The organism is Microbacterium sp. NPDC064584, assembly GCF_040687315.1.
GTDB classification, from domain to species: domain Bacteria; phylum Actinomycetota; class Actinomycetes; order Actinomycetales; family Microbacteriaceae; genus Microbacterium; species Microbacterium lacus.
Map to the genome: position 1 here is coordinate 1 of NZ_JBFBMZ010000003.1, position 56,022 is coordinate 56,022.

The window sequence follows — 56,022 nt, forward strand, 5'->3', positions numbered from 1 at the left end:
CACCCGTACGCCTCGTAGCGCTTCGCGACGTCCTCGGTGAAGGCGACGTTCGTGTCGTCCTCGATCGAGATCTGGTTCGAGTCGTAGATCGCGATGAGGTTGCCGAGGCTCTGGTGCCCCGCAAGGCTCGACGCCTCCGACGTCACGCCTTCTTGCAGGTCGCCGTCGCCGGCGATCACGTACACGAAGTGGTCGAACGGCGACTGGCCCGCGGGGGTCTCCGGGTCGAAGAGCCCGCGCTCGTAGCGCGCGGCGTACGCGAAACCGACCGACGAGGCCAGACCCTGACCGAGCGGGCCAGTCGTGATCTCCACGCCGTCGGTGTGCCCGAACTCGGGGTGTCCGGGGGTCTTGGAGCCCCACGTGCGCAGCGCCTTGAGATCGTCCAGCTCGAGCCCGAAGCCACCGAGGTACAACTGCACGTACTGCGTGAGCGACGAGTGACCGGCCGAGAGGATGAACCGGTCGCGCCCGGGCCAATGCACGTCGTTCGGGTCGTGCCGCAGCACGCGCTGGTAGAGCAGGTAGGCGGCCGGGGCGAGGCTCATCGCCGTCCCCGGGTGACCGTTGCCGACCTTCTCCACAGCGTCCGCCGCCAGCACGCGAGCGGTGTCCACCGCGCGCCGATCGATTTCATCCCAACGCAGTTCCGACACCGGGCCGCCTTTCTCAGAGGGAGTGCACCCTGGGGTGTGCCGACCTCGTCGCAGAAGGCGGAGGAGTCGCCGGCGCTGGGCGCGCGTGTGGTCTCAGCATAGCGAGTGGTGCCGATCGTCCGAGGACGGTTGACACCGTATGACGATGGTGCGCGGGGCCCTGGCGCGGGCGGGAGTGGGTGCCGGATGACGTAGACTCGAAAGGCTGTTCCAGGCGGTCGAGCGGGGAGTGATGGACACCACGATGACTGCGGGCACGTCTGCCCGCGCCGTACGTCCGTCCTCCCTCGGCCGAACGATCCGGGCGTACATCGCCCTGACCAAGCCCCGGGTCCTCGAGCTTCTGCTCGTGACGACGGTCCCGGTCATGATCCTCGCTGAGGGCGGCTTCCCGAACGTGTGGCTCGTGCTCGCGACGGTCCTCGGGGGATCCCTGAGCGCGGGATCCGCCGCCGCGTTCAACATGTACCTCGATCGGGACATCGACGCCCACATGCAGCGCACCGCCGGGCGTCCGCTCGTCACGGGCGAGGTCTCGCCGCGCGGCGCGCTCGTCTTCGCGTGGACGCTGGCGGCGGCATCCACGATCTGGCTCGCCCTCACGACGAATCTCCTCGCGGCGGGCCTGTCGGCTGCGGCCATCTTCTTCTACGTCGTGATCTACACGATGATCCTCAAGCGACGTACCGAGCAGAACATCGTCTGGGGCGGAATCGCGGGGTGCTTCCCGGTGCTGATCGGCTGGACCGCGGTGACCGGGTCGCTCGCGTGGCCGCCGGTCATCCTGTTCGTGCTCGTGTTCCTGTGGACGCCGCCGCACTATTGGCCCCTCTCGATGAAGTACAAGGATCAGTACGACGAGGTGGACGTGCCGATGCTGGGCGCCACGCGCAACGGTTCGCAGGTGGGTCTGCAGGTCATCCTGTACGCGTGGGCCACGGTCGCCTGCTCGCTGCTGCTGGTCCCGGTGGCCGGGATGGGGCTCGTCTACACCGTGTCGGCGGTCGTGTTCGGCGGGTGGTTCATCTACGAATCGCACCGCCTCTACACGCGCGCGGTGCGCGGCACCGAGCCGCGCCCGATGCGGGTCTTCCACGCGTCGATCACGTACCTCACGCTGCTGTTCGTCGCGATCGCCGTCGATCCGCTGCTGCCGTTCTGAGCCGCGGTCAGTTCTCGCGCGGGAACTGGGCGCGCAGCGCGGTCTCCTCGGCGTCGATGGCCTGCAGAGCCGCGATGATCGCCGGTTCCTGATACCTGCCCTCCTTGCGCGCGGCGAGCACGGCGGCGCGCTCGGCTTCGAGCATGGCGCTGCGCAGGCGGAACTTCGCCTCCAGGTGCGCCACGGACTCGTCCAGCCCGTACGCGTCGAGCGTCTCCCCGAGGAACCCGGCGTCGGCGCGCAGCAGATCCACGACCCGTTCCTCGTCGGGGGTGACCGGCGCCCGCTCGAGGACGTCGATGCCGGCCTGCCGTGCCTCCACCATCAGCAAGCGGCGCTCGTTGAGCTCCTGGGCGAAGCTGGGCTTGGGCAGGTGGAGGGCGCGGATGATCGACGGGAGCAGGAGACCGCCGAGGAGGCTCGCGACGACCACGACGAATGCGAGGAACTGCAGATACTCCCGCAGCGGGGTCTCGGGCGGCAGCAGGAACACGGCGGCCAGCGTCACGACACCGCGCACGCCGGCGGAGGCGACCGCCACCCCGTTGCCCCATGCCCACGCGCGCTCGCGCAGACGCCGCGGCCCCTTGCGGTAGAGCAGTGTCGTGCCCATCACCCACGCGAAGCGCGACGCGACGAGCGCGAGCAGGATGCCGAGGCAGATGAGGACCGTGTGCCAGAAGCCGGGTCCGGCACTCACCGCTCCCTCGAGGATCGATCGGAGATTCAGCCCGATGAACAGGAACACCGCGTTCTCGAGCAGGAACTGGATCGTCCGCCAGTTCAGCCGCTCCGCCACGCGCGCTTCGGCTGAGGAGACGGCGGGAGCGCGATAGCCGAGATACAGTCCCGCGATCACGACGGCGAGCACTCCCGACCCGTGCAGCACGTCGCCGAGCAGGAACGCCGCGAACGGGGTGACCAGCGTCAGGCTCGTGTCCAGCACGGGCGAATGCAACCGCGCACGCACCCACGACACGGTGAACCCCGCCAGGAGACCCACCCCGCCGCCGACGAGCACCGCGATCGCGAAGTCGAGGCCGACCTGGACGGGCGAGACGACGCTGACGATCGCGGCGATCGCTGCGTTCAGGGCGACGAGCGCGGTCGCATCGTTCAGCAGGCTCTCGCCCTCGAGGATCGTCACCACGCGGCGCGGCAGGCCGAGCTTCCCGGCGATCGCGGTGACGGCGATCGCGTCGGTGGGGGCGATCACGGCTGCGAGCGCGAACGCCGCCGCGAGCGTGATCGACGGGACGAGGGCGAAGGCCGCGAAGCCGACCGCGACGACCGTGAACGCCACGAGCCCGACCGAGAGCAGCAGGATGCTGTCCCGACGGGCTCGGACGTCGATGACGGACGTGCGGATCGCCGCCGCGAACAGCAGCGGCGGGAGTATGCCGTACAGGATGAGCTCGGGCTGCACCTGCACGGGCGGGACGGCGGGGATGAACGAGACCGCCCCGCCGACGATCACCAGGGCGACCGGCGCGGACCACCCGAGTCGGCCGACGACCCCGGTGACCGCGACGGTGGCGATGACGAAGAGGACGATCCAGCTGATCGTCGCGACCGGGTCCATTCAGCCAGTATCGGGCCCGGCGCGCCGAGATCAGTTCTTGGGCTCTGCGGTGACGGGCTCGCCGACGACCGGCTCGTCCGCGATCGTGGGCTGCGCGACCGTCGTCGGCTGCTCGGCGGGCGTGACGTCGGCGACGGGCTCGTCATCGGCGGACCAGTCCATGGCCTCGATGATCTCGACGTCGGTCACGGGCACGAAGGAGCGGACGACCGCGACGACGAGGGTGAGCGCGAGACCCACGATGCCGGTGGCGATCAGGATGCCGCCCACGATCGCCCAGACCTGGCCGACGTACACGTCGACCGGAGTGGCGGTCCCGGCGGTCAGGGCCGTCGACATCGTGCCGAGCGTGCTGACGGTCAGCCACGCGCCGAACGCGACGACGGCGAGGGATCCGACCAGGAGCAGCCAGAACGGGATGCTGCGGATGAGGCTGGGACGAACGGACATGGAGATCTCCTGATCTGACGTGGATGATGTGCGGACCCGGGACAGCCTGGCCCCTGGGCCGGAGTCGAACGTATGCGGAACCGATGAACCCGCTATGAATGCGACGCCTCGGCGAGAGCCGTCAGCGGCCGGCGGACGCGATGGATCCAGCGTACGCCCGGTCCTCCTGGACGAACCCTGCGGGGCGGTTCATGTGCATCAGGACGGCGGTCATGGCGGCGACGAGGAGGACGGCGAGGACCATGTGGATGTTCACCAGGACGATGGGCAGGCCCGTGCGCGCCTGCCACAGCCCCACGACGATCTGGGCGATCTCGACTCCGAGCAGGAGTCCGACCCACAGTCGAAGCCTGAGATCGGGGTCGGTACGCCACGCTCCCGCCAGCAGAAGGACCGTCGCGGCCAGGAGGGCATACGCGGGCCAGGAATGCACGTGCTGCATGAATTCGGGGTCCAGCCCGTTGCGCGCCGCTCCGCCGTCACCGGCGTGCGGTCCCGATCCGGTCACGAGGATGCCCACGACGACGGTGACGGCGACCAGGATGCTCGTGAACCAGCTCAGACGCGCGAACCACGTCGGCACCGCGCGTACACGAGGACCGGGCTGCGCGTAGACCCGGGCGACGAACACCGCGGCGAGGGCGACGAGCACGACGGAGGCGAAGTAGTGCAGGCCGACGACATAGGGGTTGAGGTTCGTGAGCACCGTGATGCCGCCGATGATCGCCTGCACGGGGACGTACAGACCGATCACCAGGGCGAGCCAGAACAGATCGCGACGCTCGCGGCGCATGCGCACCACGAACAGGAACGTCACGATCGCGACCGCGACCAGCACGAACGTCAAGACGCGGTTGCCGAACTCGATCACGCCGTGAATGCCCATCTCGGGCGTGTTCACGAAGGATTCCGGGGTGCAGCGTGGCCACGTGGGGCAGCCGAGACCCGAGCCGGTGAGTCGCACCAGGCCACCCGTGCCCACGATCCCGATCTGCACGACCAGCGTCGCCCACGCCGCGATCTTCACGCGCCGATCGACGCGTGACGGAAGCCGATCGCGCACGCGCGCCAGCGGACCGCGACGGGCGGGGGGGATCGGGTCGTGGGCCACGGGGCCTCGCCTCCTGGGAATGCGCTCCGGGGGGTGCCGGGGAAGGGGCCTGCCATCCGGAGGGAGGCGGGAACCCTGTAGAATCAACGGGTCGGATGCCGCGCGTCGCGCATCGCATCACCGACAAGTGTAGGCGCGCAGGACGGCGCCAGTGATTGGGCCCACCAAGCGGCATCCTCTCCGGGAACTCCCTCGGAGGACAAGGAATGCCGGGGCGGATGACACCGTTGTGGCCCGGAGGAGAGTGTGACGATGTCGGATGTCCTGATCGACCGCCCGGAGCTTGCGAGCCTGGGCCAGTACGAGTTCGGCTGGCACGACGAGGACGCCGCAGGCGCCGTCGCCCAGCGCGGAATCAACGAATCCGTGGTGCGCGGTATCTCCGCGCTCAAGAGCGAGCCCGAGTGGATGCTCAACACGCGCCTGAAGGGCTACCAGCTGTTCGGACGCAAGCCGATGCCGACGTGGGGTGCCGACCTCAGCGAGATCGACTTCGACAACATCAAGTACTTCGTGCGCTCGACCGAGAAGCAGGCGGGCTCCTGGGAGGAGCTTCCCGAGGAGATCCGCAACACGTACGAGCGGCTCGGCATCCCGGAGGCGGAGCGTCAGCGCCTCGTCGCCGGTGTGGCCGCGCAGTACGAGTCCGAAGTCGTCTACCACCAGATCAACGAGCAGCTCGAGGCGCAGGGTGTCATCTTCATGGACACCGACACCGCGCTGCGCGAGCACCCGGAGTTCTTCGAGGAGTACTTCGGCACGGTGATCCCCGCGGGCGACAACAAGTTCGCGGCGCTCAACACCGCGGTGTGGTCGGGCGGATCGTTCGTGTACGTGCCCCCGGGCGTGCACGTCGAGATCCCGCTGCAGGCCTACTTCCGGATCAACACCGAGAACATGGGCCAGTTCGAGCGGACGCTCATCATCGCCGACGAAGGCTCCTACGTGCATTACATCGAAGGATGCACCGCGCCGATCTACAAGAGCGACTCGCTGCACTCGGCCGTCGTCGAGATCATCGTGAAGAAGAACGCCCGCGTCCGGTACACGACGATCCAGAACTGGTCGAACAACGTGTACAACCTCGTCACCAAGCGGGCCGTGGCGCACGAGGGCGCGACGATGGAGTGGATCGACGGCAACATCGGCTCGAAGGTCACGATGAAGTACCCGTCCATCTTCCTGGTCGGCGAGCACGCGAAGGGCGAGACCCTGTCCGTCGCGTTCGCCGGTCCCGGTCAGCACCAGGACGCCGGCGCCAAGATGATCCACATGGCGCCGTACACGCAGTCCTCGATCGTCTCCAAGTCGATCGCCCGCGGTGGTGGCCGGGCCGGGTATCGCGGCGAGGTGCGGGTGGACGCGAACGCGCACCACTCGGCCAACACCGTGCGCTGCGATGCGCTCCTGGTCGACACGATCTCCCGATCGGACACGTACCCGGCGATCGACATCCGCGTCGACGACGTGCAACTCGGGCACGAGGCCACCGTCTCGAAGGTCAGTGAGGAACAGCTGTTCTACCTCATGAGCCGAGGCCTGCCCGAGGACGAGGCCATGGCGATGATCGTGCGCGGATTCATCGAGCCGATCGCCCGCGAACTGCCCATGGAGTACGCCATGGAGCTCAACAAGCTCATCGAGATGGGCATGGAAGGATCGGTCGGCTAGATGACGGCCACGACGCAGGCGCCCCCCGTGGTGCCCGGTTCCACCGCGCACACCGACGGACGCTGGGTTCCGATCCAGACGCGTTCGGAACGCCCCACGTCCACCGACCCGGCCGACTTCCCGGTCCCCACGGGTCGTGAGGTGAACTGGAAGCACACCCCGACCGATCGGATCGGCGCGCTGTTCGCCGACGAGGCGGGTCCCCACGGTGTGGTCGAGGTGTCGGTCTCCGCGCCCGACGCCGTCAAGCAGCTCGTCCTGCGCAAGGCAGACGCTCCTCGTGGTGAGGTCTTCGTCCCCGAGGACCGCCCGAGCGCGATCGCGTGGTCGCACGAGGAGGAGGCCCCGCTGCTGCGGATTCCGGCCGACGTCGAGCTGGGCGAGCCCGTCGTGATCGATCTGGTCGGCACCGGCGGCGTGGCGCACGCGCATGTGATCCTCGAAGCGATGCCGCACTCGCGCGGCACGGTCGTCCTCCGCCATTCCGGGACTGCTCAGCACGCGCAGAACGTCGAGATCATCGTCCGTGACGGTGCCCACCTGGAGGTCGTCTCCGTCCAGCAGTGGGACGACGACGCCGTGCACCTGTCCGCGCATCAGGCGCGCGTCGATCGCGACGCCACGCTGCGGCACATCGTGGTCAGCTTCGGCGGCGGCGTCGTGCGGGTGAACCCCAGCGTCGAACTGGCCGGTACCGGCTCACGCGGTGAACTGTACGGCCTGAGTTACTCCGACGCCGGGCAGCACCTGGAGAGCCAGGTGTACCTGCACCACAAGGGCGCCGAGACGAGCGGTGACGTTCTCTACAAGGGGGCACTGCAGGGCGAGGGTGCGCGCAGCGTCTGGATCGGCGACGTGCTGATCGGCCCCGACGCCGTCGGCACCGATTCCTACGAGGCGAACCGCAACCTCGTGCTGACCGACGGTGCGCGCGCGGATTCGATCCCGAACCTCGAGATCGAGACCGGCGACATCCGGGGCGCGGGCCACGCCAGCGCGACCGGACGCTTCGACGATGAGCAGCTCTTCTACCTCCAGTCGCGCGGAATCCGCGAGGACGAAGCACGGCGACTCGTCGTGCTGGGCTTCCTCAGCGACATCGTCCAGCGCATCGGCATCCCCGAGCTCGAGGCCGAGCTGCACCAGGCCATCGAGCGAGAACTCCAGGAAGGAGCGGCCTCGTGACCGCGACCCGTGTCTGCGCCCTGAGTGAGCTCGAACAGGACTCGGCCCTGCGCGTCGAGGTCGATGGCGTCGCGATCTGCGTCGTGCGCGACTCCAATGACGAGGTTCACGCGATCGGCGACGTCTGCACCCACGGTGACATCTCGCTCGCCGAGGGCTTCGTCGACGGCGACACGATCGAATGCTGGGCGCACGGCTCGGCGTTCTCGCTCCTCTCGGGGCGCCCCCTGAACCTCCCCGCGTACGAGCCGGTCCCGGTCTTCGCGGTCACCATCGACGGCGACGATGTGCTCATCGACCCTGCCGTGAAAAAAGAAGTCTGAAGGAAGAAGCCTGCATGTCAGTCCTCGAGATCCGCGACCTCCACGTGACGGTCGAGACGGATGCCGGAACCACGCCCATCCTCAACGGTGTCACCCTCACGATCCGCAAGGGCGAGACCCACGCGATCATGGGTCCCAACGGCTCCGGCAAGTCCACGCTGGCGTACACGATCGCCGGCCACCCCAAGTACACCGTCACCTCCGGGTCGATCACGTTCGACGGTGAGGACGTCCTCGCGATGAGCGTGGACGAGCGCGCCCGCGCGGGACTCTTCCTCGCGATGCAGTACCCCGTCGAGGTCCCGGGCGTGACCGTGACGAACTTCCTCCGCACGGCCAAGACGGCGATCGACGGCGAAGCGCCCGCGATCCGCACCTGGACCAAGGACGTCAAGCAGTCCATGAAGAACCTGCGCATGGACCCGAAGTTCGCTCAGCGCAACGTGAACGAGGGGTTCTCCGGCGGCGAGAAGAAGCGCCACGAGATCCTGCAGCTCGAGCTGCTGCAGCCGCAGATCGCCGTCCTCGACGAGACGGACTCGGGTCTGGACGTGGATGCGCTCAAGATCGTCTCCGAGGGCGTCAACCGGGCCAAGGAGAGCACCGACCTCGGTGTCCTGCTCATCACGCACTACACGCGCATCCTCCGCTACATCCGCCCGGACTTCGTCCACGTCATGGTCGCCGGCCGCATCGTCGAGGAGGGCGGCTCCGAGCTCGCCGACCGCCTGGAGGACGAGGGCTACGACCGCTTCATCGAGCCCGTCCTCGAGGGTGAAGCGTAGGCTTCGAGCATGACCGCGACGCTCGCACCCGAGAAGTACGACGAGGTCCAGGAAGCCCTCAAGGACGTCATGGACCCCGAGCTGGGGATCAACGTCGTCGACCTGGGGCTCATCTACGACCTGAGCTGGGATGACGAGAACGATGCCCTTGTCATCCACATGACGCTCACGAGTGCCGGATGCCCCCTCACCGACGTTCTCGAGGAGCAGACCGCGCAGGCTTTGGACGAGGTCGTGGAGCGATTCCGCATCAATTGGGTGTGGATGCCGCCGTGGGGTCCTGAGCGCATCACCGACGACGGGCGCGACATGATGCGCGCGCTCGGATTCGCCATCTGAGTGTCGGTTTCTGACACGCCAACGGGCCGTCCGCGCTGTGCTCGGTAGGCTCGGAGGAGTGAGCGTCACCCCCCTCCAGGCCCTTTCCCTCGACGAGCTGAGGCAGCGGTCCAGCACGAAATGGCGGAAGTATCCCGCCGATGTGCTGCCGCTCTTCGTGGCCGAACTGGACTACGAGCTGGCACCGGAGATCACGCGCGTCCTCGCGGAGGCCGTTCGACGCGGCGACACCGGATACACGCCGCCGGACCCCGGCATCCGCGAAGCCTTCGTGAAGTTCTCCCGCCGCCGGTTCGGCTGGGAGGTCGACCCGGACCACGTGTTCTGGACAGGCGATGTGATGATGGGCGTCGTCGAGATCCTGCGGAGGGTCATCGCGCCGGGGGAGCGCGTCGTCGTGATGACGCCGGTCTACCCGCCCTTCTTCGATACGGTCGAGGAAGCAGGCGGTGTCGTCGAACGCGTACCCCTCGAGCGCGTCGACGGCGGCTGGCGGATCGATCTGCCCGGCATCCGCAGCGCTCTGCAGAACGGCGCGCGCGCGGTGCTTCTGTGCAATCCGCACAACCCCACCGGCACCGTGCACTCCCGAGAGAGCCTGTCGGCCCTCGCGGCCCTCGCGGCGGAATTCGGCGCCGTCGTCGTCAGCGACGAGATCCACGGGCCGCTCGCGCACGACGGGCACACGTTCGTGCCGTTCCTGGACGCCTCGCCGACCGCCGCCGAGGTCGGGTACGCCGTGACGAGCGCGAGCAAGACGTACAACCTCGCGGGCCTCAAGTGCGCCGTGATGGTCGCCGGCGCGGAACCGCAGGCGCGCACGTTGCGCGCGCTGCCCGCCGAAGTCGAGTGGCGTACGGGCCTCTTCGGGGCGCTGGCGAACGTCGCCGCCTACGCCCCCGAGAGCGACGCGTGGCTCGACGCACTGCTCGCGGCGCTCGGGCAGAATCGGGCGCTGCTGGTCGACCTGCTCGCGGAGCATCTTCCGCTCGCACGTTTCGACGCTCCGGATGCCGGGTTCCTCGCGTGGGTGGACGTGTCGGCGTACGGGTGGGGCGAGAACCCGTCTCCGCACATCCGCCGTCAGGCGAAGGTGGCGCTGCACCACGGCCCGCTCTTCGGGGCCGAGGGCGCGGGTCACGTGCGCATCAACTTCGGGTGCTCGCCCGACGTGTTGACGGAGGCTGTCCGCCGCGTCGCCGGGATCGTGCCGGCGTGAGCCGGGTGCACCCTCGAACCGACGCGAGCATCTGGTCGCCCGAATACGCCTGGGTCACGATCGGCGCCGTCGCGCTCATCTTCCTCGCGGCGATGCAGGCGCTGGCCGTCACGACGGTCATGCCCGTCGTGAGCGCCGATCTGGACGGAGACGCCCTGTATGCCGTCGCCTTCGCGGGCACCCTCGCGACGAGCGTGATCGGGATGGTGGCGGCGGGGGCATGGAGCGATCGGTCGGGGCCGCGCGGACCGCTGTACGGGTCCGTCGCGCTGTTCGTGATCGGGCTCGTGATCGCAGGGCTCGCCACGACGATGCCGATGCTCGTCGTGGGACGCCTCGTTCAGGGTCTCGGGACAGGTGGACAGACCGTCGCGCTGTACGTCGTCGTGGCGCGTGTGTATCCGCCCGCGACGCACGGCCGGGTCTTCGCCGCGTTCTCCGCCGCCTGGGTCGTCCCCTCCCTCATCGGACCGTTCCTCGCGGGCGCAGTGGCCGAGTACCTGCACTGGCGGTGGGTCTTCCTCGGCGTCGCAGTCCTGACCGCCGTCGCTTTCGCGATGGTGGCACTGCGCCTGCACCACACCCCGTTGCACACCGACGAGCCGTCCGAGGGTGGCAGGCGTGCCGTCGCCGCGCGGCTGGCATGTGCCGTCGCGCTGGCGCTCGGGGCGCTCGGTCTGAGCCTGGCGGGCGAGGCCGCTGGATGGGCGCCGGGCGTGGTCGCGGCATCCGTCGTCGTGATCGCCCTCGCCGCCCGCCCGCTCCTGCCGCGGCGGACGCTGCTGTCGGGGCGAGGTCTGCCGAGCGTGATCCTCATGCGCGGCCTGATCGCGGGGGCGCTCTTCGGCGCGGAGATCTACGTGCCGTACCTCCTCATCGCCGACTACGACTTCTCACCGACCTGGGCGGGGCTCGGGCTCACCGCGGCGGCGCTCCTCTGGGCGGCTTCCGCCTATGTGCAGGGCCGCTTCGGAGACCGCATCGGCAACCGCCGCATCACCCTGATCGGGACGACGCTGCTGCTGTCTGCGGTGCTCAGCGCGGCGGCGACGGCGGCCTGGCACCTGAGCCCCGTCGTCCTGATCGCGGGATGGGCTCTCGCCGGTGCCGGCATGGGGCTCATGTACCCCCGGCTGACGGTGCTCACGCTCGCGTACTCGACGCCGCAGAACCAGGGTTTCAACTCCTCGGCGCTGTCGATCTCGGACGCGATCGGCGCGTCGGCGGCGATCGCCGCGATGGGACTCACGTTCGTCGCGCTGGCGGGGACGTCGGCGGCGTTCCCGGCGGTGTTCGCCGTCGCCGCGGCGCTGGCCCTGGCCGGACTGATCCCGGGCCTGCGGCTGGGACACGCGAGCGAGCGGCGCTGACCGATCAGTTCTCGGCGCGGCCGTCCCGCCAGTAGCCCATGAAGGCCACCGCGCGCCGGTCCACACCGTGCTCGGCGACCAGGTGTCGGCGGAGGGCTTTGATCGCGCCGGATTCGCCCGCGAGCCACGCGTAGAGCGGCGCACGCTTGAGCGCGGCCCCGCCTTTCGCCGTGCGCGGGACCTCCCACAGGATGCCGGCGTCGATGTCCACCTCTTCCACGGGGGTGGCCGCCCCGGCGGGGACGAGCGCGTCCGCGACGGTCTCCACGGCGGGGATCAGGTGCGAGTGCCTGTCGCGGTCTTCGCGGGCGTGCACGTGGTAGACGAAGCCGGGATGCACCGGCAGGTAGTCCGCATCCCGCTCGTGCGGCACCTCCATCACCACGACTCCGGTCGCCGTGCGGGGAAGCTGCTCGAGGATGACGGCGATCGCCGGCGCCGCCGTCTCGTCTCCGGCCAGGAGCAGCGTGTCCACGTGTGCGGGCGGTACGAAATCGATCCCGTAGCTCACCCCCGTGTGCGCGGTGGTCGGCGCGAAGATCAGCACCTCGTCGCCGACGGACGCCGAGGCGATCCAGGCGGATGCCGGACCACGGACGTCGTGCGCGACCATGTCGATCTCGACCTGGGCCTCCTCCCGGCGCACGCGCCGGGTCGTGTAGGTGCGGAACGGCGGCCGGGCATCCTCCGGGAGGTCGCGCCAGCGCAAGTACCAGTCCTCACCCAGCGGCATCGCGGCCAGCGGAGCGGCGACGGTGGGGAAGACGACCTTCACGCGCTGGTCGAAGCCCGGGTCACCGTACTCGGCCAGGTCCGGACCGGTGAAGGTGAACCGGCGGAAGCTCGGCGTGAGGTCGGTGACGGCGGTCACCGTGGCGTGGAAGAAGCGATTCGTGACCGGGGGAGCGGCGACGGCTGTCATGGGTTCCTCGTTCGTCGAGAGCGTTCGGCGGGGTCAGGCGGGGCTGATCACGTGATGGCGGCCGCGGGGGAGCACCATCGGCGTTCCGGAGACGGGGTCGGGCACCACGAGCGCCTCGAGCTCGAACACGTCGCGGATGAGTTCGCTCGTAAGCACCTCGGCCGGCCGCCCGCCGGTGACCACGCGTCCGTCGCGGAGGGCGAAGAGATGATCCGCGTAGCGCGCGGCGAGGTTGATGTCGTGCAGGACCATCACGATGGTCGTTCCCTGCTCGCGATTGAGGTCGGTCAGCAGGTCCAGCACCTCGATCTGGTGGGTCAGGTCGAGGAACGTCGTCGGTTCATCCAGCAGCAGGATGTCCGTCTCCTGCGCGAGCGCCATCGCGATCCACACCCGCTGACGCTGGCCGCCGGAGAGTTCGTCCACCGAGCGGTCGGCGAATTCCGTGATCCCGGTGGCGGCCAGCGACCGGGCGACGACGTCGTAGTCGTGGGCGGTGGAACGGGCGAGCATCCGCTGGTGCGGGTGCCGGCCGCGGCCCACGAGATCGGCCACGGCGATCCCCTCCGGCGCGACGGGGCTCTGCGGCAGAAGACCGAGCGTACGGGCGATCTCCTTCGTCGGCCGGCCGTGCAGTGCCTTGCCGTCCAGGATCACCTGGCCCGAGCGGGGACTGATCAGCCGGGCCAGCGCACGCAGCAGCGTGGACTTGCCGCATCCGTTCGCGCCGACGATCGCGGTGATCGCACCGGAGGGGATCGTCAGATCCAGTCCGTCGACGATCACCCGGTCGCCGTAGGCGAGGGAGAGGGACTCGGCGGAAAGCCGATGCGGTTCGGTCATATCGACGCTCCCGAGCGGTTGATGCGGATGAGCAGGAAGACCAGGTAGGGCGCGCCCAGGACGCCGGTGATCACCCCGACCGGGTACCGGTTCTCGAAGGCGAACTGACCGATCAGGTCGGCGAGCAGCACGAGAAGCGCTCCGACGAATCCTGCGGGGAGGAGCAGGGAGCCGCCCGAGCCGACGACGCGCGCCGCGATGGGACCGGCCATGAATGCGACGAACGCGATCGGTCCCGTCGCCGCCGTCGCGAACGCGAGGAGCGCGACGGCGCCGATGATCAGCAGAACCCGGGTCCGCGTCACCTCGACGCCGAGACTCGCTGCCGAGTCATCGCCCAGGCGCAGCATCCCGAGCCCGCGTCCCTGCGTGAGCAGGAGGGGGACCAGGACGGCGGTCGCGATCGCGAGCGGCAGGACGGCCTGCCACGTCGCGCCGTTGAGACTCCCGGTGAGCCACTGCATCGCCGTCTGCAGGTCCCAGGCGGCCGCGCGGGAGAGGACATACGTGATCGCGCTGTCCAGCATCGCCGCCACACCGATCCCGATGAGGATCAGGCGGGCGCCGGCGAATCCGCCGCGATGGGAGAGCAGGTAGATCACCGCGGCGGTGACGAGGGCTCCGGCGAGGGCGAGGAAGGACACCGCCGTCTCGTTCAGCGACAGCACGATGATCCCGTACACGGCCGCAAGGCTCGCCCCGGAGCTGATCCCGATGATGTCGGGGGAGGCGAGCGGATTGCGCAGCAGCGTCTGGAACGTCGTTCCCGCGATGCCGAACGCGAAGCCCGCGAGGATCGCCATCGTCGCGCGTGGCAGGCGCAGTTCGCCCACCGTGAAGGACGCACCCGGAACCGTCTCGCCGAGCACGACGCGGAAGACCTCGACGGGAGTGTAGAAGGATCGTCCGACCATCAGCGTGAGCGCGAACGTCACGACCAGGAGCACGGCGAGGGTGGCGATCACGAACGTGCGGGAGCGGCGGCGGGCACGGATGCCGGCGGCGACGGTGAGCGCGGTCACAGCTCGCGCACCCTCTGCCGACGCACGATCCAGATGAACAGGGGCGCGCCGATGAACGCGGTGATGATGCCGACCTCGATCTCCTCGGGGCGCGCCACGATTCGGCCGAGGACATCGGCCGCGACCAGGAGCGCGGCGCCTGAGATCGCGGTGAACGGGAGCAGCCAGCGGTGGTCGGTGCCGACCAGAAGCCGGCACATGTGCGGGATCACGAGTCCGACGAACGCGATGGGACCGGCGACGGCGGTCGCCGCGCCGCACAGGATCACCGCGCCCGCGGCGGCGAGCAGCCGGGTGCGGAACACGTTCTCGCCGAGCCCGGCGGCGAGGTCGTCGCCGAGGGCGAGCGAGTTCATCCCCCTCGCGCACAGCACGCAGATGAGCGCGCCGGCGGCCAGGGCCGGCAGGACGAGGCCGATCCGGTCCCACGTCGCACCTCCGACACCGCCGATCTGCCAGAAGCGGAACGTCTCCATCGCGTCGACGCGGGGGAGGAGGATCGCGCTGGTGAGCGACGCGAACGCGGCTGAGATCGCCGCGCCGGCGAGGGTGAGTTTGAGCGGCGTCGCGCCGCCGCGGCCGAGCGACCCGACCGCGTAGACGAAGACCGCTGCGGCCGCCGCTCCGATGATCGCGACGACCATGTACGCCACCGGATCCGACATCCCGAAGAAGACGATGCCGAACACCACCGCGAGCGCGGCGCCGCCGGAGACGCCCAGGATCCCGGGATCGGCGAGCGGGTTGCGTGTGACGGCCTGCATTCCGGTGCCGGCCATCCCGAGGGCGGCGCCGACGAGCAGGGCGAGCACCGTGCGGGGGATACGGGCCTGGACGGCTGCCTGGGCTATGCCGTCCGCGCCGCCGCCCAGCCCCGCGATGAGGTCCGCGAGCGTCACTTCGCGCACGCCGAACGCGACGGACAGCGCACACAGCACCGTCAGCACGCCGGCGCCGGCCGCCAGCCACGCGGCGCGCACCGCCGCCGGGCGCCGCAGGGAAGCGGCATCCGGCAGCGGTGTACGCGTCGCGGCGAGGGTCACTCGGACGTTCCGTCGATCGTGCGGCGGATCAGCGCAGCGCGCCGGCGAGCAGGGCGAAGTACTCGTCGATTCCCCAGCCGATCGAGAGCGGCGAGGGGTTGGCCGATGCCGCGAGCGGAGTCGAGTTCTCGAGCACCGCGATGCGCCCTTCGGCGATGGCGGGGATCTGCGAGAGCAGGGGGTCGGCCTGCAGCTGCTCGATGATCGCGCCGTCGGGATCGCCGTACGTGACGAACACGTCGACGTCCGAGAACCGGTCGGCCTGCTCGGCGCTCACGGTCACGTAGAACAGGTCGGTCCCCGCCGACTCCTCGGTCACGATCTCGGGCTCGGGCAGACCGAGGCTCGCCAGGAACCCGGGACGGGTGTCCAGGCTCGTGTAGAAGCCGACCTGGCTGAGGTCGGACGGATCGAGATACGAGAAGAGCACCTTCGCGTCGGCGAGTTCGGCGTTCGCATCCAGCGCGGTCTGCACCTGCGCCTCGAGGTCCTCGATCAGCGCGTCGCCTTCCTCGGAGAGTCCGATCGCGGCGGAGTTCATGCGGATCATGTCCTGGTAGGACGTTCCCCACGCGACCTCGGGGTAGGCCACGACGGGCGCGATCTTGGAGAGCGTGTCGTACTCCTCCTGTGTCAGGCCCGAGTACGAGGCGAGGATGACGTCGGGCTCGGTGTCGGCCACGGCCTCGAAATCGATCCCGTCCGTCTCGTCGAACAGGACGGGGGTCTCGGCACCGAGCTCGGTCAGCTGGTCCTCCACCCACGGGAGCACGCCGTCGCCGTCGTCGTCGCCCCATGTCGCCTTGCTCATGCCGACCGGGACCACGCCGAGCGCGAGCGGCACCTCGTGGTTCCCCCACGCGACGGCGGCGACACGCTCGGGCTGCGACTCGATCGTGGTCTGCCCGAACGCGTGGTCGATCGTGACGGGGAACGCGCCGTCCTCTGCCGCCGCGGTTCCTCCGGCGGAGGATCCGCTCGTGTCGGACGCGCAGCCGGTGACCAGCAGAACGGTGGCGGCGGTGAGGATCGTCGCGGCGGCGACCTTGGCGGATGACGGGGCGATGCGGGTGCGAGGCACGGGATACTCCGGATGAGTCGGGTGTCGGCAGGGTGTGGTGCAAGCCTTGTTAGGTAAGCCTTACATTACCCGGCACATTACCGAACCGGACCCCGGAACCCGAATCCGCCCGCGGGATCAGCTCCGCTTGGTGGCGTCGATCCGCCGGACCAGGGCCCAGGCGCCCGGGACGATGAGCGCCGCGAGGGCCGCCTTCACGATTCCGCCGACGATGAACGGGAAGAGCCCCGCCTCGAGGATCTGCCAGAAGGTCAGGTCCAGACCCATCCCGACGTTCAGGACGTACGCGAGGTACGGGATGCCGAAGACGAAGGGGACTGCGCTCGCCAGGGCGAACCCGGCGAACGCGAGGAGCGGGCGGCGATCCCACGCGCGCTCGGCGAACCATCCGGCGACGAAAGCGGAGACGATGAAGCCGATCACGAACCCGAAGCTGGGCTTGGCGACCGCTGCGAGCGAGCCGGTGAACCCGGCGAAGATCGGCAGGCCGGCGAGGCCCAGAGCCATGTAGGTCGTCAGAGCGGCGGCTCCGCGCCATGCGCCGAGCGAAGCGCCCACGATGATGACACCGAGCGTCTGGCCCGTGATCGGGACCGGCCACAGCGGGATCTCGACCTGGGCGAGCGCGGCGACGACCGCGGCCCCGGTCAGCACGAGTGCGGCATCCAGAGCGAACGCCCGCGCGCGGGTGGAGGGGCGGGCGATGACGTCGGCGAGCACGCGACGGGTGGGGATGGCGGCGACGGACATGGAGCTCCTCTGCGGGGGGACGACGGTGGGAAGCGGCGCGGGCCGCTGATTTTCAGCGTAGGGGAGCGATCGCGGCACTTCTTGGATGCCGTCCACTATGTCTGCCCCGCTCTTTGTCGGTGTCGTGCAGTATTCGCGGCCGGTAGACTGGGATGTCGGCCACTCGGCCATCCTCCACTTCGACGAAACGGACCTTCGCTGTGCTCGCCGTGCACGACCTCGAGATCCGCGTGGGCGCCCGCGTGCTCATGGCGGACGTCTCGTTCCGCGTCAGCAACGGCGACAAGGTCGGGCTCGTCGGCCGCAACGGCGCCGGCAAGACGACGCTGACGAAGGTCCTCGCGGGAGACCTGCTGCCCGCTGCCGGCCGCGTCGACCGGTCCGAAGAGCTCGGATATCTCCCGCAGGACCCCCGGACGGGCGATCCCGAGATGCTGGCTCGTACGCGCATCCTCGACGCGCGCGGCCTCGGCACCCTTGCGATCGGCATGCACGAGGCGTCGATGCAGATGGGTGACGACGACCCGGCTGTCGCCGCGAAGGCGATGAAGCGCTACAGCAGTCTGACCGAGCGATTCGAGGCGCTCGGCGGATACACCGCGGAGGCGGAGGCCGCGTCGATCGCGCACAACCTGTCGCTTCCGGACCGCATCCTCGACCAGCCGCTGAAGACCCTCTCGGGTGGCCAACGCCGCCGGATCGAGCTCGCGCGCATCCTCTTCTCGGATGCGGAATCGATGATCCTGGATGAACCGACGAACCACCTCGACGCGGACAGCGTCGTGTGGCTGCGCGAGTTCCTGAAGAACTACAAGGGCGGGCTCATCGTGATCAGTCACGATGTCGAGCTCGTGGGGGAGACCGTGAACCGCGTCTTCTACCTCGACGCGAACCGCCAGGTCATCGACGTCTACAACATGAACTGGAAGAACTACCTGCGCCAGCGGGTGGCCGACGAGGAGCGCCGCAAGAAGGAGCGCGTCAACGTCGAGAAGAAGGCCTCCCAGCTCCAGCTGCAGGCGGCCCGGTTCGGCGCGAAGGCGTCCAAGGCCGCGGCCGCGCACCAGATGGTGGCCCGCGCCGAGAAGATGCTGTCCGGCCTGGACGACGTGCGCCAGGTCGAGCGGGTCGCCAAGCTCCGCTTCCCCAAGCCCGCCCCCTGCGGCAAGACGCCGCTCATGGCGTCGGGTCTGTCCAAGTCGTACGGCTCGCTCGAGATCTTCACCGATGTCGACCTCGCGATCGACCGCGGATCGAAAGTCGTCGTGCTGGGTCTGAACGGTGCCGGCAAGACCACGCTGCTGCGGATCCTCGCCGGCGTCGACCAGCCCGACACCGGGCAGCTCGAGCCCGGCCACGGGCTGAAGATCGGGTACTACGCGCAGGAGCACGAGAACCTCGACGTCTCGCGGTCGGTGCTCGAGAACATGATGTCCGCCGCTCCCGACATCAGCGCGACCGAGGCGCGGAAGGTGCTCGGCTCGTTCCTGTTCACCGGCGACGATGTGCTCAAGCCCGCCGGCGTCCTCTCCGGCGGAGAGAAGACGCGCCTGTCGCTCGCGACGCTCGTGGTCTCCTCTGCCAACATGCTGCTGCTCGACGAGCCCACGAACAACCTCGACCCGGCATCCCGGGAAGAGATCCTCGGGGCACTCGCCCACTACGAGGGAGCGGTTGTGCTCGTCTCGCACGACGAGGGTGCCGTGGAGGCGCTGAATCCGGAGCGGGTGCTCATCCTCCCCGACGGCGTCGAGGACCTCTGGAACCGCGAGTACCAGGAGCTCATCTCGCTCGCATGAGGTCGTGCGTCAGCGCCCGGCGCCGTCCAGGATCGAGTCCTCTTCCTCCATGTCGCGGTCCGTCCGGCGGGCGGGTTTCCGCTCACGCGGCTCGACGCCCTTCGCGCGGTCTTCGGCATCCTCGCGCCGGTGGCGCCGCTCGGTGCGGATCACATAGCCGATGAAGACGAAGCCCATGACGGCGAAGAGAATCCACTGGATCGCGTACGACAAGTAGGGCCCGGGGTCATCCGACGGCGCCGTGAGTGCTTCCGGACGCGTCGCCGGTGCCGGGTCCTCGGTCACCATCACGCCGTAGGCGCTGCGCTCGAGCACCCCGTCCAGACCGGTCTGCGCGGCGACGAGGTCGGGCGTGATCGAGGGGACCTGCCCGTCCGGTGCCGAGCGCCCGGATGCGGGCACCGCCTCGGCGGGCCGCAGCCGCGCGATGACCGTGACCTCGCCCTCGGGGGGCGCGGGCACGGTGTCGGGCAGCGGCTGAGACTCACCCGGTCGGACCCAGCCCCGGTCGATCAGCAGCACGCGGCCGTCGTCGAGGCGGAACGGCACGAGCACTTCGAACGCGGCGGTCCCGCCGTGTGGCCGGTTGCGGACCAGCAGCTGCTGTCCGGCGAGGTACTCGCCCTCGAGCGCGACCGGGCGCCACTCGTCGGCGGGGTCCAGTGCGCCCCCCTCGGGAATCACTTCGGCCAGCGGAACGGGGTCGGCGTCGTAGTTGCGATCCACGAGCTCCAGCTGCGCCGATCGGTCGGCATTCCGGGTGAACTGCCAGTTCGACAGGAAGCCGCACGCGATCGCGAAGACGATCGCCACGGCGACGTACGCGGTCCATCGCACCGCCGCGGGAGCGGCATCCCGCCGCCCGCTCATGACGGCACCTCCGCTCCGCCGGTCTCCAGAGGGAAGACTGCGACGGGGAAGTCCCGCGCGGCGAGATAATCCCTCAAGAACTCACGGTGTTCGTCGCACGCGACCCAGACTTTGCGACGGTCCGCGGCGTGGATCCGCGGGTTGCGCCATTCCACGCGCCATCGGGCCGCTTCCCGGCAGCCGGCTCGTGAGCAGTCTACTCGGGGTGCGACCTCTCGCGCGTCGGGGCGCGCGACGGTCACTCCGGGGCGCCCGGGCGGCGTTCGTCGATCGAGCGGGTCTCCTGGATGCGCAGAACCGGCGGCGCCCCGTCCGAGCTCGGCGTCGGCTGCGGCGTCGGGGCGGACGGCAGTGCCCGCTCGGGACGGATCACCTCGGTGCGCGCGGTGTCCGGACCGACGTTCGCCACGACGACAGCGATGTACGGGATCACGATCGCGCCGGCCGCGAACACCCACGTGTACCAGCTGTACGGCGTCACCACGACCATCAGGATGAAGCACGCGACGCGGATGCCCATCATCACGAGATAGCGGCTGGAACGACGATGTTCGTCGTCGCGCGGTGCTTCCGGCAACGATGTCGCGGACTGGGGCTTCGGCGTGGTCTTCACGGTGAGACCAGGGTACGCCCGCTGCGAGGGGGGTCGGCCGGTTCAGCCCGGATCGCTGGGCCGATTTCGGCTCAGCTGCTGTAGCGCACACCCTGCGAAGCGGCGAACGCGAAGAAGGCGAAGAACGCGATGACGCCGATCACGAACAGCGCGAGACCCACGTAGCCGACGATCAGTCCCGCCAGGGCCATGCCGCGGCCCTTCTCGCCGGACGTCGCGATCTGCTTCAGCGAGATGTGCCCCATGATGACGCCGCCCAGCGATCCGATGAACGGAAGGATCCAGATGAAGCCGACGATCGAGGCGATCATCGAGATGACCGCGAGCGTGTTCGTCTTCACCGGGGCGTACGCACCGTAGGGTGCGGGTGCGTAACCGGCGCCGGGGCCGTAGGCGGGGGCCGTGCCGTAGGAGGGCGCCGGAGCGGAGCCGTATGCCGGCGCGGCGCCGTACGAGGGCGGCTGCGGAGCCTGGGGCACGTAGGCGGGCGGGGCGGTGGGTGCCGCGCTCGGCGCCGGCGGCACGGGCGGTACGCCGGCCTGACCGGGAGTGGTGCCGTCGGGGTTCGTGTCGCTCACGGGCGTGCCTTTCATCGGGTCACTCCCAGCGTCCCAGTGCGGGCCGGGGGTGTCAAACCGCGCCCGACTAGGCTGGTGCGGTCCACGTCCTCGCCGCATCCGGGAGTCCTCACATGTCGAATGAACGCGTCGTCCTCGTCACCGGCGGCAACCGCGGCATCGGTCGCGCGATCGCCGAGCGCTTCGTCGCGGACGGCTACCGCGTCGCCGTCACCGTGCGCTCCGGCGAGGGGCCGGAAGGCACGCTCACCGTGCGGGCCGACGTGACGGATGCCGCCGCACTGGATGCCGCGTTCACCGAGGTCGAGGCGGCACTCGGTCCGGTGGAGATCGTCGTGGCGAACGCCGGGATCACGAAGGACACGCTCCTGCTGCGTATGAGCGAGGACGACTTCGACAGCGTCGTCGCCACGAACCTCGGCGGGTCCTTCCGCGTCGTCAAGCGGGCGGCGAAGGGCATGCTCCGCGCGCGCTGGGGACGCGTCATCCTCATCTCGAGCGTCGTCGGACTCTACGGGTCGGCCGGGCAGATCAACTACGCCTCGTCCAAGAGCGCCCTCGTCGGCTTCGCGCGATCCCTCACGCGCGAGCTGGGCGCGCGCGGAATCACCGCGAACGTCGTGGCGCCCGGCTTCATCGAGTCCGACATGACCGCGTCGCTGCCCGAGCAGGTGCAGGCCGACTACAAGAAGAGCATCCCCGCCGGCCGGTTCGCGACCACCGACGAGGTCGCCGGTGTGGTCGCCTGGCTCGCTTCGGACGATGCGGCGTACATCTCGGGCGCCGTGATCCCCGTGGACGGCGGACTCGGCATGGGGCACTGACCCGGCCGCCAACGACCGGCAGCGTCAACGACCGGCAGCGCTGGCGATCTCTGCGGCGAGGTTGTCGGGCTGTGAGAACTGCGGCCAGTGACCGGAGTGCAATTCGACGATGTCGAGATCCTGCACGGCCGCGAGCTCTTCAGCCCAGTCCGGTGCCGACGCGATGATGTCGCGGATCTCCGCAGCCGGAACCGTGCCGGTGAGCATCGTCACCGGCACCCTCCGCCGTCGCTCGTCGTGCAGGCGCAGCGGATCCGTCGGTACGAGCGCCGGAACCGTCTTCGCGGTGGCCGCGACGCGGGCGCGGGTCGGCTCGTCGAGATCGGCGATCTCCTGGTCCTCGAAGAAGTCCCAGCCGGGGAACGGAATGACGCCGTCGACGACGGGGAACTCCCAGATCGACCCGCCGTCTCCCGGCGGGAAGGTGTCGACGAACACGATGCGCGCGACACGCTCGGGCCGTGCGTCCGCGGCGCCGTACACCACATTGCCGCCGCCGCTGTGCCCGACGAGGACCACGAGCCCCGACGATCGATCGATCTCGTCGACGACCGCGTCCACCCAGTCCGCAATGCCGATCCGATCGGACTGCGCGGCCGGCACCCCGACACCGGGCATCGTCAGGGCGTGCACGGAGTGACCGGATCGTTCGAGAGCAGGGACCACGGCGTCCCATGACGAGGCGTCGAGCCAGAGGCCCGGAACGAGGATGATGTTCATTCCGGAAACCTACTCCCGTCATCCGACATCGCTCAGGGCAGGAGCGGGATCACCTCGCGCAGGTCGACGCGCGCGATCACGAGATCGGCTCGCGCTCGCACGGCCGGCTTCGCGTTGAAGGCGAGTCCGAGGCCCGCGACCGCCATCATGCGCAGATCGTTCGCACCGTCGCCGATCGCGATCGTGCGCTGCACAGGGACACGCTCTGCATCCGCCCACTCCTGCAGCGCGTCGGCCTTTGCCTCGGCATCCACGATCGCGCCTTCGACGGCCCCGGTCAGAACGCCGTCGTGCGTGGCGAGCCGGTTCGCGCGCCACCGGTCCACTCCGAGCGCCGGGGCGACCGAATCGAGGATCTCGTGGAAGCCGCCGGAGACGACACCCACCGATCCTCCACGCGCGTGGACCTCGTCGATCAGCTCGTGCACACCGGGCGTCGGCTCGATCCGCGACAGCACGCGGGCGAACGCGGACGTCGGCACGCCGGTGAGCGCCTGCACGCGCGAGCGCAGGCTCGTCGCGAAGTCCACCTCACCGCGCATCGCCGCTTCGGTCGCCGCCGCCACTTCGCCGCCGCGCCCCGCCTCATCGGCGATCAGCTCGATGACCTCGTTGCGGATGAGAGTGGAGTCGGCGTCGAGCACGACGAGGAACCGGGCAGGCGTGGGAGGCACGACTCCACGGTAGCGTCCGCGCGGCGCCGGCTCAGGCGTCGACGCGGATGCCCTTGCCGACGACGGTCAGCCCGCTGTCGGTGACCGTGAAGCCCCGGGCGATGTCGCGCTCGCGATCGACCCCGACCGTCGCGCCGTCCGCGAGGACGACGTTCTTGTCGAGGATCGCGCGATGGATGCGCGCACCCTGCCCGACCCGCACGTGGTCGAACAGCACCGAGTCGGTGATCGTCGATCCGCCCCCCGCGAGGGTCCACGGGCCCACGACACTGCGCTCGAGATGGGTCCCGGACAGCACCGAGCCGAGCGAGACCACCGAGTCGATCGCGTTGCCGATGCGTCCCACCGAGTCGCGCACGAACTTGGCCGGCGGAGAGTTCACCGTTTGCGAGTGGATGGGCCAGTCCGTGTTGTACAGGTTGAAGATCGGCAGCGTCGAGATCAGGTCCATGTGGGCGTCGAAGAACGAGTCGATCGTGCCCACGTCCCGCCAGTAGTCGCGGTCGCGATCGGTGGATCCCGGCACATCGTTGCGCTTCATGTCGTACACGCCCGCGTCGCCGCGACCCACGAAGTAGGGGATGATGTCGCCGCCCATGTCGTGGTTCGAGGTGGGGAGCTCGCCGTCCGACTCGACGGCCTCGATCAGCGCGTCGGTGTCGAAGATGTAGTTGCCCATCGAGGCGAGCACTTCGTGCGGAGCGTCGGCGAGGCCCTTGGCGTCCTGCGGCTTCTCCAGGAACTCCCGGATCTTCCCGGGGTCCTTCTCGTCGACGTCGATCACGCCGAACTGATTGGCCAGGGCCAGTGGCTGACGGATGCCGGCCACCGTGGCGCGGGCACCGGAGTCGATGTGCGCGGCGAGCATCTGACGGAAGTCCATGCGGTACACGTGATCGGCGCCGATCACGATGACGATGTCGGGCTTCTCGTCGTTGATCAGGTTGAGGCTCTGCAGGATGGCGTCCGCCGAGCCGGAGAACCAGCGCTTGCCCAGTCGCTGCTGGGCGGGCACCGAGGCGACGTACGAGTCCAGCAGAGGCGACATGCGCCAGGTCTGCGAGATGTGGCGGTCGAGGCTGTGCGACTTGTACTGCGTCAGCACGACGAGCTGTCTCAGGCCCGAATTGATGAGATTCGATATCGCGAAGTCGATCAGGCGGTACTGCCCTCCGAACGGCACCGCGGGCTTGGCCCGATCCGCCGTGAGGGGCATGAGTCGCTTGCCCTCGCCACCGGCGAGGATGATTCCGAAGACCTTCGGCGTCGTAGGCATGGCCCAACCCTATGCCGCGATTCGACCCGGGGACTAGCGTGTTGACATGCGAGTCGACATCGTCACCAAGGAATATCCGCCGGAGATCTACGGCGGCGCGGGAGTGCATGTGACCGAGCTGGTCCGCGCGCTCCGCGAGCGGATGGACGTGCAGGTTCGCGCGTTCGGCGCGGCCCGCGCCGAGCAGGACACGACCGCGTACGGCGTGCCCGCAGAACTGCAGTCGGCGAACGGCGCGATCCAGACGCTCGGCACCGATCTGGAGATCGTGTCGGACATCGCCGGCGCGGACGTCGTGCACAGCCACACCTGGTACGCGAACTTCGCCGGCCATCTCGCGGGCCTTCTGCACGGCATCCCGCACATCGTCACGGCGCACAGTCTCGAGCCCCTCCGGCCGTGGAAGGCCGAGCAGCTGGGTGGGGGCTACGCCGTTTCCAGCTACATCGAGAAGACGGCCTACGAGGGCGCGGCGGCGATCGTGGCGGTCAGCGACGGCATGCGCACCGACATCCTGCGCAGCTACCCCGACCTCGACCCGGCGAAGGTGCGCGTGATCTACAACGGCATCGATGTGGACGCCTGGCGGCCGGTGGAGAATCCCGGACTCCTCGCGGAGCTCGGGATCAGCCCGGCCCGGCCGTCGGTCGTCTTCGTCGGCCGGATCACCCGGCAGAAGGGCCTGCCCTATTTCCTCCGGGCCGCGGAGCTCCTGCCGCCGGATGTGCAGGTCATCCTGTGCGCGGGCGCGCCGGACACCCCCCAGATCATGGAGGAGGTCCAGGGTCTCGTCCGCCGCCTGCAGGAGACGCGTGACGGGGTGGTGTGGATCGAGCGGATGCTGCCGCGCGACGAACTGTGCGCGGTGCTGACCGCTGCCACGACTTTCGTCTGCCCGTCGATCTACGAGCCGCTCGGCATCGTGAACCTCGAGGCGATGGCGTGCGGTGCCGCGGTGGTCGGGACGGCGACCGGCGGCATTCCGGAAGTCGTCGTGGACGGCGTCACCGGCCGGCTCGTGCCGATCGAGCAGGTGCAGGACGGCACAGGGACGCCGCTGGACCCCGATCGATACGTCGCCGACCTCGCGCGCGTGCTCACCGAGGTCGTGAGCGACCCGGAGCGCGCCGCCGCGTACGGCGCCGCCGGCCGCGAACGGGCGGCGAACGATTTCAGCTGGGCATCGATCGCGGACGCCACGGCGGCGCTGTACGCAGAGGTGAGCGGCATCCGCGGATAGGGTGGAGCGCATGCCGCAGGTGCTCGAGTTCTCCGACGTCGTCGTCCGCCGAAGTGCCCGGGACATCGTGGACCACCTCGAGTGGTCGGTGGAAGACGATCAGCGCTGGGTGATCCTCGGGCCGAACGGCGCGGGCAAGACGACCGTGCTGCAGCTGGCCGACACGCTCGTCCACCCGACTTCGGGTCGCGTCACGATCCTGGGGGAGCAGCTCGGGCGGACGGACGTCTTCGAGCTCCGGCCCCGCATCGGGTTCGCCTCGAGCGCGATGGCCAAGCGCGTGCCCGCGGAGGAGACGGTTCTGAACGTCGTCCTCACCGCCGCGTACTCGGTCGTCGGACGCTGGAACGAGGCGTACGAGGACATCGACGAGCGTCGCGCGCTGCGGGTGCTGGCCGAATGGCGACTGGACCACCTCGCCGACCGCACGTTCGGCACGCTGTCCGACGGCGAGCAGAAGCGCGTCCAGATCGCGCGGGCGATCATGACGGATCCCGAGCTCCTCCTGCTCGACGAGCCCGCCGCGAGTCTCGATCTCGGCGCGCGCGAAGAGCTGCTGACCCTGCTGAGCGGCTACGCGCAGGCCCCCACGACGCCCGCGATGGTGATGGTGACGCACCATGTGGAGGAGATCCCGGTGGGCTTCACGCATGTCCTGCTGCTGCGCGAGGGCCGCGTCGTCGCCGCCGGGCCGCTGGCGGAGGCGCTCACGGCGGAGAACCTGTCCGAGACGTTCGGCGTGCCGATCGCCCTCACCGCGGCCGACGGTCGGTACGCGGCTCGTGCGAGTGCCTGACCGGCGATTCTGCGCGAGGCCGACGGGCTGATAGCATAGACCCTTGGTGCATTCGCACCGCAGATTTTCACGCCCTGGCAAAATCCAGTGCACTCTCCCTAGAGGATCACCATGAAGACTGACATCCACCCCGACTACAAGGCGGTCGTGTTCCGCGACCTCGGCTCGGGCGAGACCTTCCTGACCCGTTCGACGGTCAGCTCCGACAAGACGATCGAGCTCGACGGCGTGGAGTACCCCGTCATCGACGTCGAGATCTCGTCCGCGTCGCACCCGTTCTACACGGGCAAGCAGCGCATCATGGACTCGGCCGGGCGCGTCGAGAAGTTCAACCAGCGCTTCAAGAACTTCGGCGGAGGCTCGAGCAACTGACGCTCGTCCGCTGAGAAAGGCCCCGCTTCGGCGGGGCCTTTCGCGTGCGCGGAAGACCGCGTCAGCGGACGGGCCACGACCCGTCCAGGTGCGTTTCCGGGTCAAGCCGCCCGATCCTCACGAAGTACTCCGTGAGGCTGTCGGCCTGTGCGCGGGCCCAGCCGATCTGGTGGGTGTGCAGAACGTCGGCGCGCGCAGGAAGGAGCTCGGCGAACCGACGCGCCAGCGCCTGCGCGAGGCGTCCCGCGGCGACGGCGTCCGCGGACGCGTCGTGCGCCCCGTCCAGGGGCACTGCGTAATGCGCGGCGACGGCGGCCAGCGTCCGCTTGCCGCGCCGGTATCGGTCGTAGGCCTTGTCGATCACGAGGGGGTCGATCACGGGGGAGGGATCCTCCAGAGGTGCGATCGCGTGCCGGCGGGCCTCGTGCGCGAGCAGGGAGAAGTCATAGGACGCGTTGTACGCCACGACGGGGATGCCGGCGTCCAGCAAGGCGCGGAGCGTCTCGGCGACCTGCTCCACCACTTCCTCGGCGGGAGCTCCGACCGCCCGTGCGTGCGCCGTCGTGATGCCGTGCACCGCGGTGGCGGCGGCCGGGATCTCGATTCCGGGGTTGGCGATCCAGTCGCGCGCCAGGATCGCGGTGCCGTCCGCGTCGAGCAGGCCGACGTGCGCCGTGACGATGCGATCGTGCTCCACATCGACTCCGGTCGTCTCGAGGTCGAAGACTCCGATCACGCGCGTCCATTCCATGCTCGTGACGGTATGCGCCACCACCGACACCGGCGTGAAGCGCGCAGGATGACGGAGATGTGCGCGATGACGGAGACTTCCAGGCCTCGGCATCCGTCATTTCGCACATCGACGCGATCCTGCGCACTCGCGGACGCGCAGAGGTCGGACCGAGCGGCCTCGTAGACTCGGACGGTGCCCGCCGCCAACCCATACGCCGACCTCCTCGACGCGATGGAGGTCCAGCGCGCGGAGGTGGACGTGCTCGGCGGTACGACGGCGTACTGGACCTACGGGTCGCCGGACAGCGACACCACCGTGATCGCGGTCCACGGCTTCCGCGGCGAGCACCACGGCCTCGAGCCCGTCGTCGCGCACCTCGACGGCATCCGGATCATCTCGCCGGACCTCCCCGGTTTCGGTGAGACGCCGCCGCTGCCGGGGCGCCGGCACGACCTGGCCGCCTACACCGAGTGGCTGAAGGCCTTCGCCGGGACGGTCGCGCCCGGTGCGGTGATCCTCGGGCATTCGTTCGGCTCGATCGTCGTGGCATCCGCCGTGGCGGAGGGGCTCGACACCCCGAAGGTGATCCTCGTCAACCCGATCGGCGCGCCGGCGCTGGAAGGTCCGCGCGGCATCCTCACCCGGCTCGCCGTCTTCTACTACTGGGCGGGCGCGCGGCTGCCGCAGCGGGCGGGTGACGCTCTGCTGCGCAACGGCGCGATCGTCCGCGTGATGAGCGTGTCGATGGCCAAGACGCGGGACGCCGAGCTGCGCCGCTTCATCCACGACCAGCACGACACGTACTTCTCGCGCTTCGCGGACCGCGACGTCCTGCACGACGCCTTCGTCGCCTCCGTCTCGCACGACGTCCGCGAGTTCGCCCCGCGGATCACCCAGCCGACGCTGCTGATCGCAGCGGTGCGCGACGACATCACGCCGATCGAGGCGGAGAGGCACCTGGCGACGCTGTTCTCGGATGCCGAGCTGATCGAGATTCCGGACGTGGGCCATCTCATCCACTACGAGACGCCGCAGCCGGCCGCCGAGGCGATCAGGCGCTTTCTTTCGCCTTCCGCTCCCGGTAGGCGATGACGTTCATGCGGTTGCCGCAGTTGCCGGTGTCGCAGTAGCGCTTCGAGCCGTTGCGCGAATAGTCGACGTAGACCGATTCGCAGTCGTCGGCCGAGCATGTGCGCACGCGGTCGTACTCGTCGGAGCGGATCACGTCCACGAAGGCCATGGCGGCTTCGACGAGGATGCGGGTCGCCAGCGGGGCGTCGTCGGATGTCGCGTGGATATGCCAGTCGTAGCCTCCGTGCCGGACGAGGCGGGGGAGTGCGCGGCCGTCGGCCAGCATCTCGTTGACCAGCGGCACGGCGCCGTCGCGGTCGACGTCCCACAGGCGCCGCAGCCGCGGACGGATCGCGCGCACGGCGTCGATCTCGGCCTGATCCCGCCGGATCTCGCCGGTGTAGGGATTGATCGCGAGGTACGCCTCGAACTCCTCGGGTGTCTGCAGGGTGTCCTCGCCGTCGAATCCGGGCAGGGTGTTCACCAGGTACACGGCGGCGCGGAGGGACTGCTCGGTGTCACGGATGAACACCATGTTGACTCCTGACATCGGGGAACGCTAGTGTCACCAGTGTACGCACCGTACACTCCTGACACGTAGACAGTCGGATTCCCATGGCCGCACCCACCGCATCGATCCCGATCGTCTCCGCGACGGCTGTCCACCGAGTGAGCACATCGGGGCTCGTTCTTGCCGTCCTGTCCGCCCTGGCGTTCTCCTCGAGCGGCCCGTTCATCAAGCCTCTCCTCGAGGCCGGCTGGTCCCTCGGCGCCGCACTGCTCGTCCGGATGGGCGTTGCCGGTCTCGTGCTCTCGCCCGCACTCGTGCGCGCCGTGCGGCACCAGCCGGGGTTCCTCCGTCGCCATTGGATGCTGATCGTGGCGTTCGGCCTGATCCCGGTCCTCGGCTGCCAGCTCTTCTTCTTCTCGGCGATGCAGCGGATGCCGGTTGCGGTCGCCCTGCTCATCCAGTACCTCGCCCCGGTCATGCTCGTGGCGTATGTGTGGCTCCGCACCCGCCGGGCGCCGTCTGCTCTGGTCCTCGGAGGGTCGGCGGTCGCGATCGTCGGGCTCGTGCTCGTCGTCGACATCTCCGGGGCGTCGTTCGATCTCCTCGGGACGCTGCTCGCCCTGGCCGCCGCGGTGTGCGTGTGCGTCTACTTCGTGATCTCCGAGCGGGCGGGCGGTGATCTTCCGCCGCTGGCGCTGGCCGCTGGTGGACTGCTGGTCGGCGCGGCGGTCATGGCGGTCTTGTGCCTCACCGGCGCGATGCCGTTCGCCGCGCCGCCCGTCTCGGTCGTCCTCGCCGGAGTCGAGGTGCCCTGGTTCGTGCCACTGCTGTGGGTCGCCGCGGTCGCGACGACGGTCGGCTATGCGTTCGGCGTCATGGCGGTGCCGCGTATCGGCTCGCGGGTGGCGTCCTTCGTCGGCCTGTCGGAAGTGCTGTTCGCGCTCGGTTTCGCGTGGCTGTTCCTCGCCGAGGTGCCCGCTCCCATCCAGTTCGCGGGCGGGGCGCTCATCCTCGTCGGCGTGGTGCTCGTGCGCGCGGACGCGAAGGCGACCGGGCTTCCGCCGAAGGGCGAGGACGAGGCCCCTACGCTTCCCGTCGTGCCAGCTCCATGAGCGGAGTCACGCGGTAGTCGATCACCTCGCCCATGACGAGCGAGGTCTCGGTCCGCTCCACCCCCTCGATGGAGAGGATGCGGGCGTCGGTGTCGAACAGGTGCTGCGTGTCCCGGCACACGACGCGCACGAGCAGATCGACCGGTCCGCTGAGGCCGTGGGCCTGCACGACTTCAGGGATGTGAGCGAGCTCAGCGGTGATGCGCGGCAGCTCGGCCTGGCGGACCGTGACGCTCACGAAGGCCTCGATGGGGTAGCCCAGCGCCCGGGCCGAGATCGCGCGTTCGTAGGAGAGGAAGACCCCGGTCCGCTCGAGACGCGCCATGCGCGCCTGCACCGTGTTGCGCGACATCCGCAGACGCTCGGACAGGGCGACGACGGTCGCGCGGGGATCGGCCGCGAGGGCGGCGAGAAGCTCGAGGTCGACATGGTCCACGCTGGTCATAGTGTGGAAGATTAGCAGGCCCACCCTCGTCAGGCTACGCAACATGCTCAATCTGATCGTCAATGCTTGAGCTAGGTGCAAAACGGACGTACTGTCGGCCTCGTCGGCGACGCCGCCGACGATCCGCGCCGGATCACCTCACGAGGGCGGTCCGCAACGACGAGGGATGACGATGATGCACACCCTGAGCCCGACCGCCGATCATGCCACCGACACGGACGACGTGGCCCGTCTGATCACCCCCGACGGTGAGCGCCTCGCCGATCGCGAGCTCGACCCGTGGGTCGCCGACGTCGACGCCGAAGCCCTTCGGGGCCTGTACCGCGACATGACCGTCGTCCGCCGGATCGACACCGAGGGCGTCGCCCTGCAGCGCCAGGGCCAGCTCGGACTCTGGGCGCCCTGTCAGGGACAGGAGGCCACGCAGGTCGGCACCGCCCGGGCGTTCCGTGCCGATGACTTCGTCTTCCCCAGCTACCGCGAGATCGGCGTCGGCTTCGTCCGCGGCGCTGCGCCCGCAGATTTCGTGCTCGCGTGGCGCGGGGAGGCGCACTCGACCTACAACCCGTACGACCTCAACACCGCCACGCCGCAGATCATCATCGGCGCCCAGGCTCTGCACGCCGTCGGCTACGGGATGGGCATCACGTTCGACGGCACCGATCAGGTGGCGGCGGCGTACTTCGGCGACGGTGCGACGAGCCAGGGCGACGTGAACGAGGCCATGGTCTTCGCCTCTTCCTTCCGTGCTCCCGTCGTCTTCGTCTGCACGAACAACCAGTGGGCGATCTCCGAGCCGGTCACCGTGCAGGCGAAGTTCCCGATCGCCGGGCGCGCACCGGGGTTCGGCATCCCGAGTCTGCGGGTCGACGGAAATGACGTCCTCGCGTGCCTCGCGGCGATGCGATGGGCCACCGACCACGCGCGCACCGGGAACGGCCCCGTGTTCCTCGAGGCGGTGACGTACCGGATGGGTCCGCACACGACCTCGGACGACCCCACGCGCTACCGCGACAAGGATGAGGTCGAGCGCTGGCGCCGCCGGGACCCGCTCGCTCGCGTGGAGGCATTGCTGCGGCGCCGCGACGAGTTCTCGGACGAGTTCGCCCGCGATGTGGCGGCCGAGGCCGACCGCTGGGGTGCGGAGGTCCGCGCCGCGACGCTGAACGCCCGCACGAAGGAGCCGATCGAGATCCTCGATCACGTCTACGCCGAGCCGCACGTCGGCCTGGACGCGCAGCGCGCCGACTTCGCTGCCTATCTCGGGAGCTTCTCGGATGCCGTCGCCGGAGGTGAGGCGCGATGACCCAGCTCACGATGGCGAAGTCCATCAACGAAGGTCTGCGGCGGGCGATGGCCGATGACCCCCGGGTCCTCGTCATGGGGGAGGACATCGGCAAGCTCGGCGGCGTGTTCCGCATCACCGACGGCCTCCTGGACGAGTTCGGCGCCAAGCGGGTGATCGACACTCCGCTGGCGGAGGCCGGGATCATGGGTACGGCGGTGGGCCTGGCGTTCCACGGATTCCGGCCCGTCGTGGAGATCCAGTTCGACGGTTTCGTCTACCCGGCGTTCGACCAGATCGTGTGCCAAGTGGCGAAGCTGCACTATCGGACGCAGGGCAACGTCACGATGCCGATCACGATCCGCATCCCCTGGGCCGGCGGCGTGGGCGCCGCGGAGCACCACTCCGAATCGCCCGAGGCGTACTTCGTGCACACCTCCGGACTGCGCGTCGTCGCGGTCTCCAACCCGCAGGACGCTTACGTGATGCTCCGTCAGGCGATCGCCTCGGACGACCCGGTGGTGTACTTCGAGCCCAAGCGGCTGTATCACCAGAAGGGCGAGGTCGACCTCGACATGGACGTCGCGGACGCGCCGCCCATGGGGATCGCCCGCGTCGCTCGCGAGGGAGAGGACGTGACGCTGCTCACGTACGGCGCGCAGGTCGCCACCGCGCTCGATGCCGCCACCGCGGCGGAGGATGAGGGCGTCTCGATCGAAGTGATCGATCTGCGCTCGATCTCGCCGGTCGACTACCGCACCGTCACCGCGTCGGTCCGCAAGACCGGCCGCGTCGTCGTCACGCACGAAGCGGCGCGTGAGGCGGGCGTCGGTGCGGAGCTCATCGCGAGCGTCACCGAGCAGTGCTTCCACTATCTCGAGGCACCGCCCGTGCGCGTCACCGGCTTCGACATCCCCTATCCGCCGGCGAAGCTCGAGAAGCACCATCTGCCCGACCTGGACCGCATTCTGGATGCCGTGGACCGGGTGCTCGATCGGCCGAACAGCCTGACGACGGCGGAGGCGGGCTCATGAGCACCGACTTCCGGCTGCCCGACCTGGGCGAAGGGCTTCCCGAGGCGGAGCTCGTGCAGTGGCTCGTCGCCGAAGGCGACACGGTGGCCCTGAACCAGACGATCGCCGAGGTCGAGACCGCGAAAGCCGTCGTGGAATTGCCGTCGCCGTATGCGGGGGTCGTCACCGGACTGCACGCCGCGGCCGGAGACGTCGTCGAGGTGGGGTCGGTCCTGATCACCTTCGACGTCGCGGGAGAGACGGCATCCGCGCCCGCCGCCCCGCCGGTCCGCGCCGACGAGCCCGCGCAGACGGAGACCGCGGAGGAGAAGGCGCAACCGAACCTCGTCGGCTACGGCGCCGCCCCTCGCGGCAGCGCCCGGCCGCAGCGGCGGGCGAGAGTCGGGGCCGCAGCGCGCCCGGCCGCGGACACCGCGGTCCTCGAGGCCGCGCCGCACGACGCCATCACGATGCACGACCACATCGAAGCGCTGCGCGAGCGTCCGCGCTCGACTCCGCCCGTGCGGGCCCTGGCGAAGAAGCTGGGCGTCGATCTGGCGCTGGTGAACCCGACCGGCCGGACCGGGATCATCACCCGGTCCGACGTGGAGGAATACGCCGCGAAGCTGTCCGCGGCGCCCGCGCCGACGCAGGTGCGGACCGCGCCGTCGAGCGACCCCGGCGTCGCTCACGAGCGCACAACTCGCCTCCCGATCCGCGGAGTGCGCAAACACACCGCGGACGCGATGGTGCGCAGCGCCTTCACCGCGCCGCACGTGACGACGTTCCTGACCGTGGACGTGACCGCCACGAGCGAGCTCATCTCATCGCTGCGCGCGGACCGCGCCCTGCAGGATCATCGCATCGGGGTGATGGCGATCGCGGCCAAGGCCGTCTGCCTCGCCCTGGCCCATCACCCGAGCCTGAATTCGCGGTGGGATGCCGAGCACGGCGAGATCGTCCAGCATCACTACGTGAACCTCGGCGTCGCTGCCGCGACCGAGCGCGGACTGGTCGTGCCGAACATCCGCGACGCCGACGGGATGACGCTCGTGCAGCTCGCGGACGAGATCGGCGCTCTCGCGCAGACCGCGCGTTCGGGAAAGACGCCGCCGAGTGCGATGAGCGGCGGCACCTTCTCCATCACGAACGTCGGCGTGTTCGGTGTGGACGCCGGGACCCCGATCCTGAACCCCGGGGAGGCGGGCATCCTCGCGTTGGGCGCGGTGCGCCGCCAGCCGTGGGAGCACCGGGGCGAGATCGTGCTCCGCGACGTGATGACGCTGAGTCTGTCGTTCGATCACCGTCTGGTCGACGGCGAGCAGGGGGCGAAGTTCCTGCGCGACGTCGCGGACGTCTTGCAGGAGCCGGGGCGGGCGATGCTGCTGCGCTGACGTCGGGGCTAATCGATCTTGGGGTAGAACAAACCGAGCCCATGCTTCTGCAGCGTCGTGTAGGCCTGCTCGAACGTCTCGGGCTCGGCGTGCCCGTCCCCGCCGTAGCGCGCCAGGAGCAGCCCCAGAAGGCCGCGCCCGGGCGGGCTGAGCGGCTTGTCCTTGTGCGGGTGGGACGTGGGGTCGATCGATTCATCCGCCTGCGGGTTGGCCGGGATGTACATCGGATGCACCGTCGGCCACGTCCGCGGGTCGCGCGGCTCCTGCAGGTTCACGACGGAGAAGAGGTCGTTCGCGCCGGCGTCACGCCGGGTGAGCGGCTTGAGCCCGTGCAGCCGCGCGAGCGTGGCGGCGACCGCGCCGTGGTGCATCTCGTCGTGGATGATCGTGTTCGCCCGCGTGTACGCGGACACCGCGATCGCCGGTACCCGGCAGCCGAGTCGGTCGAACGTGAAGCCCATCTCCCCGGGCGCGCCATCCACCGTCGGCGGTGTCGCGGCCGGCGGGACCACGTGGTCGTACGTACCCCCGTGCTCGTCGAACGTGATGAGCAGGAGGGTGTTCATCGCGTTCGAGCCCTTCGCGGAATCGCTCGTGCGGATCGCGTTGTACACACTCGCGACGAGCTTCTCCCCGGCGCGCACGTCGGAGACGGCGGAGTCCAGGATCTGCTCGCCGTCGACCTTCGAGGTGCGGAAGACCCCGAACGGCGGGTGGAAGTCGTTGTGGTTGTAGACCATGCGCGGCTCGATGAACGCGTACGCGGGGAGCTTCCCGGCCTTCGCATCTTCGTAGAACTCCGACATGTGACCGAAGTGCTTCGTGCGCCAGTACTTCTCCAGCGACGGGGCCATCTGCACTCCCGTGAGGGAGACGAGCTGCATCTCGTCGAAGTAGACCTTCCAGGAGATGCCTGCTTCTTCGAGCCGCGTGAAGATCGTCGGGACGGCGGGCGCGTCGAGCCACTTGTCGTACCCGGCGCCCACTTTGTTCGTCACGAAGCCGTGCGACGTGGACGCGTGGAAGAACGCGCGATTGCAGTACGTCTGGGACGGGACCGCCGCGAACCAGGCGTCGAAGACGGCGAACTCCCGCGCGAGTGTGGACAGGACCGGGAGCTGTTCGGGGGAGAAGCCGCCCATGATCTGATCGACCACGGCGGGATCCGGGGCCTTGCCGCTCTTGCGCTCCATGTTGTTGACGTAGTCGTGGACGAATCCGTCCATCGTGGGGTCCGTGCCGGACGCGGGGGCGTTGAAGGGAGCCTGCATCGCCGCGACCTGTGCGGTGGCGTTCGTGGCCGGCAGCACGGAGCCGAACAGCTGCGTGTTCACGTGCGGGAACTCTTCGCCCGGATCGGGGTTCGGGAGCCCCATCACGACATCGGTCGCGCCTTCGTACACGTGCGCGGCGATGCGTCGACCGTCGGGAGCGACGTTCGCGTAGTCGCCGAACGCGAGTCCGTCGAATGTCTGCCCGGATGGGAGGTTCTCCGGCGTGTAGAGCCAGCCGAGCAGGTTGTCGAACGACCGGTTCTCACCCATGAAGACGACGACGTGATCGAATCCGGGCACCGATCTCGGGCTGAGCGCGCCGTAGTCCTGGGCACCCTCGGAGTACCCGATCGCACGTCCTGCCGAGGCTCCGGCAGCGGCGCCCACCCCACCGCCGACGATGAGACCGGCGGCGGCGATGCCGCCGACCTTCAGGAAGTCGCGCCGCGAGCTGACGAGGTCGTCCTCGGACGCTCGCGGTGCTGGGTCGGGGGACCGATCGGCCGCGCGGTCGTCCCCCCCGGAACCTCTCCTGCGCATGGTGCGACCAGCATAAAGGAGCCGCGGGAGGGTCAGGCGCGCAGGGCGGCGGAAGCCATCGACTCGAGGATGCCGCGCACGGTGCTCGTGCTCGGTGCCGGGCGCGCGCGCCCCAGGCTGTGCGGGGTGGAGTTGATCAGTCCGAAGCACGCGTGGGCGCTCGTGCGGAGCTCGGCATCCGAGCGGTCGGGGTGGATCTCGCCCAGGACCGCGAGCCACAGCTCGACGTACTCGCGCTGCAGGCGGCGCACGCGCTGCCGATCCTCATCGCTCAGGCTGGCGAGGTCCCGGTCCTGCACGCGGATGACGTCCGCGTCGGTCAGTGCGAAGTCGACGTGGAACCGGATGAGGCCATCCAGACGATCGCTCGGCGATTCGCTCGCCGCGATGACCGCCCGCCCGCCGCTGAGGAGTCGCTCACTGACGCGGACGAGGATCGCACCGAGGAGTGCCTGCTTGTTCGCGAAATGGCGGTACACGGCGGGGCCGCTCACGCCCACCGCCGCGCCGAGCTCTTCCAGGCTCACACCGCTGAAGCCGCGCTCGGCGAACAGCCTGGCCGCTTCATGGAGGATCGCCGCCTGCCGGTCGGCCTTCGCACGATCCCGTTCGGTGGCACCGCTTGTCATCTCAGTTAATCCTCGCTAACCTAGACATTCAGTTAGTGAACCCTAACCATGCGGATCCCGGCAGGACAACGGACGTGATCCGATCGTGACGTCGACGGAGATGACATGACCGCGCAGGCAGACCTCGCCGATGACCTCCGGCGCCGGCGTGAAGCGGCCGCCCAGGGCGGGACGCCCGCCTCCCGGGAACGTCACGTCGCCCGGGGGAAGCTGCTGCCGCGGGACCGCGTCGATCGGCTCCTGGACGAGGGCAGTCCTTTCGTCGAGGTCGCTCCGCTCGCCGCCACGGGCCTCTACGACGGCGAAGCCCCCGGCGCGGGGGTGATCGCGGGTATCGGCCTCGTGCACGGGCGCCACGTCATGGTCGTGTGCAACGACGCGACCGTCAAAGGTGGCACGTACTACCCGATGACGGTCAAGAAGCATCTGCGCGCGCAGGAGATCGCGCGCGAGAACCGGCTGCCCTGCATCTACCTCGTCGACTCGGGAGGCGCGTTCCTGCCGATGCAGGACGAAGTGTTCCCCGACCGCGACCATTTCGGACGCATCTTTTTCAACCAGGCCCGGATGTCCGCGGAGGGGATCCCGCAGATCGCCGCCGTGCTGGGGTCCTGCACGGCGGGTGGTGCGTACGTCCCGGCGATGAGCGACGAGACCGTCATCGTCCGCGGGCAGGGCACGATCTTCCTCGGCGGTCCGCCGCTGGTGAAGGCCGCGATCGGAGAGATCGTCACCGCGGAGGAACTGGGTGGCGGCGAACTCCACGCCACGCGGTCGGGAGTCGTGGATCACCTGGCCGAAGACGACGAGCACGCGCTCGAGATCGTGCGCGACATCGTCGCGACGCTGCCTCCACCCGCGGAGCCCGCGTGGGAAGTGCTGCCGAGCGCTCCACCGCGGAAGGATCCCGCCGAGCTCTACGACGTCGTTCCGGTCGATGTGAACCAGCCTTACGACGTGCACGAGGTCATCGCCCGTCTCGTGGACGACAGCAGCCTGCACGAGTTCAAGAGCTCCTACGGGCAGACCCTCGTGACCGGCTTCGCGCGCATCCACGGCCATCCGGTCGGAATCCTCGCCAACAACGGGGTGCTGTTCTCGGAGTCTGCGCAGAAGGGCGCCCACTTCATCGAACTGTGCGACCAGCGCGGCATCCCGCTGCTGTTCCTGCAGAACATCTCCGGCTTCATGGTCGGTCGCGACGCCGAAGCGGGCGGGATCGCGAAGGACGGCGCGAAGATGGTCACCGCCGTCGCCACGACCCGCGTGCCCAAGCTCACCGTCGTGATCGGCGGCTCGTTCGGCGCCGGCAACTACTCGATGTGCGGGCGCGCCTACTCGCCGCGATTCCTCTGGACCTGGCCTGCCAGTCGGATCTCGGTCATGGGCGGGCCGCAGGCCGCGTCCGTCCTCTCCACAGTCAAGCGCGACCAGCTCGAGGCGCGCGGCGAGGCCTGGTCCGCCGACGAGCAGGCGGCTTTCGAGGCGCCGATCCGTGCGCAGTACGACGAGCAGGGCGGCCCGTACTACGCGACGGCGCGCCTCTGGGACGACGGCGTGATCGATCCCGTCGACACGCGCGATCTCCTCGGGCTCGCGCTCGACGTCGTCTCGCGTTCCCCCTTGCCCGAGCCCGGCTTCGGCCTCTTCCGGATGTGATCCCCGTGGACGACAGAATCTCCGACACCCCGCCGTTCGACACCGTTCTGGTGGCCAATCGCGGCGAGATCGCGCGCCGGGTGATCCGGACCCTCCGCCGGCTCGGCATCCGCTCCGTCGCCGTGTACAGCGACGCCGACGCCGATGCGCCGCACGTGCGCGAAGCGGATGCCGCCTACCGGATCGGCCCCGCCGCCGCCTCGGCGTCCTATCTCGACGTCGACGCGGTGATCGAGGCTGCTCGCCGAAGCGGTGCGCAGGCGGTGCATCCGGGTTACGGCTTCCTGTCCGAGAACGTCGCGTTCGCGCGGGCGTGCGGCGCGGCGGGTATCGTGTTCATCGGACCGGGTGAGCGGGCCCTGGAGGTCATGGGCGACAAGATCCGCTCCAAGGCCCATGTCCAGGAGCACGGCGTGCCCACGGTCCCGGGTTTCAGCGCCGCCGGCATGACGGACGCGGAGATCGAGCGAGCCGCCGCGGCTGCGGGGTACCCGCTGCTGATCAAGCCCTCCGCGGGGGGAGGCGGCAAAGGGATGCAGGTCGTCCGGTCGGCGACCGAGCTGCCGGACGCCCTGATCACTGCCCGCCGGATCGCCGCCGCGTCGTTCGGCGACGACACCCTGTTGCTGGAGCGCCTGATCGAACGCCCCCGGCACATCGAGGTGCAGGTCCTCGCCGACGCGCGCGGCACCGTGATCCACCTCGGCGAGCGCGAGTGCACACTGCAGCGGCGGCACCAGAAGGTGATCGAAGAGGCACCCTCGCCCGTCGTGGATGCCGGCACCCGGGCGCGGCTCGGCGAAGCCGCCTGCGCCGCCGCGGCATCGGTGGACTACCGCGGCGCCGGGACGGTGGAGTTCCTCGTCGCGGGTGACCGCCCGGAGGACTTCTTCTTCATCGAGATGAACACGCGGCTGCAGGTCGAGCATCCCGTCACCGAGCTCGTGACCGGAGTCGACCTCGTGGAGGAGCAGGTGCGCATCGCCGCCGGGCAGCCTCTCGGGCTCACCCAGAACGACGTGCGTCTGGACGGGCACGCGATCGAGGCCCGCGTGTACGCCGAGAGTCCTGCGCGGGGCTTCCTGCCCGCGGCGGGTCCCGTGCGACTGTGGCGGGCGGCGGACGCCGTGCGCACGGACGCGGCCGTGGAGACCGGCTCCGTGGTCTCCGCCGACTACGACCCGATGATCGCGAAGGTGATCGCGCACGGCGCCGACCGCCACGAGGCCCTCGCTCGACTGGACAGCGCGCTCGGCGACACGGTCGTTCTCGGTGTGGACACGAACCTCGGGTTCCTGAGGACACTCCTGGCGGATCCCGCCGTCCAGGCCGGCGAGCTGGACACCGGGCTCATCGATCGACTGCCCGCCTACACCGACCCGCCCCCGGGTGAGGCAGCGCTGAACGCCGCGGCTGCACTACGCCCCGAGTCCCCGGGACGCGCACACGCGTCCGCCCTCTGGCGCGCCGCGTCGGGCTGGCGCGCGAGCCTGCCGGCGCCCGAGACCCTGGTCGCCGTGCTCATCGAGGACGGAGAGATCCGGACCGTGACACCCGCGCCGTCCGATGCCGCCGCCGTCCTCGACGACGAGGGCTGGGCGTGGGTGCACGCCGACGGCTCGACCCACCGGCTGCGGGTGCTCGGACGGCGTGAGGCGATGGAGCACCGCCTGCGAGGACGGGATGCCGAAGCCTCGGCCACCGCTCCCGAGCTGCGCGCGCCGATGCCCGGCGCGGTCGTGGCCGTGCACCAGGCGGACGGCGCGCACGTGCGCGCGGGGGAGCGGGTACTCACGATCGAGGCCATGAAGATGGAGCACCCCGTGCTCGCCCCGCACGACGGCATCCTCTCGCTCGCGATCGGCGTCGGCGACCAGGTGCGCCGCGACCAGATCATCGCCCACGTCTCTGCCGAACCCGGCCGTGAGACCTCCTGACACCCCGAGGAGCACCATGGATCACCGCAATCTGACCGACGACGAGCGCGAGCTCGCGCAACTCGTCCGGGCGTTCGCCGACGAGGTCGTCGCCCCGCGCTCGTACGAAGCGGACCGGACGAAGACGCTGCCGCTGGACGTCGTCGCCCAGATGGGCGAGCTCGGCCTGTTCGGGCTGCCGTTCTCGGAGGAGTTCGGCGGGCAGGGCGGCGATTACTTCGCGCTCTGCTTGGCGATCGAAGCGCTCGGCCGGGTCGACCAGTCGCTCGCGATCACCCTGGAAGCCGGGGTCAGCCTCGGGGCGATGCCGGTCTTCCGCTTCGGCACCGATGCGCAGAAGGCGGAGCTCCTGCCCGATCTGCTGACCGGAACCGCTCTCGCCGGGTTCGGACTGACCGAGCCCGAAGCCGGCTCGGACGCCGGCGCGACCCGCACCACGGCACGGCTCGAGGACGGCGAGTGGGTGATCAACGGCGCGAAGCAGTTCATCACGAACTCCGGAACCGACATCACGCGCTTCGTGACGGTGACCGCCGTCACCGGCGAGCGCGAGGGCCGCAAGGAGATCTCCACGATCATCGTCCCCTCCGGTACGCCCGGATTCACGGTCGAGGCCGCGTACGACAAAGTCGGGTGGCACGCATCCGACACGCATCCGCTCACCTTCCAGGACGCCCGCGTCCCGGAAGCGAATCTGCTGGGCGAGCGGGGACGCGGATTCGCGAATTTCCTGCACATCCTCGACGAGGGACGCATCGCGATCGCGGCGCTGTCCACGGGCGCCGCCGAGGGCTGCCTGGAGGCCGCGCTGGACTATGCCAAGAAGCGCACGGTCTTCGGCGAGGCGCTCTCCACCCGCCAGAGCATCCAGTTCATGATCGCGCGGATGCAGCTGCGCGTGCACAACGCCCGGCTCGCATGGCATCACGCGGCCCGCCTCCGCGACGCGGGGCGCCCGTTCAAGACCGAAGCCGCGATCGCGAAGCTCACCGCGAGCGACGCGGCGATGGACAACGCCCGTGACGCGACCCAGATCTTCGGCGGGAACGGCTTCATGAACGAATACCCCGTGGCCCGCCACTATCGCGACTCGAAGATCCTCGAGATCGGGGAGGGGACGAGCGAAGTGCAGCTCCTGCTGATCGCGCGCGCGCTCGGAGTAGCGTGAGCACCATGACGGAGCGGACGGGGATCGTGCAGCGCGGACTGTATTTCGACGAGTTCGCCGTGGGGGACGTGTACGTGCACCGCCCCGGCCGTACGGCCACCGAGACCGACAACGTCCTGTTCTCCTCGCTCACGATGAACGCCCAGGCCCTGCATCTGGATGCGGCGTATGCGGCGACCCAGCCGTTCGGGCAGCGCCTGATGAATTCGATGTGGACGCTGGCGACCATGGTCGGCGCATCGGTGGGCCAGCTCACGCAGGGCACGCTCGTCGCGCAGCTCGGTCTGTCGGACATCGCGTTCCCGGCCCCGCTGTTCCACGGCGACACGCTCTACACCGAGACCGAGGTCCTCGCGGTCCGCGCGTCGGCCTCCCGACCGGGGCAGGGCATCGTGACCCTCCGCCACACCGGACGCAATCAGCACGGCGAGGTCGTCGCGACGGCGACGCGCGTCGCGCTGATGTGGAGAGCGGATGCCGCCCCCGAAGCGCAGGGGGAGACCTCGTGAGCGTCTTCGACCACGGTCCGGCGATCCTGTTCTGTCCGGCCGACCGCCCGGAAAGGTTCGGCAAGGCGCTCGACCGTGCCGACGCGGTGATCCTCGACCTCGAGGACGCCGTCGCACCGTCGGCGAAGGTCGCCGCGCGCGGCGCACTGATCGAGTCCGAGCTCGACCCGGATCGGGTGATCGTCCGGGTCAACCCGCCGGGCACCGACGCCTTCGTCGCCGACCTCGCGACGCTGTCGCAGACCGACTACCGCACCGTCATGGTCGCGAAGGCGGAGAGCGTGAAGCAGCTCCGCGACATCGACGGGCGGTTCTCGATCATCGCGCTGTGCGAGACGGCTCGCGGCGTCGCCGCGGCGGAGAAGTTCGCCGCGCACGATCAGGTCTCGGGCCTGATGTGGGGTGCGGAGGATCTCGTCGCGAGCCTGGGCGGGACGGGTAGCCGCAAGCCCAACGGTCGCTACCGCGACATCGCCCGCCATGCCCGCGCGCGTGTCCTGCTCGCGGCGGGAGCGCGCGGCAAGGCTGCGATCGACGCGGTGCACCTGGACATCGCCGAGACGAAGCGCCTGAGGATCGAGGCGACCGATGCCGCGGCATCCGGATTCACCGCGACAGCCTGCATCCACCCGAGCCAGGTCGGCGTCATCCGCGCGGCGTATCGACCGGATGACGCCGCCGTGGCATGGGCGCGCGGCGTCCTCTCCGCCGCGCGCACCGAGCGCGGTGTGTTCACCTACGAGGGGCGCATGGTGGACGAACCGGTGCTCCGGCACGCCCGCGCCACCCTCGCGCGGTCCGGGGACTGAGCCGGCTCACGCGGTCTGCGCGTACGACACGAGGCGCAGGCGCTCGCGCTCGTAGAGCACCGTGTACGCCGATCCGTTCGGCAGGCGCTCGCCGACCGGCGGGAGTTCGCCGCCCGTGGCGTGGCGCAGCAGTTCGCGGATCATCGCACCGTGCGTGACGACGATGACGGATGCCGCCGCCGGAGCGGTCGCGCGACGGGCGTCCCGCACAACCTGATCGAGGGCGCGCAGGCCCCGGCGTCGCAGCTGCGGCCACGGCTCCGCGCCGGGGATCTCGGCGCTGTGCCAGTCGCCCCACCGTCGGATGAACTCCTCGGCCGCCACGCCCTCCGCCTCGCCGTACGAGCGCTCGCGCAGCCCTTGGTAGGCCGGGCCCAGTCCGACTCCGATCTCGTCCGCGATGATCTGCGCGGTTTCGCGGGCACGGGACAGATCGCTCGAGACGACGATCGGCTCTCCAGCCGCTCCGCGCAGCGCCGCACCCGTCTCGCGGGCCTGAGCGCGGCCGGTGTCGTTCAGCGGGATGTCGGTGGCGCCCTGGATCCGCCGGTCGCGGTTCCAGTCCGTTTCGCCGTGTCGGACGAGGATCAGCTGGGTCACCGTTCGAGCCTAGGCGGGTGATCCGGGGAGAACGCCGGACGGCCTCAGCTGAGAGGGGGCAGGGTCTCGGCGAGGGTGTGCAGGACATCGCTTGCACCCGCGTCGATCTTGACCGTGGCCCGACGGTCCGCCCGGGTCTCGCCGCGGTTCACGATCACGATCGGCAGCCGCCGCCGCCGCGCGCGCTCGAGCAGGCGGATGCCGGAGTTGACCACGAGCGAGGAACCGGCGATCAGCAGGGCATCGCTCGTACGGACGAGCTGTTCGGCCTCGCGGAACTTCTCCGCCGGGATGAACTCGCCGAAGAACACGACGTCGGGCTTCAGCATCCCTCCGCACACCGTGCACGCCGGGATCCGGAATCCCGCCGTGCTCTCGGGCAGCACGTCGCCGTCGGGTCCGAGTGCGACGCTCTCGGGCACCGAGATCCAGGGGTTGTCGGTCTCGACGCGCTCGGCGAGGTCGCGGCGGTCGAAGACCTGACCGCAGTGCGTGCAGAAGACCCGGCGCATCGTTCCGTGCAGCTCGACCACCCGTCGACTGCCCGCGCGCACATGAAGGCCGTCCACGTTCTGCGTGATGACCCCGGAGGCGATCCCGCGCGATTCGAGGGTCGCAAGGGCTCGGTGGCCGGGGTTGGGGTCGGCGGCCGCGAAAACCCGCCAGCCCAGATGACTGCCCACCCAGTAGCGGCGGCGGGCATCCTCACTGGCCAGGAACTGCTCGACGGTCATCGGGGTGCGCACCGGCGCGCCGCGCCCACGGTAGTCGGGGATGCCGGAATCGGTGGAGACGCCGGCGCCGGTGAGGATCGCTATGCGTCGGCCGGTCAGCGCGTCCACGGCGGCGGCGATCGATGCGGCGGTGGCGGCATCCTGCTCCGGCATGGTCTGCATCCGCTCACCCCCTCGCGTCCGGTCCGTGCTCAGAGTGTAGGCGGCGCGGTTTACCGGCATGTTACGGGCCGTGCGCCGCACCCGGGGATGCGAGAGTGGGGAGGTTCCCCGGCAGGCGATCAGAAGGAGTGCCGTGCAGGTCCATCAGATCGTCGATCCCGCCGACGAGCGCCTCGTCGACTACCGTGACCTGACCGACGTCGCGCTCCGGCGCGTGCTCGAGCCCGCCGGGGGTCTGTACATCGCGGAGTCTGCCAAAGTGATCGCCCGGGCCGTCGCGGCGGGTCACCGTCCGCGGTCCGTCCTGCTGCAGGAGAAGTGGCTGCCCGAGATCGCGGACGTGCTCAGCGGTCTGGACGTGCCGGTGTTCGTCGTCCCGTCCGACGTCGCCGAGGCTCTGACCGGCTACGCCGTGCATCGCGGTGCTCTCGCGGCGATGCACCGGCCCGTGTTGCGTGCCGTCGCGGATGTCCTGGACGGCGCGCGCACGGTCGTGATCCTCGATGACATCGTCGACCACACGAACGTCGGCGCGGCCTTTCGCAGCGCCGCCGCGCTGGGGGCGGATGCCGTGCTCATCTCTCCGAGGTGCGCCGATCCGCTCTACCGGCGCAGCGTACGGGTCAGCATGGGGACCGTCTTCCAGGTTCCGTGGACGAGGCTGCCGGAGTGGCGCGAGGCGGGAGGCATCCTCAGCGGCCTGGGATTCCACCTCGCGGCGCTTGCGCTCGACGAGCGTGCGGTGTCGCTGGAGGACTTCGCCACGTCCCGGCCGGAACGCGTCGCCGTCCTCCTCGGCGCCGAGGGGGACGGGCTGACGCGCCGAGCGCTGGCTGCGGCCGACACGATCGTCACGATTCCGATGGCCGGAGGCGTGGATTCGCTCAATGTCGCCGCGGCCGGCGCCGTCGCGCTCTGGGCGCTGCGGGAGCAGCACCCGTAGGACTCCAAGCGCTGCGGGAGCAGCACCGCTAGGGCTCCAGGCGCTGCGGGGTTCTCAAGCCTCTTCGCCGATTTCGGCCGTCGGGTCCTTCGCGGGCGCGAGCGTCGTGACGGGCAACGGTGCGGGGCGCTTCGCGGTGATCGCGTCACCGGACGATTCGTGGCGCACCCTGCGCAGCACCCACGGGACGAAGTGGGTCCGCGCCCACACGAAGTCCTCCGTGCGCGCGGCACGCCACGTGCGCACCGGGAGTGGGTCGGGCTGCATCGGCTGCAGGTCGTTCGGCACGTTCAGGGCCCGCAGCACCATGCGCGCGACTTCGTGGTGGCCGAGGGAGTTGTAGTGCAGGCGGTCGGCGTCGAAGAAGCGCGGGTCCTGCACTTCCTTCAGCGCCCACTGGTCGGCGACGATGCAGTCGTACCGATCCGCGATCGCGCGGATGTTCTCGTTGTAGATCGCGACCTTTCCGCGGAATCCGCGGAACACGGGTGTGAAGTTCGTGTCGATCCCGGTGAAGACCACGAGGGTCGCGCCGTCCCGCCCCAGTCGCACCACGGCGTCCTCGAACTGGGCCGAGATCTCGTCGGGGTCGGTGCCGGGGCGGATGACGTCGTTGCCGCCGGCGGAGAACGTGATGAGGTCGGGTTTGAGCTCGAGCGCGGCATCCACCTGCCCCGCCACGATCTGGGCGATGAGCTTGCCGCGGACGGCGAGGTTCGCGTACGCGAAGTCATCGACCTGCTGCGAGAGGACTTCGGCCACACGATCGGCCCAGCCGCGGTGCCCGCCCGGCGAGCCGGGTTCGGGGTCTCCGATGCCCTCGGTGAACGAGTCGCCGAGCGCGACGAACCGTCGCCAGGGATGATGGCCGAGATTCGTGATCTCGGGGGTCTGATCGTCGCTTGTGGGCATCGGTCTTCCTCGCTTCGTGATCATCACGAGGCTATCGCGCCCCCACCCCGCCCACCGATCCGAAGATGTCGTGCGGGTCGTCTATCGTGGTCACTCGTCGTGTCGACCGGCGGTCCGGTCCGGGGAGGAGGGTGCTGTGGACGAAGACGCCCTTCTCGAAGCCCCCGGCCCGCACCTGGGCAGCTTCGCCGCCGAGCATCTGTCTCCGTCCTACCCGCAGCGGGCGCCCTGGGGAACGGCGGGGCGCCTCCGGGCGTGGCAGGCGGAGGCACTCGATCTGTACTTCGGACTCGACGGGCCCGACGGGGTGGGCTCGGGCCCGCGGGACTTCCTCGCGGCGGCGACCCCGGGCGCCGGCAAGACCACGTTCGCGCTGCGTCTGGCGACCGAGCTGCTTCGCCGGCGGGTGATCGATCGCATCGTCGTCGTTGCGCCGACGGAGCATCTGAAGACCCAGTGGGCCGACGCCGCGGCGCGCGTGTCGCTGCGACTGGATCCCGTGTTCAGCAATCGCCACGTCGCGCCGGCGCGTCACTATCACGGCATCGCGGTGACGTATGCGCAGGTCGCCGTCAAGGCGTCCGTGCACCAGCGGGTGACGGAGGACGCCCGCACGCTCGTGATCCTCGACGAGGTTCATCACGGCGGTGACGCGCTCAGCTGGGGCGAGGCGCTCCGAGAGGCGTACGGGCGTGCCACGCGCCGGCTCCTGCTGTCGGGGACCCCGTTCCGCAGCGACACGGCTCCCATCCCGTTCGTGGAGTATCTGCCCGACGAGAAGGGCATCCGGCTCTCCCGCACCGACTACAGCTACGGCTACGGGCGCGCGCTCGCCGACGGCGTCGTGCGACCCGTCATGTTCCTCGTCTATGCGGGCCAGATGCGGTGGCGCACCCGGACGGGCGATGAGATGGAGGCGCGGCTCGGGCAGGACAATACGAAGGACATCACCGCCCAGGCGTGGCGGACGGCGCTGGATCCGGAGGGGGAGTGGATCCCCGCGGTGCTCCGCTCGGCGGATCGACGGCTGAGCGAAGTGCGCGAGCAGGTTCCGGATGCCGGTGGGCTCGTGATCGCGACCGATCAGACCGCGGCCCGCGCGTACGCCGCGATCCTCGAGGAGGTCAGCGGAGAGGCGCCCACCGTCGTGCTCTCCGACGAAGCCGAGGCCTCGGGGCGCATCGAGGCGTTCGCGCAGGGTTCGTCCCGCTGGATCGTCGCGGTGCGCATGGTCTCCGAAGGCGTCGACGTCCCGCGCCTCTCGGTGGGCGTGTACGCGACGTCCGCCTCGACGCCGCTGTTCTTCGCGCAGGCGATCGGCCGCTTCGTCCGGGCGCGTCGGCGCGGCGAGACGGCGAGCATCTTCCTTCCGCACGTGCCGCAGCTCCTCGCGCTCGCGGGAGAGATGGAGCGGCAGCGCGACCACGCCCTGGACCGTGACGGCAGCGGCGAGGACGAAGCGGGGCTGGACGAGGACGCGATGGATGCCGGGGAGCGCGAGGAATCGGCATCCGACGCCCTGACGTACGAGTTCACGTACCAGGCGCTCGGCTCCGTCGCGCATTTTGACCGCGTCCTGTACGACGGTCGCGAGTTCGGCGAGCTGGCTGTCCCCGGGACACCCGAGGAGGAGGAGTTCCTCGGGCTGCCCGGACTCCTCGAGCCCGAGCACGTGCACGAGCTTCTGCAGCAGCGCCAGTCGCGCCAGAGCAGGCACCGTCGGGCGCGGGAGGCGCGCGAGGGGGCGGGCCAGACCACGGATCAGCCCGCCCCACCGGCCGCGCTGCATCGCACGCTCAAAGAGCAGAGACAGCTGCTGAACAGCCTCGTCGGGCTGTACGCGCGGCAGAGCGGTGACCCGCACGGCATGGTGCACGCCGAACTGCGCCGCGTCTGCGGCGGGCCGGCCGTCTCGCACGCGACGGTGGCGCAGCTGCAGGCACGCATCGACGTCCTCCGGGCACGCGTCCGGTCCTGATCGGGTTCGGTCGGTGTCCGTTCGGAACCCCGAAATGCTGGCAATCCCCGTCTGGAGGCACGCGCCGGCGCCGCGGCTCATTAGCGTGGAGGGATCCCCGCACCGCAGCCTTTGGAGGCTCTCTTGAGCGCGCCCGCACAACCCACCGCGAGAGATCGTCGCCGGTGGTCGCAATACCTCGTCGACGAGCGCGCCGAGGCGCGCGTGTACCGCGAGCTCGCCGCCCGGAAGGACGGCGAGGAGCGTGAGATCCTCACGGCGCTCGCCGACGCGGAGGGACGTCACGAGGCGCACTGGCTGCGCCTGCTGGGCGGTGAGCCCGAGCGACTGCCCCGCCCCCACACCGGTACGGTGCTCCTCGGCTGGATGGCACGGCGGTTCGGGTCGATCTTCGTCCTCGCTCTCGCGCAGAACGCCGAGGCCCGCTCGCCGTACGACGACGAGCCGTTCGCGACCGCGACGATGGCAGCGGACGAGAAGATCCACCACGAAGTCGTCCGAGGCCTCGCGGCCCGTGGACGCAGGCGCCTGTCCGGCACATTCCGGGCGGCGGTGTTCGGCGCGAACGACGGGCTGGTCTCCAATCTCGCCCTCGTGATGGGCATCGGCGCGACCGGGGTCGCGCCGCAGTTCGTGCTCTTCAGCGGCATCGCGGGTCTGCTCGCCGGAGCGCTGTCGATGGGTGCGGGAGAGTTCGTCTCGGTCCGCTCGCAGCGGGAGCTGCTCGCCGCGACCGAGCCGAACGACTACGCCGACGCGTCGCTCCCGCACCTGGACCTGGACGCGAACGAGCTGGCGCTCGTCTACCGCACTCGCGGCATGTCCGAGGACGAGGCGCTCGCGAGGGCGCGGCTCGTGGTCACCGCCGCACAGGAGGGCACGGCCCCGCACGGCGCGCCGCTGGACCCGCCGAGCGACCACGAGCTCGTCGGGGGCGCCTGGAACGCGGCGATCTCGAGCTTCCTGTTCTTCGCGTCCGGAGCGATCATCCCGGTGCTGCCGTGGATCTTCGGGCTGTCCGGCTTCGCGGCCGTCGCGACCGCCCTCGTGCTCGTGGGCATCGCGCTCATGGCCACGGGAGCCATGGTGGGTCTGCTCTCCGGGGGTCCGCCGCTGCGGCGAGCCCTGCGTCAGCTGGCGATCGGCTTCGGCGCCGCGGCGGTCACGTACGTGCTCGGGTGGATCTTCGGCGTCTCGGTCGGCTGAGCCCCGGCAGGACGGCCGCCGTTTTCGGCCACGGTCGGGAACGTGATAATGTCGATCTTCGGTTGGCGACAACCCACACCCATGCGCGGGTGGCGGAATAGGTAGACGCGCTAGCTTGAGGTGCTAGTGCCCGTATAGGGCGTGGGGGTTCAAGTCCCCCCTCGCGCACAGATCGGAAGGCCCCCGGAAACGGGGGCCTTCCGCTGTTCCCGCCCTCCTCGGTTCGAGGCTCCCGGCCCGCGCCGGTACATTGGTGCGCATGCCTGCGAACGAAGCCGACCTGCCCGAGGTTGTCCGCATCGCGCGGGATCTGATCCGGTTCGACACCACGAACTGGGGTGGCGGTCGCTCCGAGGGAGAGCGCGAAGCGGCCGAGTATGTCGGCGCCTTCCTCGAGAGCCTCGGCCTGCAGCCGGAGTACTACGAGCCGATCCCGCGCCGCACGAACGTGATGGCGCGCGTGGCGGGACGCGACCCCCACAAGCCTGCCCTCGTGCTGCACGGACACCTGGACGTCGTCCCGGCGATGGCGGCCGACTGGTCCGTCGACCCGTTCGCCGGCGAGATCCGCGACGGGATGCTGTGGGGTCGGGGCGCCGTGGACATGAAGGACATGGACGCCATGATCCTCGCCTCCGTGGCCACGCTGCTGCGTGCGGGGGAGCAGCCCGAGCGCGACCTCATTCTGGTGTTCTTCGCTGACGAGGAGAACGGCGGCATCGAAGGGTCTCAGCTCGTCGTCGCCGACCGGCCGGAGTGGTTCTCCGGCGCAACGGAGGCGATCAGCGAGGTCGGCGGCTACTCGATCGCGGTGGGGGAGCGGCGCGCCTATCTGCTCCAGGTCGGTGAGAAGGCGCTCGTGTGGCTGCGCCTGCGCGCGCGCGGACGCGCCGGGCACGGCAGTCGCGTCCACCCCGACAACGCCGTCACCCGGCTGGCCGAGGCGGTCGCGGCCCTCGGGCGCACCGAGTGGCCGGTCCGTCTCACCCCGACCACGCAGCGCATGCTCGAGGGCCTCGCGGACCTCGCGGCGAACAGCACGACGGATCCCGACGAGCTGGCGCAGAGCACCGGGCCGGCCGAAGGCTTCATCCGCTCGACGCTGCGCACGACGACGAACCCCACCGGCCTGACCGCGGGATACAAGCACAACGTGATCCCCGACGCCGCCGAAGCACTGATCGACGTGCGCACCCTGCCCGGCCGGGAGGACGAGACGCTCGCCGAGATCCAGCGGATCGTCGGCGAGGACGTCGAGATCGAGATCGTCGTGCGCGACATCGGCCTCGAGGTCCCGTTCGCGGGCACGCTCGTCGACGCGATGGTCGGCGCTCTCGACCGTGCCGACCCGGGTGTGCCCGTCATCCCGTATCTCATGGGCGGCGGCACCGACAACAAGGCTCTCGCGGCCCTCGGCATCGCCGGTTTCGGGTTCGCGCCGCTGCGGCTGCCCGCCGACCTCGACTTCACCGGGATGTTCCACGGTGTCGATGAGCGCGTCCCGCTGGACGCGCTCGAATTCGGTCAGCGCGTGCTGACCGATCTGCTCCGCACCTACTGACCACCTCGACCGACGGCGCTCGACACAGCACGAAAGGCATCCCCATGCTTATCGAGGCGATCATCCTCGGGCTGGTCCAGGGACTCACCGAGTTCCTGCCCATCTCCTCCAGCGCGCACCTGCGCATCGTCGGCGAGTTCCTCCCCGCCGCGCAGGACCCCGGCGCGGCCTTCACCGCGATCACGCAGATCGGCACCGAAGCGGCCGTCATCCTGTTCTTCTGGCGCGACATCGTCCGGATCATCGGCGCGTGGTTCCGCTCGCTCGTGCGTCGTGTGCCCGCGAGCGACCCGGATGCGCGCATGGGCTGGCTCATCATCGTCGGCACGATCCCGATCGTCGTCCTCGGCCTGCTGTTCCAGGATCAGATCGAGACGACGTTCCGCTCGCTGTGGCTCATCGCCGGCATGCTGATCTTCTTCGGCGTGCTGCTCGGAATCGCCGACCACGTCGGTGCGAAGAAGCGCGAACTGAAGGACCTCACCGTCCCGCACGGCATCATCTACGGCTTCGCGCAGGCACTCGCCCTCATTCCCGGCGTCTCACGTTCCGGAGGGACGATCACGGCCGGTCTGTTCATGGGCTATGAGCGCGCCGCGGCCGCGAGGTACGCCTTCCTGCTGGCGATCCCGGCCGTCTTCGGCAGCGGCTTCTACCAGCTGGCGAAGAGCTGGAACGAGCCCGGGGTGTTCACTCTCGGCGAGACGGCCGTCGCCACCGTCGTGGCGTTCGTCGTGGCGCTCGGGGTGATCGCGTTCTTCATGAAGTGGATCTCGAAGCACAGCTTCCTGCCGTTCGTGATCTACCGCGTCGCGCTCGGCTCGCTGCTGCTCGTCCTGCTCAGCCTGGGCGTGATCCAGGCCTACTGAGTCACCGGCGCGGGTCGTCGCGCCCGGGCTTGCCCGAACCGGGGTCTCCGCCGCGGCGGAGGTAGCGTTCGAACTCCTGAGCGATCGCATCGCCGGAGGCCTCCGGCGAGTCCCACGTGTCGCGGGTGCGCTCGAGCTGGCGGATGTATTCGGTCATCTCCTCGTCGTCCGCGGCGGCCGCGTCGATCGAGGCCTCCCACGCCGCTGCATCCGTCGAGAGGTCCCCACGCGCGACCGGTGACCCGGTGATGTCCTCGAGCCGGTCCAGCAGCGCGAGGGTCGCCTTCGGCGACGGCGTGTGCCCGGCGACGTAGTGCGGCACGCTCGCCCAGAGACTCGCGGCGGGGATGCCGGCCGCGTCGGCCGCGTGCGCGAGGACGCTCAGAATCCCGACCGGCCCTTCGTACGTGCTGCGCTCGAGCTCGAGGGCGGATCTGATCTGCTCGCTGTCGCTTCCGGCGAAGACGGAGATCGGCCGCGTGTGGGGCACGTCGGACATCATCGATCCGAGGGCGACGAATCCCGTGATGTCCTCGCGCAGGGCGACGTCGACGAACTCGGAGGCGAACGCCTGCCACGCGCGGGCCGGCTCGACGCCCGTCAACAGCCACAACTGCGTATCCCGTGACGCGGTCACGGGCCGCAGAAGAGTCGCCTCCGGCCAGCTCAGGATGCGCTTGCCGTCCGCGTCGACGGAGACCTGAGGGCGGGTGTACTGGTAGTCGAAGTAGAGCTCGGGGTCGACCGAGAACACCGGCTCGTACTCTCCGGTGGCCCGCAGGTGCGCGATCGCGGCGGACGCGGCCTCGCCGGCGTCGTTCCACCCGTCGAACGCGGCGACGAGCACCTTCCGTCCCAGTCCGTCCACACGACCTCCTCCACCCGCACCGCGGCGTGACGTCCGAACGGGTGCCTCCAGGATAGGCGTCGGAGGCCCGGATGGCCCCGACTACCATGGTCAAGTGAGTGCGAGCACCCTTGCGGCGGTCCTGTGGGACATGGACGGCACGCTGGTCGACACCGAGCCCTACTGGATGAGCGCGGAGACGGCGCTGGTCGAGCGCTTCGGAGGGACGTGGTCCCACGAGCAGGCGCTGCGACTCGTGGGTCTCGGGCTCGAGGACTCGGCCCGGATCTTCCAGGACTCGGGTGTGCGCATGGGCATCCACGACATCGTCGATCACCTCACCGATGACGTGATGGGGCAGCTCGCGACGCGTGGCGTGCCGTTCCGCCCCGGCGCGCGCGAGCTCCTGGCCAGCCTGCGTGAGGCCGGCATCCCGACCGCGCTCGTCACGATGTCGCTGTCCCGCATGGCGCGCACCGTCGTCGACCTCATGGACTTCGAGGCGTTCGACGTCGTGATCGCGGGGGATGACTCTACGCGTCCCAAGCCGTTTCCCGATCCCTACCTGCAGGCGTGCGCCGTGCTCGGCGTCGAGCCTGCATCGTGCGTCGCGATCGAGGACTCGCCCAACGGGCTGCGCTCCGCCGTCGCGGCGGGCACGGCCGCGATCGGGGTTCCGCACATGGTCTCGATCGCCGGCGCCGGAGCGCACACGGTCTGGCCCACGCTCGCCGGCCGCACGGCCGACGACGTCGCGCGCTTCCATTCCGCACACCTGAGCTCCGGTCACCGCGGCCGGACCGGAGGAGAGAGAACATGACGCCTGAGCGTCCCAGCGGCCCGTTCCGGGTCGGCGACCGCGTCCAGCTGACGGGTCCGAAGAACCGCATGCACACGATCACCCTCCGCGAAGACGGAGAGCTGCACACGCACCACGGCGTGCTGCGTCACACGGCCCTGATCGGGCAGCCCGACGGTTCGGTCGTCACGAACAGCGGGGGTCACGAGTACCTCGCGCTGCGACCCCTGCTGCGCGACTTCGTGATGTCGATGCCGCGCGGTGCGGCGATCGTCTACCCGAAGGATGCCGCGCAGATCGTCGCGCAGGCCGACGTGTTCCCGGGCAGCGTCGTCGTGGAGGCGGGTGTCGGGTCGGGCGCGCTGGCGCTGTCGCTCCTGCGCGCCGTCGGCGAGAACGGTCGACTGGTCTCGTTCGAGCGGCGCGAGGAGTTCGCGGACGTGGCGCGCGCGAACGTGGAGACCTTCGTCGGCCATGTCCCGCACAACTGGGAGGTCGTGGTGGGCGACCTGGTCGCCGAGCTTCCGACGGCCGTCGCCCCGGCATCCGTCGACCGCGTCGTGCTGGACATGCTCGCGCCGTGGGAGTGCATCGACGTCGTCGCCGACGCGCTTCAGCCCGGCGGTGTCGTGCTCTGCTACGTCGCGACCGCCACGCAGCTCAGTCGCGTCGCCGAGTTCATCCGCGGGACGGGACTGTTCACCGAACCCGACGCCAACGAGACCATGGTGCGGGGCTGGCACGTGGAGGGTCTCGCGGTGCGTCCGGATCATCGGATGGTCGCGCACACGGGCTTCCTCATCTGGGCGCGGAGGCTGGCCCCGGGGGCGGTGGCGCCGGAGCAGAAGAGGCGTGCCTCGAAGTCCAGCTACGGCGACGAGGACGTCGAGCTGTGGACGCCGGGGGCCGTGGGGGACCGTCAGATCACGGACAAGAACCTCCGCAAGCGCGTGCGGGAGGCCGAGCGTGCCGCGGAGGGTGCCAGGATCGCCGCGCAAGGGCCCGCGGAGGATGGCAATTAGACTGTTCCGGTGCGCAAGATCTCTGCTTCTGTCGCCGTCCTCGGACTCGTCTCCGTCGGACTCGTCGGCTGCTCCCTGCCCGGCTCGACGGACTGCGATCGCCCCGATGCGTCTGCCCTGACCGGCGTCACCGTGTCCGGTACGACCGGTCAGGCGCCGGACGTGGAGGTCTACACGCCCTTCCGGGTGAGCGAGCCCGCATTCGAGGACGTCGAGGTGGGGACGGGCACCCCGATCACGGACGACAGCCAGCTGATCTCGATGGACATCAGCATCTTCAGCGGCGCGACCGGTGAGAACCTCGTCAAGACGAACTACGACGGCGATCTCTCGCGCGTATCGCCCGTCGCGCGCTGGTACGAGGTCATCCCGGGCTTCGAGGACGTCCTGACGTGCGCGACGGAAGGGTCGCGCATCGTCGTCGCCCTGCCGCCCGGGAGCGTCGAGGAGTCCACCGCGGCGAGTCTCGAACTCGGCGACGACGACTCCGCGATCGCCGTGATCGACCTGGGCAAGGTCTACCTCCCGCACGCCGAGGGCACCCCGCAGTTCAACGTCGGCAACGGCCTGCCCACGGTCGTGCGCGCACCTGACGGCCGGCCCGGCGTGATCATCTCGGATGCCGCACCGCCGCGCGACCTCGTCGTCCAGACCCTGATCAAGGGCGACGGCGAGAAGGTCACCGGAGACGCCCCCGTCCGCGTGCACTACACGGGCCTGACGTGGGCGGACCGCAACGTGTTCGAGACGACGTGGGACGCGGACCCGAAGTCGATCGACCTCGACACGATGATCCCGGGCTTCTCCGAGGCGATCGTCGGCCAGACGGTCGGGTCGCAGGTCATGATCGTGATCCCTCCCGATCAGGCCTACGGCGACCAGGCGCAAGGACCGATCCCCGCGGACTCCACGCTCGTGTTCGTCGTGGACATCCTCGGAATCGATCAGCCCGCGCAGGGCTGAGCCCACTCCGCGCCGCGCCGAAAGGGAGGGGCCGGCATCCCTCGACGGTTTCGAAGAAACG

The 56,022-nt window shown here is 69.9% G+C and carries 56 protein-coding genes, 1 tRNA gene and 1 pseudogene; 32 read left to right on the forward strand and 26 right to left on the reverse strand.

Translation table 11 applies throughout. From position 1 onward, the window contains the following. Positions 1-656, reverse strand: a pseudogene (locus AB0P18_RS06140) (transketolase); the annotation flags it as partial. 244 nt (positions 657-900) lie between these two features. Between AB0P18_RS06140 and AB0P18_RS06145 the strand changes: the two are divergent. Continuing rightward, positions 901-1,818 carry a heme o synthase gene (locus AB0P18_RS06145; protein WP_344055819.1) on the forward strand — a complete coding sequence of 306 codons (918 nt, stop codon included), beginning with the start codon at positions 901-903 and terminating at the stop codon, positions 1,816-1,818. 7 nt (positions 1,819-1,825) lie between these two features. Here AB0P18_RS06145 and AB0P18_RS06150 read toward each other — a convergent pair whose 3' ends face one another. The 3 genes from AB0P18_RS06150 to AB0P18_RS06160 form a co-directional block, all read right to left on the reverse strand. Beyond that, complete coding sequence (locus AB0P18_RS06150; RefSeq protein WP_363359376.1) at positions 1,826-3,400, reverse strand: cation:proton antiporter; 1,575 nt, start codon at positions 3,398-3,400, stop codon at positions 1,826-1,828. Positions 3,401-3,430: 30 nt separating this feature from the next. Beyond that, positions 3,431-3,850, reverse strand: a complete 420-nt coding sequence (locus AB0P18_RS06155) for a dinucleotide-utilizing enzyme (protein ID WP_344053355.1) — start codon at positions 3,848-3,850, stop codon at positions 3,431-3,433. A gap of 121 nt (positions 3,851-3,971) precedes the next feature. Beyond that, the gene (locus AB0P18_RS06160) at positions 3,972-4,961 is read right to left on the reverse strand and encodes a COX15/CtaA family protein (protein WP_344053357.1); all 990 of its coding nucleotides are present in this window, start codon (positions 4,959-4,961) and stop codon (positions 3,972-3,974) included. 252 nt (positions 4,962-5,213) lie between these two features. On the opposite strand from AB0P18_RS06160, the gene sufB reads away from it, so the two are divergent. Genes sufB through AB0P18_RS06195 form a run of 7 tightly spaced genes read left to right on the forward strand, consistent with a single transcriptional unit; the run spans position 5,214 to position 11,853 of the window. Beyond that, positions 5,214-6,632, forward strand: a complete 1,419-nt coding sequence (gene sufB, locus AB0P18_RS06165; RefSeq protein WP_344053359.1) for a Fe-S cluster assembly protein SufB — start codon at positions 5,214-5,216, stop codon at positions 6,630-6,632. Further along, the gene (sufD, locus tag AB0P18_RS06170; protein ID WP_363359377.1) at positions 6,633-7,817 is read left to right on the forward strand and encodes a Fe-S cluster assembly protein SufD; all 1,185 of its coding nucleotides are present in this window, start codon (positions 6,633-6,635) and stop codon (positions 7,815-7,817) included. Further along, positions 7,814-8,140, forward strand: a complete 327-nt coding sequence (locus tag AB0P18_RS06175) for a non-heme iron oxygenase ferredoxin subunit (RefSeq protein WP_344053363.1) — start codon at positions 7,814-7,816, stop codon at positions 8,138-8,140. Before sufD ends, AB0P18_RS06175 begins: the two co-directional genes overlap by 4 nt. A 14-nt stretch (positions 8,141-8,154) precedes the next feature. Beyond that, positions 8,155-8,925: a Fe-S cluster assembly ATPase SufC gene (sufC, locus tag AB0P18_RS06180; protein WP_363359378.1), complete on the forward strand. Its 771-nt coding sequence runs from the start codon at positions 8,155-8,157 to the stop codon at positions 8,923-8,925. A gap of 9 nt (positions 8,926-8,934) precedes the next feature. Next, positions 8,935-9,264, forward strand: a complete 330-nt coding sequence (locus tag AB0P18_RS06185) for a metal-sulfur cluster assembly factor (RefSeq protein ID WP_344053367.1) — start codon at positions 8,935-8,937, stop codon at positions 9,262-9,264. Between the two features lie 58 nt (positions 9,265-9,322). Continuing rightward, a complete protein-coding gene (locus AB0P18_RS06190; RefSeq protein ID WP_363359379.1) occupies positions 9,323-10,483 on the forward strand; it encodes an aminotransferase class I/II-fold pyridoxal phosphate-dependent enzyme in 1,161 nt (386 codons plus the stop codon). Next, on the forward strand, positions 10,480-11,853 hold the full coding sequence (locus AB0P18_RS06195) for an MFS transporter (RefSeq protein WP_363359380.1): 1,374 nt from the start codon (positions 10,480-10,482) through the stop codon (positions 11,851-11,853). Before AB0P18_RS06190 ends, AB0P18_RS06195 begins: the two co-directional genes overlap by 4 nt. 4 nt (positions 11,854-11,857) lie before the next feature. On the opposite strand, the gene AB0P18_RS06200 is transcribed toward AB0P18_RS06195, so the two are convergent. The 6 genes from AB0P18_RS06200 to AB0P18_RS06225 all read right to left on the reverse strand — a co-directional run bounded on the left by AB0P18_RS06200 (position 11,858) and on the right by AB0P18_RS06225 (position 17,514). Continuing rightward, entirely contained in the window at positions 11,858-12,775 is a 918-nt protein-coding gene (locus tag AB0P18_RS06200; RefSeq protein ID WP_363359381.1) for a siderophore-interacting protein, read from the reverse strand. Between the two features lie 33 nt (positions 12,776-12,808). Then, the gene (locus AB0P18_RS06205; protein WP_363359382.1) at positions 12,809-13,618 is read right to left on the reverse strand and encodes an ABC transporter ATP-binding protein; all 810 of its coding nucleotides are present in this window, start codon (positions 13,616-13,618) and stop codon (positions 12,809-12,811) included. Beyond that, entirely contained in the window at positions 13,615-14,640 is a 1,026-nt protein-coding gene (locus AB0P18_RS06210) for an iron chelate uptake ABC transporter family permease subunit (protein ID WP_344053377.1), read from the reverse strand. The genes AB0P18_RS06205 and AB0P18_RS06210 overlap by 4 nt, the downstream gene beginning before the upstream one ends. After that, positions 14,637-15,683: an iron ABC transporter permease gene (locus AB0P18_RS06215; protein WP_363359383.1), complete on the reverse strand. Its 1,047-nt coding sequence runs from the start codon at positions 15,681-15,683 to the stop codon at positions 14,637-14,639. Before AB0P18_RS06215 ends, AB0P18_RS06210 begins: the two co-directional genes overlap by 4 nt. A 28-nt stretch (positions 15,684-15,711) precedes the next feature. Beyond that, positions 15,712-16,764 carry an iron-siderophore ABC transporter substrate-binding protein gene (locus AB0P18_RS06220; protein WP_363359384.1) on the reverse strand — a complete coding sequence of 351 codons (1,053 nt, stop codon included), beginning with the start codon at positions 16,762-16,764 and terminating at the stop codon, positions 15,712-15,714. Positions 16,765-16,881: 117 nt separating this feature from the next. After that, positions 16,882-17,514, reverse strand: coding sequence for a biotin transporter BioY (locus tag AB0P18_RS06225; protein ID WP_363359385.1), 633 nt, complete (start codon positions 17,512-17,514; stop codon positions 16,882-16,884). Positions 17,515-17,714: 200 nt separating this feature from the next. Between AB0P18_RS06225 and abc-f the strand changes: the two genes are divergently transcribed. Beyond that, positions 17,715-19,313, forward strand: a complete 1,599-nt coding sequence (abc-f, locus tag AB0P18_RS06230) for a ribosomal protection-like ABC-F family protein (protein WP_363359386.1) — start codon at positions 17,715-17,717, stop codon at positions 19,311-19,313. A 9-nt stretch (positions 19,314-19,322) separates the two neighbouring features. Here abc-f and AB0P18_RS06235 read toward each other — a convergent pair whose 3' ends face one another. The 4 genes from AB0P18_RS06235 to AB0P18_RS06250 form a co-directional block, all read right to left on the reverse strand. Then, on the reverse strand, positions 19,323-20,183 hold the full coding sequence (locus AB0P18_RS06235; protein ID WP_363359387.1) for an SURF1 family protein: 861 nt from the start codon (positions 20,181-20,183) through the stop codon (positions 19,323-19,325). Next, the gene (locus AB0P18_RS06240) at positions 20,180-20,425 is read right to left on the reverse strand and encodes a hypothetical protein (RefSeq protein WP_363359388.1); all 246 of its coding nucleotides are present in this window, start codon (positions 20,423-20,425) and stop codon (positions 20,180-20,182) included. The genes AB0P18_RS06235 and AB0P18_RS06240 overlap by 4 nt, the downstream gene beginning before the upstream one ends. Continuing rightward, positions 20,422-20,796, reverse strand: a complete 375-nt coding sequence (locus AB0P18_RS06245; RefSeq protein ID WP_363359389.1) for a DUF3099 domain-containing protein — start codon at positions 20,794-20,796, stop codon at positions 20,422-20,424. The genes AB0P18_RS06240 and AB0P18_RS06245 overlap by 4 nt, the downstream gene beginning before the upstream one ends. A 71-nt stretch (positions 20,797-20,867) precedes the next feature. Further along, a complete protein-coding gene (locus AB0P18_RS06250; RefSeq protein ID WP_363359390.1) occupies positions 20,868-21,374 on the reverse strand; it encodes a DUF4190 domain-containing protein in 507 nt (168 codons plus the stop codon). A 113-nt stretch (positions 21,375-21,487) separates the two neighbouring features. On the opposite strand from AB0P18_RS06250, the gene fabG reads away from it, so the two are divergent. Further along, positions 21,488-22,198, forward strand: a complete 711-nt coding sequence (gene fabG, locus AB0P18_RS06255) for a 3-oxoacyl-ACP reductase FabG (protein ID WP_344053396.1) — start codon at positions 21,488-21,490, stop codon at positions 22,196-22,198. A 24-nt stretch (positions 22,199-22,222) separates the two neighbouring features. On the opposite strand, the gene AB0P18_RS06260 is transcribed toward fabG, so the two are convergent. The 3 genes from AB0P18_RS06260 to glgC are packed head-to-tail and all read right to left on the reverse strand — an operon-like array spanning position 22,223 to position 24,868. Then, entirely contained in the window at positions 22,223-22,918 is a 696-nt protein-coding gene (locus tag AB0P18_RS06260) for an alpha/beta hydrolase (protein ID WP_363359392.1), read from the reverse strand. A 32-nt stretch (positions 22,919-22,950) separates the two neighbouring features. Continuing rightward, entirely contained in the window at positions 22,951-23,592 is a 642-nt protein-coding gene (gene serB, locus AB0P18_RS06265; protein WP_363359393.1) for a phosphoserine phosphatase SerB, read from the reverse strand. Between the two features lie 31 nt (positions 23,593-23,623). Further along, the gene (gene glgC, locus AB0P18_RS06270) at positions 23,624-24,868 is read right to left on the reverse strand and encodes a glucose-1-phosphate adenylyltransferase (protein WP_363359394.1); all 1,245 of its coding nucleotides are present in this window, start codon (positions 24,866-24,868) and stop codon (positions 23,624-23,626) included. A gap of 46 nt (positions 24,869-24,914) precedes the next feature. On the opposite strand from glgC, the gene glgA reads away from it, so the two are divergent. From glgA to AB0P18_RS06285, 3 genes are all read left to right on the forward strand, one after another. Beyond that, on the forward strand, positions 24,915-26,108 hold the full coding sequence (glgA, locus tag AB0P18_RS06275; protein ID WP_363359395.1) for a glycogen synthase: 1,194 nt from the start codon (positions 24,915-24,917) through the stop codon (positions 26,106-26,108). Positions 26,109-26,118: 10 nt separating this feature from the next. After that, positions 26,119-26,904: an ABC transporter ATP-binding protein gene (locus AB0P18_RS06280; RefSeq protein ID WP_344053403.1), complete on the forward strand. Its 786-nt coding sequence runs from the start codon at positions 26,119-26,121 to the stop codon at positions 26,902-26,904. Positions 26,905-27,015: 111 nt separating this feature from the next. Beyond that, positions 27,016-27,276: a type B 50S ribosomal protein L31 gene (locus AB0P18_RS06285; RefSeq protein ID WP_363359396.1), complete on the forward strand. Its 261-nt coding sequence runs from the start codon at positions 27,016-27,018 to the stop codon at positions 27,274-27,276. A gap of 61 nt (positions 27,277-27,337) precedes the next feature. On the opposite strand, the gene AB0P18_RS06290 is transcribed toward AB0P18_RS06285, so the two are convergent. Continuing rightward, on the reverse strand, positions 27,338-28,027 hold the full coding sequence (locus AB0P18_RS06290) for an exonuclease domain-containing protein (RefSeq protein WP_363359397.1): 690 nt from the start codon (positions 28,025-28,027) through the stop codon (positions 27,338-27,340). A gap of 174 nt (positions 28,028-28,201) precedes the next feature. Here AB0P18_RS06290 and AB0P18_RS06295 point away from each other — a divergent pair, with 174 nt between their 5' ends. Beyond that, a complete protein-coding gene (locus tag AB0P18_RS06295) occupies positions 28,202-29,101 on the forward strand; it encodes an alpha/beta hydrolase (RefSeq protein ID WP_363359398.1) in 900 nt (299 codons plus the stop codon). Here the strand turns inward: AB0P18_RS06295 and AB0P18_RS06300 are convergent. Then, positions 29,061-29,615: a CGNR zinc finger domain-containing protein gene (locus AB0P18_RS06300; RefSeq protein ID WP_363359532.1), complete on the reverse strand. Its 555-nt coding sequence runs from the start codon at positions 29,613-29,615 to the stop codon at positions 29,061-29,063. The two genes, AB0P18_RS06295 and AB0P18_RS06300, sit on opposite strands and share 41 nt — an antisense overlap. A gap of 80 nt (positions 29,616-29,695) precedes the next feature. On the opposite strand from AB0P18_RS06300, the gene AB0P18_RS06305 reads away from it, so the two are divergent. Further along, entirely contained in the window at positions 29,696-30,703 is a 1,008-nt protein-coding gene (locus AB0P18_RS06305; protein WP_344053408.1) for a DMT family transporter, read from the forward strand. Here AB0P18_RS06305 and AB0P18_RS06310 read toward each other — a convergent pair. Then, on the reverse strand, positions 30,675-31,148 hold the full coding sequence (locus AB0P18_RS06310; RefSeq protein ID WP_344053410.1) for an Lrp/AsnC family transcriptional regulator: 474 nt from the start codon (positions 31,146-31,148) through the stop codon (positions 30,675-30,677). The genes AB0P18_RS06305 and AB0P18_RS06310 overlap by 29 nt on opposite strands. 172 nt (positions 31,149-31,320) lie before the next feature. Between AB0P18_RS06310 and pdhA the strand changes: the two genes are divergently transcribed. Genes pdhA through AB0P18_RS06325 form a run of 3 tightly spaced genes read left to right on the forward strand, consistent with a single transcriptional unit; the run spans position 31,321 to position 34,840 of the window. Beyond that, entirely contained in the window at positions 31,321-32,454 is a 1,134-nt protein-coding gene (pdhA, locus tag AB0P18_RS06315; RefSeq protein ID WP_344053411.1) for a pyruvate dehydrogenase (acetyl-transferring) E1 component subunit alpha, read from the forward strand. Further along, entirely contained in the window at positions 32,451-33,467 is a 1,017-nt protein-coding gene (locus tag AB0P18_RS06320; protein WP_363359399.1) for an alpha-ketoacid dehydrogenase subunit beta, read from the forward strand. The genes pdhA and AB0P18_RS06320 overlap by 4 nt, the downstream gene beginning before the upstream one ends. Then, positions 33,464-34,840, forward strand: coding sequence for a dihydrolipoamide acetyltransferase family protein (locus AB0P18_RS06325; RefSeq protein ID WP_363359400.1), 1,377 nt, complete (start codon positions 33,464-33,466; stop codon positions 34,838-34,840). Before AB0P18_RS06320 ends, AB0P18_RS06325 begins: the two co-directional genes overlap by 4 nt. A gap of 8 nt (positions 34,841-34,848) precedes the next feature. On the opposite strand, the gene AB0P18_RS06330 is transcribed toward AB0P18_RS06325, so the two are convergent. Next, on the reverse strand, positions 34,849-36,654 hold the full coding sequence (locus AB0P18_RS06330) for an alkaline phosphatase family protein (RefSeq protein ID WP_363359401.1): 1,806 nt from the start codon (positions 36,652-36,654) through the stop codon (positions 34,849-34,851). 32 nt (positions 36,655-36,686) lie between these two features. Further along, positions 36,687-37,283: a TetR/AcrR family transcriptional regulator gene (locus AB0P18_RS06335; protein ID WP_344053419.1), complete on the reverse strand. Its 597-nt coding sequence runs from the start codon at positions 37,281-37,283 to the stop codon at positions 36,687-36,689. A 105-nt stretch (positions 37,284-37,388) separates the two neighbouring features. On the opposite strand from AB0P18_RS06335, the gene AB0P18_RS06340 reads away from it, so the two are divergent. From AB0P18_RS06340 to AB0P18_RS06360, 5 genes are read left to right on the forward strand one after another with little or no spacing between them, the layout of a single operon-like run. Then, entirely contained in the window at positions 37,389-38,942 is a 1,554-nt protein-coding gene (locus AB0P18_RS06340; RefSeq protein WP_363359402.1) for a carboxyl transferase domain-containing protein, read from the forward strand. Beyond that, positions 38,939-40,879 carry a biotin carboxylase N-terminal domain-containing protein gene (locus AB0P18_RS06345; RefSeq protein WP_363359403.1) on the forward strand — a complete coding sequence of 647 codons (1,941 nt, stop codon included), beginning with the start codon at positions 38,939-38,941 and terminating at the stop codon, positions 40,877-40,879. Before AB0P18_RS06340 ends, AB0P18_RS06345 begins: the two co-directional genes overlap by 4 nt. A gap of 16 nt (positions 40,880-40,895) precedes the next feature. Further along, entirely contained in the window at positions 40,896-42,047 is a 1,152-nt protein-coding gene (locus AB0P18_RS06350) for an acyl-CoA dehydrogenase family protein (RefSeq protein WP_363359404.1), read from the forward strand. Between the two features lie 5 nt (positions 42,048-42,052). Continuing rightward, entirely contained in the window at positions 42,053-42,556 is a 504-nt protein-coding gene (locus AB0P18_RS06355) for a MaoC family dehydratase (protein ID WP_363359405.1), read from the forward strand. Continuing rightward, the gene (locus AB0P18_RS06360) at positions 42,553-43,365 is read left to right on the forward strand and encodes a CoA ester lyase (RefSeq protein WP_363359406.1); all 813 of its coding nucleotides are present in this window, start codon (positions 42,553-42,555) and stop codon (positions 43,363-43,365) included. Before AB0P18_RS06355 ends, AB0P18_RS06360 begins: the two co-directional genes overlap by 4 nt. Positions 43,366-43,371: 6 nt before the next feature. On the opposite strand, the gene AB0P18_RS06365 is transcribed toward AB0P18_RS06360, so the two are convergent. Beyond that, a complete protein-coding gene (locus AB0P18_RS06365) occupies positions 43,372-43,965 on the reverse strand; it encodes a histidine phosphatase family protein (protein WP_363359407.1) in 594 nt (197 codons plus the stop codon). A gap of 44 nt (positions 43,966-44,009) precedes the next feature. Beyond that, positions 44,010-44,861: a Sir2 family NAD-dependent protein deacetylase gene (locus AB0P18_RS06370; protein ID WP_363359408.1), complete on the reverse strand. Its 852-nt coding sequence runs from the start codon at positions 44,859-44,861 to the stop codon at positions 44,010-44,012. Positions 44,862-44,994: 133 nt separating this feature from the next. Between AB0P18_RS06370 and AB0P18_RS06375 the strand changes: the two genes are divergently transcribed. Then, on the forward strand, positions 44,995-45,804 hold the full coding sequence (locus AB0P18_RS06375; RefSeq protein ID WP_363359409.1) for an RNA methyltransferase: 810 nt from the start codon (positions 44,995-44,997) through the stop codon (positions 45,802-45,804). Positions 45,805-45,858: 54 nt separating this feature from the next. On the opposite strand, the gene AB0P18_RS06380 is transcribed toward AB0P18_RS06375, so the two are convergent. Further along, positions 45,859-46,716, reverse strand: a complete 858-nt coding sequence (locus AB0P18_RS06380) for an SGNH/GDSL hydrolase family protein (RefSeq protein ID WP_363359410.1) — start codon at positions 46,714-46,716, stop codon at positions 45,859-45,861. A 136-nt stretch (positions 46,717-46,852) separates the two neighbouring features. Here AB0P18_RS06380 and AB0P18_RS06385 point away from each other — a divergent pair, with 136 nt between their 5' ends. The 5 genes from AB0P18_RS06385 to AB0P18_RS06405 all read left to right on the forward strand — a co-directional run bounded on the left by AB0P18_RS06385 (position 46,853) and on the right by AB0P18_RS06405 (position 52,330). After that, positions 46,853-48,694, forward strand: coding sequence for a DEAD/DEAH box helicase (locus tag AB0P18_RS06385; protein ID WP_363359411.1), 1,842 nt, complete (start codon positions 46,853-46,855; stop codon positions 48,692-48,694). Between the two features lie 123 nt (positions 48,695-48,817). Further along, complete coding sequence (locus AB0P18_RS06390; RefSeq protein ID WP_344053442.1) at positions 48,818-49,900, forward strand: VIT1/CCC1 transporter family protein; 1,083 nt, start codon at positions 48,818-48,820, stop codon at positions 49,898-49,900. Between the two features lie 83 nt (positions 49,901-49,983). After that, positions 49,984-50,068: transfer RNA gene (locus AB0P18_RS06395), tRNA-Leu, on the forward strand. A gap of 91 nt (positions 50,069-50,159) precedes the next feature. Continuing rightward, positions 50,160-51,461, forward strand: coding sequence for a M20/M25/M40 family metallo-hydrolase (locus AB0P18_RS06400; protein WP_363359412.1), 1,302 nt, complete (start codon positions 50,160-50,162; stop codon positions 51,459-51,461). Positions 51,462-51,505: 44 nt separating this feature from the next. Then, positions 51,506-52,330 (forward strand): undecaprenyl-diphosphate phosphatase, encoded by an 825-nt coding sequence (locus AB0P18_RS06405; RefSeq protein ID WP_344053446.1) that lies wholly within the window; start codon positions 51,506-51,508, stop codon positions 52,328-52,330. Position 52,331: 1 nt separating this feature from the next. On the opposite strand, the gene AB0P18_RS06410 is transcribed toward AB0P18_RS06405, so the two are convergent. Beyond that, positions 52,332-53,198, reverse strand: coding sequence for a PAC2 family protein (locus tag AB0P18_RS06410; protein ID WP_344053448.1), 867 nt, complete (start codon positions 53,196-53,198; stop codon positions 52,332-52,334). 94 nt (positions 53,199-53,292) lie between these two features. Here AB0P18_RS06410 and AB0P18_RS06415 point away from each other — a divergent pair, with 94 nt between their 5' ends. From AB0P18_RS06415 to AB0P18_RS06425, 3 genes are read left to right on the forward strand one after another with little or no spacing between them, the layout of a single operon-like run. Next, positions 53,293-53,997 carry an HAD family phosphatase gene (locus AB0P18_RS06415; protein ID WP_344053450.1) on the forward strand — a complete coding sequence of 235 codons (705 nt, stop codon included), beginning with the start codon at positions 53,293-53,295 and terminating at the stop codon, positions 53,995-53,997. Next, the gene (locus tag AB0P18_RS06420) at positions 53,994-54,998 is read left to right on the forward strand and encodes a tRNA (adenine-N1)-methyltransferase (RefSeq protein ID WP_363359413.1); all 1,005 of its coding nucleotides are present in this window, start codon (positions 53,994-53,996) and stop codon (positions 54,996-54,998) included. Before AB0P18_RS06415 ends, AB0P18_RS06420 begins: the two co-directional genes overlap by 4 nt. Before the next feature lie 9 nt (positions 54,999-55,007). Next, on the forward strand, positions 55,008-55,961 hold the full coding sequence (locus AB0P18_RS06425) for an FKBP-type peptidyl-prolyl cis-trans isomerase (protein ID WP_363359414.1): 954 nt from the start codon (positions 55,008-55,010) through the stop codon (positions 55,959-55,961). The last annotated feature ends 61 nt before the right edge of the window (positions 55,962-56,022 follow it).

What these genes read in the sequence shown, in the direction of transcription:
- AB0P18_RS06305 (WP_344053408.1), top strand. Translation starts at nt 29,696, where the DNA reads ATGGCCGCACCCACCGCATCGATCCCGATCGTCTCCGCGACGGCTGTC.
- glgA (WP_363359395.1), top strand. Translation starts at nt 24,915, where the DNA reads ATGCGAGTCGACATCGTCACCAAGGAATATCCGCCGGAGATCTACGGC.
- AB0P18_RS06235 (WP_363359387.1), bottom strand. Translation starts at nt 20,183, where the DNA reads ATGAGCGGGCGGCGGGATGCCGCTCCCGCGGCGGTGCGATGGACCGCG.
- AB0P18_RS06155 (WP_344053355.1), bottom strand. Translation starts at nt 3,850, where the DNA reads ATGTCCGTTCGTCCCAGCCTCATCCGCAGCATCCCGTTCTGGCTGCTC.
- AB0P18_RS06420 (WP_363359413.1), top strand. Translation starts at nt 53,994, where the DNA reads ATGACGCCTGAGCGTCCCAGCGGCCCGTTCCGGGTCGGCGACCGCGTC.
- sufB (WP_344053359.1), top strand. Translation starts at nt 5,214, where the DNA reads ATGTCGGATGTCCTGATCGACCGCCCGGAGCTTGCGAGCCTGGGCCAG.
- AB0P18_RS06335 (WP_344053419.1), bottom strand. Translation starts at nt 37,283, where the DNA reads ATGACAAGCGGTGCCACCGAACGGGATCGTGCGAAGGCCGACCGGCAG.
- fabG (WP_344053396.1), top strand. Translation starts at nt 21,488, where the DNA reads ATGTCGAATGAACGCGTCGTCCTCGTCACCGGCGGCAACCGCGGCATC.
- pdhA (WP_344053411.1), top strand. Translation starts at nt 31,321, where the DNA reads ATGATGCACACCCTGAGCCCGACCGCCGATCATGCCACCGACACGGAC.
- AB0P18_RS06355 (WP_363359405.1), top strand. Translation starts at nt 42,053, where the DNA reads ATGACGGAGCGGACGGGGATCGTGCAGCGCGGACTGTATTTCGACGAG.
- AB0P18_RS06330 (WP_363359401.1), bottom strand. Translation starts at nt 36,654, where the DNA reads ATGCGCAGGAGAGGTTCCGGGGGGGACGACCGCGCGGCCGATCGGTCC.
- AB0P18_RS06350 (WP_363359404.1), top strand. Translation starts at nt 40,896, where the DNA reads ATGGATCACCGCAATCTGACCGACGACGAGCGCGAGCTCGCGCAACTC.
- AB0P18_RS06380 (WP_363359410.1), bottom strand. Translation starts at nt 46,716, where the DNA reads ATGCCCACAAGCGACGATCAGACCCCCGAGATCACGAATCTCGGCCAT.
- AB0P18_RS06280 (WP_344053403.1), top strand. Translation starts at nt 26,119, where the DNA reads ATGCCGCAGGTGCTCGAGTTCTCCGACGTCGTCGTCCGCCGAAGTGCC.
- AB0P18_RS06340 (WP_363359402.1), top strand. Translation starts at nt 37,389, where the DNA reads ATGACCGCGCAGGCAGACCTCGCCGATGACCTCCGGCGCCGGCGTGAA.
- sufD (WP_363359377.1), top strand. Translation starts at nt 6,633, where the DNA reads ATGACGGCCACGACGCAGGCGCCCCCCGTGGTGCCCGGTTCCACCGCG.
- AB0P18_RS06325 (WP_363359400.1), top strand. Translation starts at nt 33,464, where the DNA reads ATGAGCACCGACTTCCGGCTGCCCGACCTGGGCGAAGGGCTTCCCGAG.
- AB0P18_RS06370 (WP_363359408.1), bottom strand. Translation starts at nt 44,861, where the DNA reads ATGCAGACCATGCCGGAGCAGGATGCCGCCACCGCCGCATCGATCGCC.
- AB0P18_RS06400 (WP_363359412.1), top strand. Translation starts at nt 50,160, where the DNA reads ATGCCTGCGAACGAAGCCGACCTGCCCGAGGTTGTCCGCATCGCGCGG.
- AB0P18_RS06205 (WP_363359382.1), bottom strand. Translation starts at nt 13,618, where the DNA reads ATGACCGAACCGCATCGGCTTTCCGCCGAGTCCCTCTCCCTCGCCTAC.
- glgC (WP_363359394.1), bottom strand. Translation starts at nt 24,868, where the DNA reads ATGCCTACGACGCCGAAGGTCTTCGGAATCATCCTCGCCGGTGGCGAG.
- AB0P18_RS06285 (WP_363359396.1), top strand. Translation starts at nt 27,016, where the DNA reads ATGAAGACTGACATCCACCCCGACTACAAGGCGGTCGTGTTCCGCGAC.
- AB0P18_RS06290 (WP_363359397.1), bottom strand. Translation starts at nt 28,027, where the DNA reads ATGGAATGGACGCGCGTGATCGGAGTCTTCGACCTCGAGACGACCGGA.
- AB0P18_RS06300 (WP_363359532.1), bottom strand. Translation starts at nt 29,615, where the DNA reads ATGGTGTTCATCCGTGACACCGAGCAGTCCCTCCGCGCCGCCGTGTAC.
- sufC (WP_363359378.1), top strand. Translation starts at nt 8,155, where the DNA reads ATGTCAGTCCTCGAGATCCGCGACCTCCACGTGACGGTCGAGACGGAT.
- AB0P18_RS06260 (WP_363359392.1), bottom strand. Translation starts at nt 22,918, where the DNA reads ATGAACATCATCCTCGTTCCGGGCCTCTGGCTCGACGCCTCGTCATGG.
- AB0P18_RS06200 (WP_363359381.1), bottom strand. Translation starts at nt 12,775, where the DNA reads ATGACAGCCGTCGCCGCTCCCCCGGTCACGAATCGCTTCTTCCACGCC.
- AB0P18_RS06185 (WP_344053367.1), top strand. Translation starts at nt 8,935, where the DNA reads ATGACCGCGACGCTCGCACCCGAGAAGTACGACGAGGTCCAGGAAGCC.
- AB0P18_RS06225 (WP_363359385.1), bottom strand. Translation starts at nt 17,514, where the DNA reads ATGTCCGTCGCCGCCATCCCCACCCGTCGCGTGCTCGCCGACGTCATC.
- AB0P18_RS06145 (WP_344055819.1), top strand. Translation starts at nt 901, where the DNA reads ATGACTGCGGGCACGTCTGCCCGCGCCGTACGTCCGTCCTCCCTCGGC.
- AB0P18_RS06405 (WP_344053446.1), top strand. Translation starts at nt 51,506, where the DNA reads ATGCTTATCGAGGCGATCATCCTCGGGCTGGTCCAGGGACTCACCGAG.
- AB0P18_RS06150 (WP_363359376.1), bottom strand. Translation starts at nt 3,400, where the DNA reads ATGGACCCGGTCGCGACGATCAGCTGGATCGTCCTCTTCGTCATCGCC.
- AB0P18_RS06310 (WP_344053410.1), bottom strand. Translation starts at nt 31,148, where the DNA reads ATGACCAGCGTGGACCATGTCGACCTCGAGCTTCTCGCCGCCCTCGCG.
- AB0P18_RS06320 (WP_363359399.1), top strand. Translation starts at nt 32,451, where the DNA reads ATGACCCAGCTCACGATGGCGAAGTCCATCAACGAAGGTCTGCGGCGG.